The organism is Vicinamibacterales bacterium, from assembly GCA_036012125.1.
Lineage (GTDB): Bacteria > Acidobacteriota > Vicinamibacteria > Vicinamibacterales > UBA823 > UBA11600.
The window spans coordinates 57,672-115,342 of the sequence record DASCOS010000009.1; the positions used below are offsets into that span (position 1 = coordinate 57,672).

At 54.7% G+C, this 57,671-nt stretch carries 48 protein-coding genes and 1 pseudogene (2 of these 49 cut by a window edge); 21 read left to right on the forward strand and 28 right to left on the reverse strand.

The features are described from left to right. The 6 genes and pseudogenes from tig to rpmE form a co-directional block, all read left to right on the forward strand. A protein-coding gene (gene tig, locus QGH09_03140; protein HJO17181.1) for a trigger factor crosses the window boundary here: on the forward strand, positions 1 to 277 show its end. Its footprint begins 1,031 nt before the window's first position; only the last 277 of its 1,308 coding nucleotides appear in the window; the start codon falls outside the window, past its left edge; its stop codon occupies positions 275 to 277. Positions 278 to 421: 144 nt separating this feature from the next. Beyond that, a complete protein-coding gene (clpP, locus tag QGH09_03145) occupies positions 422 to 1,045 on the forward strand; it encodes an ATP-dependent Clp endopeptidase proteolytic subunit ClpP (GenBank protein ID HJO17182.1) in 624 nt (207 codons plus the stop codon). Between the two features lie 21 nt (positions 1,046 to 1,066). Further along, on the forward strand, positions 1,067 to 2,317 hold the full coding sequence (clpX, locus tag QGH09_03150) for an ATP-dependent Clp protease ATP-binding subunit ClpX (protein HJO17183.1): 1,251 nt from the start codon (positions 1,067 to 1,069) through the stop codon (positions 2,315 to 2,317). 51 nt (positions 2,318 to 2,368) lie between these two features. Continuing rightward, the gene (lon, locus tag QGH09_03155) at positions 2,369 to 4,753 is read left to right on the forward strand and encodes an endopeptidase La (protein HJO17184.1); all 2,385 of its coding nucleotides are present in this window, start codon (positions 2,369 to 2,371) and stop codon (positions 4,751 to 4,753) included. A 60-nt stretch (positions 4,754 to 4,813) separates the two neighbouring features. Continuing rightward, complete coding sequence (gene yihA, locus QGH09_03160; GenBank protein ID HJO17185.1) at positions 4,814 to 5,434, forward strand: ribosome biogenesis GTP-binding protein YihA/YsxC; 621 nt, start codon at positions 4,814 to 4,816, stop codon at positions 5,432 to 5,434. 90 nt (positions 5,435 to 5,524) lie between these two features. Then, a pseudogene (gene rpmE, locus QGH09_03165) lies at positions 5,525 to 5,722 on the forward strand (50S ribosomal protein L31). A gap of 267 nt (positions 5,723 to 5,989) precedes the next feature. Here the strand turns inward: rpmE and QGH09_03170 are convergent. Both QGH09_03170 and QGH09_03175 read right to left on the reverse strand, forming a co-directional pair. After that, complete coding sequence (locus tag QGH09_03170; GenBank protein ID HJO17186.1) at positions 5,990 to 6,769, reverse strand: SDR family oxidoreductase; 780 nt, start codon at positions 6,767 to 6,769, stop codon at positions 5,990 to 5,992. 115 nt (positions 6,770 to 6,884) lie between these two features. Continuing rightward, a complete protein-coding gene (locus QGH09_03175; protein HJO17187.1) occupies positions 6,885 to 9,677 on the reverse strand; it encodes a vitamin B12-dependent ribonucleotide reductase in 2,793 nt (930 codons plus the stop codon). Between the two features lie 510 nt (positions 9,678 to 10,187). Here QGH09_03175 and QGH09_03180 point away from each other — a divergent pair. Beyond that, entirely contained in the window at positions 10,188 to 10,814 is a 627-nt protein-coding gene (locus QGH09_03180; protein ID HJO17188.1) for a CPBP family intramembrane glutamic endopeptidase, read from the forward strand. 8 nt (positions 10,815 to 10,822) lie between these two features. Here the strand turns inward: QGH09_03180 and QGH09_03185 are convergent, their stop codons facing one another. The 14 genes from QGH09_03185 to QGH09_03250 form a co-directional block, all read right to left on the reverse strand. After that, the gene (locus QGH09_03185) at positions 10,823 to 11,473 is read right to left on the reverse strand and encodes a hypothetical protein (GenBank protein ID HJO17189.1); all 651 of its coding nucleotides are present in this window, start codon (positions 11,471 to 11,473) and stop codon (positions 10,823 to 10,825) included. A 2-nt stretch (positions 11,474 to 11,475) separates the two neighbouring features. Beyond that, a complete protein-coding gene (locus tag QGH09_03190) occupies positions 11,476 to 14,394 on the reverse strand; it encodes a BamA/TamA family outer membrane protein (protein HJO17190.1) in 2,919 nt (972 codons plus the stop codon). A gap of 54 nt (positions 14,395 to 14,448) precedes the next feature. Then, on the reverse strand, positions 14,449 to 18,549 hold the full coding sequence (locus QGH09_03195; protein HJO17191.1) for a translocation/assembly module TamB domain-containing protein: 4,101 nt from the start codon (positions 18,547 to 18,549) through the stop codon (positions 14,449 to 14,451). 23 nt (positions 18,550 to 18,572) lie between these two features. Further along, positions 18,573 to 19,091 carry a biotin/lipoyl-containing protein gene (locus tag QGH09_03200; protein ID HJO17192.1) on the reverse strand — a complete coding sequence of 173 codons (519 nt, stop codon included), beginning with the start codon at positions 19,089 to 19,091 and terminating at the stop codon, positions 18,573 to 18,575. Positions 19,092 to 19,103: 12 nt separating this feature from the next. Next, positions 19,104 to 20,618 (reverse strand): biotin carboxylase N-terminal domain-containing protein, encoded by a 1,515-nt coding sequence (locus QGH09_03205; GenBank protein HJO17193.1) that lies wholly within the window; start codon positions 20,616 to 20,618, stop codon positions 19,104 to 19,106. 103 nt (positions 20,619 to 20,721) lie between these two features. Beyond that, positions 20,722 to 22,266 carry an acyl-CoA carboxylase subunit beta gene (locus tag QGH09_03210; GenBank protein ID HJO17194.1) on the reverse strand — a complete coding sequence of 515 codons (1,545 nt, stop codon included), beginning with the start codon at positions 22,264 to 22,266 and terminating at the stop codon, positions 20,722 to 20,724. A gap of 21 nt (positions 22,267 to 22,287) precedes the next feature. After that, positions 22,288 to 22,941: a fructose-6-phosphate aldolase gene (fsa, locus tag QGH09_03215; protein HJO17195.1), complete on the reverse strand. Its 654-nt coding sequence runs from the start codon at positions 22,939 to 22,941 to the stop codon at positions 22,288 to 22,290. A 50-nt stretch (positions 22,942 to 22,991) separates the two neighbouring features. After that, entirely contained in the window at positions 22,992 to 24,266 is a 1,275-nt protein-coding gene (locus tag QGH09_03220) for a hypothetical protein (GenBank protein HJO17196.1), read from the reverse strand. A gap of 101 nt (positions 24,267 to 24,367) precedes the next feature. Continuing rightward, entirely contained in the window at positions 24,368 to 25,747 is a 1,380-nt protein-coding gene (gene hslU, locus QGH09_03225) for an ATP-dependent protease ATPase subunit HslU (GenBank protein ID HJO17197.1), read from the reverse strand. Between the two features lie 42 nt (positions 25,748 to 25,789). Next, positions 25,790 to 26,317 carry an ATP-dependent protease subunit HslV gene (gene hslV, locus QGH09_03230; GenBank protein HJO17198.1) on the reverse strand — a complete coding sequence of 176 codons (528 nt, stop codon included), beginning with the start codon at positions 26,315 to 26,317 and terminating at the stop codon, positions 25,790 to 25,792. 182 nt (positions 26,318 to 26,499) lie between these two features. Continuing rightward, positions 26,500 to 27,018 (reverse strand): hypothetical protein, encoded by a 519-nt coding sequence (locus QGH09_03235; GenBank protein HJO17199.1) that lies wholly within the window; start codon positions 27,016 to 27,018, stop codon positions 26,500 to 26,502. 12 nt (positions 27,019 to 27,030) lie between these two features. Continuing rightward, entirely contained in the window at positions 27,031 to 27,783 is a 753-nt protein-coding gene (locus tag QGH09_03240; GenBank protein ID HJO17200.1) for a hypothetical protein, read from the reverse strand. Positions 27,784 to 27,799: 16 nt separating this feature from the next. Further along, on the reverse strand, positions 27,800 to 28,567 hold the full coding sequence (locus QGH09_03245) for a zf-HC2 domain-containing protein (protein ID HJO17201.1): 768 nt from the start codon (positions 28,565 to 28,567) through the stop codon (positions 27,800 to 27,802). After that, entirely contained in the window at positions 28,564 to 29,259 is a 696-nt protein-coding gene (locus tag QGH09_03250; GenBank protein ID HJO17202.1) for a sigma-70 family RNA polymerase sigma factor, read from the reverse strand. The genes QGH09_03245 and QGH09_03250 overlap by 4 nt, the downstream gene beginning before the upstream one ends. Before the next feature lie 215 nt (positions 29,260 to 29,474). Between QGH09_03250 and QGH09_03255 the strand changes: the two genes are divergently transcribed. Next, positions 29,475 to 31,460 carry an ABC-F family ATP-binding cassette domain-containing protein gene (locus tag QGH09_03255; GenBank protein HJO17203.1) on the forward strand — a complete coding sequence of 662 codons (1,986 nt, stop codon included), beginning with the start codon at positions 29,475 to 29,477 and terminating at the stop codon, positions 31,458 to 31,460. 23 nt (positions 31,461 to 31,483) lie between these two features. Here QGH09_03255 and QGH09_03260 read toward each other — a convergent pair whose 3' ends face one another. From QGH09_03260 to topA, 3 genes are all read right to left on the reverse strand, one after another. Beyond that, positions 31,484 to 32,458, reverse strand: a complete 975-nt coding sequence (locus QGH09_03260) for a tyrosine recombinase XerC (GenBank protein HJO17204.1) — start codon at positions 32,456 to 32,458, stop codon at positions 31,484 to 31,486. Further along, a complete protein-coding gene (trmFO, locus tag QGH09_03265) occupies positions 32,430 to 33,821 on the reverse strand; it encodes a methylenetetrahydrofolate--tRNA-(uracil(54)-C(5))-methyltransferase (FADH(2)-oxidizing) TrmFO (GenBank protein HJO17205.1) in 1,392 nt (463 codons plus the stop codon). The genes QGH09_03260 and trmFO overlap by 29 nt, the downstream gene beginning before the upstream one ends. A gap of 126 nt (positions 33,822 to 33,947) precedes the next feature. Then, complete coding sequence (gene topA / locus QGH09_03270) at positions 33,948 to 36,578, reverse strand: type I DNA topoisomerase (GenBank protein ID HJO17206.1); 2,631 nt, start codon at positions 36,576 to 36,578, stop codon at positions 33,948 to 33,950. A gap of 337 nt (positions 36,579 to 36,915) precedes the next feature. Here topA and QGH09_03275 point away from each other — a divergent pair, with 337 nt between their 5' ends. From QGH09_03275 to rsfS, 7 genes are all read left to right on the forward strand, one after another. Then, the gene (locus QGH09_03275) at positions 36,916 to 37,254 is read left to right on the forward strand and encodes a tetratricopeptide repeat protein (GenBank protein ID HJO17207.1); all 339 of its coding nucleotides are present in this window, start codon (positions 36,916 to 36,918) and stop codon (positions 37,252 to 37,254) included. Further along, positions 37,235 to 38,002, forward strand: a complete 768-nt coding sequence (locus tag QGH09_03280) for a hypothetical protein (protein HJO17208.1) — start codon at positions 37,235 to 37,237, stop codon at positions 38,000 to 38,002. The genes QGH09_03275 and QGH09_03280 overlap by 20 nt, the downstream gene beginning before the upstream one ends. A gap of 184 nt (positions 38,003 to 38,186) precedes the next feature. Continuing rightward, positions 38,187 to 38,501 carry a 50S ribosomal protein L21 gene (gene rplU, locus QGH09_03285; protein HJO17209.1) on the forward strand — a complete coding sequence of 105 codons (315 nt, stop codon included), beginning with the start codon at positions 38,187 to 38,189 and terminating at the stop codon, positions 38,499 to 38,501. Positions 38,502 to 38,534: 33 nt separating this feature from the next. Continuing rightward, on the forward strand, positions 38,535 to 38,795 hold the full coding sequence (gene rpmA, locus QGH09_03290; GenBank protein HJO17210.1) for a 50S ribosomal protein L27: 261 nt from the start codon (positions 38,535 to 38,537) through the stop codon (positions 38,793 to 38,795). A 55-nt stretch (positions 38,796 to 38,850) separates the two neighbouring features. Continuing rightward, the gene (gene obgE / locus QGH09_03295; protein ID HJO17211.1) at positions 38,851 to 39,906 is read left to right on the forward strand and encodes a GTPase ObgE; all 1,056 of its coding nucleotides are present in this window, start codon (positions 38,851 to 38,853) and stop codon (positions 39,904 to 39,906) included. Between the two features lie 2 nt (positions 39,907 to 39,908). After that, positions 39,909 to 40,589, forward strand: coding sequence for a nicotinate-nucleotide adenylyltransferase (gene nadD, locus QGH09_03300; GenBank protein ID HJO17212.1), 681 nt, complete (start codon positions 39,909 to 39,911; stop codon positions 40,587 to 40,589). Then, on the forward strand, positions 40,586 to 40,978 hold the full coding sequence (gene rsfS, locus QGH09_03305; GenBank protein ID HJO17213.1) for a ribosome silencing factor: 393 nt from the start codon (positions 40,586 to 40,588) through the stop codon (positions 40,976 to 40,978). The genes nadD and rsfS overlap by 4 nt, the downstream gene beginning before the upstream one ends. Before the next feature lie 58 nt (positions 40,979 to 41,036). On the opposite strand, the gene tmk is transcribed toward rsfS, so the two are convergent. The 8 genes from tmk to QGH09_03345 form a co-directional block, all read right to left on the reverse strand. Continuing rightward, entirely contained in the window at positions 41,037 to 41,663 is a 627-nt protein-coding gene (gene tmk, locus QGH09_03310) for a dTMP kinase (GenBank protein HJO17214.1), read from the reverse strand. Further along, positions 41,663 to 42,910 (reverse strand): diaminopimelate decarboxylase, encoded by a 1,248-nt coding sequence (lysA, locus tag QGH09_03315; protein ID HJO17215.1) that lies wholly within the window; start codon positions 42,908 to 42,910, stop codon positions 41,663 to 41,665. Before lysA ends, tmk begins: the two co-directional genes overlap by 1 nt. Before the next feature lie 192 nt (positions 42,911 to 43,102). Continuing rightward, positions 43,103 to 44,005 carry a UDP-3-O-acyl-N-acetylglucosamine deacetylase gene (gene lpxC / locus QGH09_03320; protein ID HJO17216.1) on the reverse strand — a complete coding sequence of 301 codons (903 nt, stop codon included), beginning with the start codon at positions 44,003 to 44,005 and terminating at the stop codon, positions 43,103 to 43,105. Between the two features lie 93 nt (positions 44,006 to 44,098). Next, positions 44,099 to 46,951, reverse strand: a complete 2,853-nt coding sequence (uvrA, locus tag QGH09_03325) for an excinuclease ABC subunit UvrA (GenBank protein ID HJO17217.1) — start codon at positions 46,949 to 46,951, stop codon at positions 44,099 to 44,101. A 79-nt stretch (positions 46,952 to 47,030) separates the two neighbouring features. Continuing rightward, on the reverse strand, positions 47,031 to 48,002 hold the full coding sequence (locus QGH09_03330) for an IPT/TIG domain-containing protein (protein HJO17218.1): 972 nt from the start codon (positions 48,000 to 48,002) through the stop codon (positions 47,031 to 47,033). A gap of 89 nt (positions 48,003 to 48,091) precedes the next feature. Then, entirely contained in the window at positions 48,092 to 48,664 is a 573-nt protein-coding gene (locus tag QGH09_03335; GenBank protein ID HJO17219.1) for an HNH endonuclease, read from the reverse strand. A gap of 62 nt (positions 48,665 to 48,726) precedes the next feature. Next, the gene (locus tag QGH09_03340) at positions 48,727 to 49,629 is read right to left on the reverse strand and encodes a dihydrodipicolinate synthase family protein (protein HJO17220.1); all 903 of its coding nucleotides are present in this window, start codon (positions 49,627 to 49,629) and stop codon (positions 48,727 to 48,729) included. 140 nt (positions 49,630 to 49,769) lie between these two features. Further along, the gene (locus QGH09_03345; GenBank protein ID HJO17221.1) at positions 49,770 to 50,768 is read right to left on the reverse strand and encodes a hypothetical protein; all 999 of its coding nucleotides are present in this window, start codon (positions 50,766 to 50,768) and stop codon (positions 49,770 to 49,772) included. Positions 50,769 to 51,013: 245 nt separating this feature from the next. Between QGH09_03345 and QGH09_03350 the strand changes: the two genes are divergently transcribed. Beyond that, complete coding sequence (locus tag QGH09_03350) at positions 51,014 to 51,790, forward strand: hypothetical protein (GenBank protein ID HJO17222.1); 777 nt, start codon at positions 51,014 to 51,016, stop codon at positions 51,788 to 51,790. 10 nt (positions 51,791 to 51,800) lie between these two features. Next, positions 51,801 to 52,556 carry an NAD(+) synthase gene (nadE, locus tag QGH09_03355; protein HJO17223.1) on the forward strand — a complete coding sequence of 252 codons (756 nt, stop codon included), beginning with the start codon at positions 51,801 to 51,803 and terminating at the stop codon, positions 52,554 to 52,556. Positions 52,557 to 52,633: 77 nt separating this feature from the next. Here nadE and QGH09_03360 read toward each other — a convergent pair whose 3' ends face one another. After that, positions 52,634 to 54,529, reverse strand: a complete 1,896-nt coding sequence (locus tag QGH09_03360; GenBank protein ID HJO17224.1) for a transketolase — start codon at positions 54,527 to 54,529, stop codon at positions 52,634 to 52,636. A 55-nt stretch (positions 54,530 to 54,584) separates the two neighbouring features. On the opposite strand from QGH09_03360, the gene QGH09_03365 reads away from it, so the two are divergent. The 4 genes from QGH09_03365 to QGH09_03380 form a co-directional block, all read left to right on the forward strand. Then, positions 54,585 to 55,088: a DUF4149 domain-containing protein gene (locus tag QGH09_03365; GenBank protein HJO17225.1), complete on the forward strand. Its 504-nt coding sequence runs from the start codon at positions 54,585 to 54,587 to the stop codon at positions 55,086 to 55,088. A gap of 67 nt (positions 55,089 to 55,155) precedes the next feature. Further along, positions 55,156 to 56,283 (forward strand): 1-acyl-sn-glycerol-3-phosphate acyltransferase, encoded by a 1,128-nt coding sequence (locus tag QGH09_03370; protein HJO17226.1) that lies wholly within the window; start codon positions 55,156 to 55,158, stop codon positions 56,281 to 56,283. A 6-nt stretch (positions 56,284 to 56,289) separates the two neighbouring features. Beyond that, positions 56,290 to 57,060, forward strand: coding sequence for an SUMF1/EgtB/PvdO family nonheme iron enzyme (locus QGH09_03375; protein ID HJO17227.1), 771 nt, complete (start codon positions 56,290 to 56,292; stop codon positions 57,058 to 57,060). After that, on the forward strand, positions 57,057 to 57,671 hold the beginning of the coding sequence (locus QGH09_03380) for a hypothetical protein (protein HJO17228.1). It continues 765 nt past the right edge of the window; the window shows 615 of its 1,380 coding nt (coding positions 1–615); it begins with the start codon at positions 57,057 to 57,059; its stop codon lies off the right edge, out of view. The genes QGH09_03375 and QGH09_03380 overlap by 4 nt, the downstream gene beginning before the upstream one ends.

Genomic DNA, 57,671 nt, shown 5'->3' on the forward strand with positions numbered 1-57,671 from the left:
CTGGGAAGAATTTCGAGAACAGCAGCGTGAACCGGCACAGGAAGCGGTGTGTAGTGCCTTAGTCATCGACGAGATCGCACGCCGTGAGTCACTCAGTCCGTCCGAGGAAGACATTGAGAGTGAGGTAGCTCGCTACGCCGAACGGTCCGGCCGCCCAACCGCAACTGTTCGTGCAAAACTGGAACAAGAAGGTGGTATGGCACGAGTTGAGATCGGTCTCCGTCGAGAGAAAGCGATGAACCTGCTCTTGTCGCGTGCTAAGATCATTACTGTGTGAGCAGTTGCTTCACTGAGTGCGGAATCCCATCAAGTTGCCGATACCGTGGTAGTGGGTCGCTGGTGGAGCGTCTCAAGGCAACTGGAGACCGACGCTGTGAGCACATGGTCGCAGATATGTGCAGTAATGTGTTGAGAATTGAACATGACTGACGAGCGAGCACAATTAATTCCGATGGTCGTCGAACAATCGAACCGTGGGGAGCGTGCCTACGACATCTTCTCGCGATTGCTCAAAGATAGCATTATCTTCATAGGTTCTCCCATCGACGATGCGATCGCGAACCTAGTCATTGCTCAAATGCTTTTCTTAGAGGCCGAGGATCCCGATCGTGACATCTTGCTTTACATCAATAGTCCCGGTGGAGCGATCACAGCTGGGTTGGCCATCTACGACACGATGCAGTTCATCAAGCCAGACGTGCAAACCTATTGCATCGGCCAGGCTGCGTCCATGGGTGCAGTATTACTGGCATCCGGCACCAAGGGTAAGCGTTTTTCGTTACCAAATTCGAGGATCGTAATCCATCAACCGCTCATGTCTGGCTTGGGTGGCCAAGCAACCGACATCGATATCGCGGCTCGGGAGATTATTAGGATTCGCGAACGGCTGAACGAAATCCTCGTGAAACACACTGGTCAGACGGTTAAACGGATCCAGGAGGACACCGAGCGAGACTACATCATGTCAGCTGAGCAAGCCCAAAAATACGGTATCATTGACGATGTGATCCACCAGCGGGAACGAGAGCCCGGATCGCCCGAGTAAACTGATTAACGAGCATGAGGCATGGGCAAGAAACAGAGTGACTCGGAGATTCTCCGTTGCTCGTTCTGCAACAAAGACCAGAATGATGTGCGGAAGCTCATCGCTGGTCCAACCGTATTCATCTGTGATGAATGTGTCGAGGTGTGTAACGACATCATCGCCGACGATAGCCGTTTCGAGAGCCGGTCGAGTGTTCGACCGACTCTTCCGGTACCGCATGAAATTAAGGAGTTTCTTGACGAGTACGTCATTGGTCAAGAACAAACGAAAAAGAAGCTCGCTGTTGCTGTCTACAACCACTATAAGCGGATCGAAATTCAAAAACGGACCAAGAATCGTAACGACATCGAACTAACTAAATCGAACATCTTACTTGTCGGCCCAACGGGCACTGGCAAGACCTTACTCGCGCAGACCCTAGCAAAACTTCTGTCAGTACCGTTCACCATTGTCGATGCTACAACGCTTACCGAAGCTGGCTATGTCGGTGAGGATGTTGAAAATATCATCCTCAAGCTTCTGCAAGCGGCGGGCGGAGACATCGAGAAGTGTCAGCAGGGCATCATCTACGTCGATGAGGTTGATAAGATTTGCCGGAAAGACGAAAACCCCTCAATCACGCGTGACGTGTCTGGCGAAGGTGTGCAGCAGGCACTGTTGAAGATCCTTGAGGGCACTGTTGCCAACGTCCCACCTCAAGGGGGACGTAAGCATCCCCATCAAGAATTTTTTCAAGTAGACACGACTAACATTTTGTTCATTTGTGGTGGCGCGTTCGTCGGGCTAGACAAGAACATTAACCGACGTGTTGGTAAGAAAGGACTTGGTTTTCGGGCCGACGTTAAATCGATGCGAGATCGTGATATTGGGTCAACGCTCGAACTGGTGGAGCCCGGCGATCTTATTCAGTTCGGCTTGATCCCTGAGTTCGTAGGCCGGTTACCAGTCATAGGAACACTTCATGAACTCGATAAATCGGCCTTAATGCAAATATTGACGAAACCTCGGAACGCAATTACGCGTCAGTACCAAAAGCTTCTCGAGTACGAGAACGTAAAGTTGCATTTCACTGAAGACGCTCTCACGGCGATTGCCGAATTGACCCTTGAACGAAAGCTTGGTGCGCGTGGGCTCCGGATGATCATTGAGGAGCTAATGCTCGACATTATGTATAACTTGCCCGGCCAGAAGAAAATACGCGAGTGCATGATCACGCGTGATGTGGTCCTAGCTAAAGACAAGCCAACTACCTTGTTCGAGAAGGCCGGATAGCTGGAATTGAGCAGCCGTCGCGCAGATAAGTCTTACGGAGATAACGCCCTTATGGTGGATTCCTACGAAACTATACCAGTCGTCCCACTTCGCGATGTTGTGGTCTTTCCTCACATGATGATGCCGTTCGTCATTGGTCGACCATCATCGACCAGAGCGCTTGAACACGCTCTGCTGAAGGACAAGCGGATTTTCTTGGCAGCTCAACACGACGCTACAAACGATGACCCGGCACCAAATGATATCTACACCATGGGTTGTGTAGCTAACATCGTGCAAAGCCTGAAACTTCCGGACGGTAATGTGAAGGTCCTCGTTGAAGGAGTGGACCGAGCGCGTGCAATGGAGTGGAAGGAAGATAAGGGTTTCTATCGCGTCGTCATCAAGGTGATCGAAAAGCAGGGCGAGACTGAAGATGACATCGAGAGCACGATGAGCAAAGCAGTCTCTCTCTTCGAACATTACGTCAAACTTTCGAACACCTTACATTACGATGCAATGGTTGCCGCTGTGCGTGTGGACGACCCAAGTAAGCTAGCAGATACAATCGCCGCCCACCTCCTCGTCGGTGTTGACGAGAAGCAAAACCTGTTGGAAATCCTTTCGCCAACTGAGCGATTAAACCGGATTGCTGGCATCATCGAGGCTGAAGTCGACAAACTTCAGGTGGACCGCCGAATCCAATCCCGCGTCAAAAAGCAAATGGAGAAGGCACAGAAGGAGTACTACCTAAACGAGAAGATGCGAGCAATCCAGAAGGAATTGGGTCGCAAAGAGGACAAAGGAAACGAAATTGATGAGTTAAAGACAAAAATCGAAGAAGCGAAAATGCCTTCGGAAGTTGAAGAGAAGGCCGTCCAAGAACTCAAACGTCTTGAGTCGATGCCTCCGATGTCGGCTGAGGCGACAGTGTCACGGAACTATATTGAGTGGCTAATAGCGGTGCCCTGGCACAAGAAATCTCGTGAAAGTCGAGACCTTAACCGCTCTGAGCAGATTCTGAATGAAGATCATCACGGACTCGATAAGATTAAGGATCGAATCCTAGAATTTCTGGCTGTCAGAACACTTGTTAAGAAGCCAAAGGGAACCATTCTTACGCTGACCGGGCCTCCTGGCGTGGGCAAGACCTCACTCGCAAAATCAATCGCTAGAGCCACAAACCGAAAATTTGTGCGGCTGTCACTTGGTGGTGTGCGAGACGAAGCTGAAGTCCGCGGCCATCGGCGCACATACATTGGCGCATTCCCGGGCCAAATCATCCAAATGATGAAGAAAGCGACCACCCTGAATCCGGTCTTCTTGTTGGATGAAGTTGACAAGATGTCGATGGATTTCCGTGGTGACCCGTCAGCAGCTCTGCTAGAGGTCCTTGACCCTGAGCAAAACAACACCTTTCTCGACCATTATCTGGATGTCGAGTATGACCTATCGCATGTGATCTTTATATGTACCGCAAACGTTCTACACACGGTGCCGCAGGCGTTACGCGACCGAATGGAGGTCCTCCAACTGCCTGGCTATACCGAACTGGAAAAGATCGAAATCGCAAAGCAATTTCTCTCGCCGAAAGCTATTAAGGCCACCGGCCTTACCACCAAGCAACTGACCTTCACTGATGAGGCCTTCCAGACAATCATCCAACGCTACACCCGTGAGGCTGGTGTCCGAAGCCTTGAACGGGAGATTTCCTCTGTCTGTCGAAAGGTCGCACGCAAAGTGGTACTTGAAGGTAAGAAGTTCTCCGAAGAGTTCACATCAGAAAAGATTACTGAGTACCTGGGGGTACCCCGCTTCCGACCGTCGATGGCTGAAGAGCAAAACGAGGTCGGTGTGGCAACTGGTCTAGCCTGGACAGAGGCCGGAGGAGAACTGCTGGTAACTGAAGCAATGCTTATGCCTGGACGGGGGCGGCTAACGCTCACCGGCAAGCTGGGTGATGTTATGCAGGAATCTGCGCAGGCGGCAATGAGTTACGTTCGCGCAAAAGCGGATGAACTGGGGATTCCAAGTAACTTCCACAGGAAAACCGATGTTCACGTGCACGTACCTGAAGGAGCCATTCCAAAGGATGGCCCCTCAGCTGGTATTACGCTCGCGACTGCTCTCGTGTCGGCGCTTGCCAACGTAGAGACAAGGCGCGACGTCGCGATGACTGGTGAAATCACATTGCGCGGTAAAGTGCTGCCGATCGGCGGCGTTAAAGAAAAGGTGTTAGCTGCCCATCGAGCCGGACTAAAGGACATTATCCTGCCTAAAGACAACGAAAAGGATTTGGCGGACATCCCTAAAAATGTCACTGACGTGCTCAATATCTACATGGTCGAAACAATGAACGAGGTATTGAAAATCGCCATGAGTCGACCACTACAGGCAACTCTGCCAACCGCATCCGAGTCGGCTCCGGCTTCATCGGACGATACGATCACGCACTGAGCCGCGATCGGGTAGCAGAAAACTGGGATACGGCCAGTCCACTGCCCGGAATATTTAGCCGTGAAAATCCTGCAGGTCGATCTGATCTCAAGCACTCCCGGCGCTGCCAGCCTGAGATCTCCAGTCAGATCCCAGATTGTATTCGTCGGCCGATCCAACGTAGGAAAATCTAGCCTGATAAACGCTCTCATACGCCGCAAACTAGCACGCACAAGCCGTTCGCCTGGCAAGACTGATCTCGTCAATATCTACCGAGTACGGCTTGCCGTTACTGCAAATCAAGTTCAGACGATCGATTTTGTCGACCTACCAGGATATGGTTACGCGCGAGGAGGAACACGACGCGCCGAGTCATTCGCGAAGATTACCGAACATTATTTCAAAGCTGCCAGAGAACCATCAGTCGCTGACGGTTCCGCCATGTTGGCACTTCACCTAGTTGACTCTCGGCATTCCGATCTCAAATCCGACCGAGATGCTCACGCCTGGTTGGAGAGCCATGGCCTGACAACGATAACGGTGGGTACCAAAGCTGATACTGTGCCACGGGCGGAGCACAAACGTGTAGCACAAACGCTTGGTAGCCGTACCGGAGGACGAGTTTTATTATTGTCGGCCAAGAGTGGGGATGGACTTAAAGACCTCTGGAAAATGATCATTCAAGCTTCAGACCGCAGGTGATGAAGCACCGGACAAACTGTTGGCGCTAGATCGACACACACGAGTGCGTGATATACTTCTAGCTTCGCTTGTAGTTGGGGAGAACAGACAGTGAGGGAAGGCATTCATCCTGAGTATTTTGAGGTCGAAGCGCGGTGCGCTTGCGGTGCCGCCTGGAAAACTCGGTCGACCAAGAAGGAACTTCATCTTGAAATCTGTTCAAGTTGTCATCCATTCTTCACGGGAAAACAGAAACTGATCGACACTGAAGGACGCGTTGAGCGCTTCACCAAGAAGTTCGGTTCTCAGACCGTAGCCTCAGTGAAAGAACAGCTCGAGCGGAGGAAGGCCAAGAAGTCGGCAGAATCTTAGAACGTGTCGAGATAGCTTCCCACCATCCCCGGGAATCCACGCACTGCTAGAATCCCACCCGTTCACTTTCGTGACTACGAAATCCCTCGGCAGCGTAGCCTTTCTCACTCAGAGGACGGGCTAACGAAAAAGTAACGTTCTGGAGAGTATTCCAGTTTGGGAACATCCAGAAAGACGATTTTGGATGTGAAAATCGGAATGTTGCTAGATTAGAGAACGAGACTGGCAGCCATCAACCGGTATACAGGCCCCACTCACCCAACTGGCCCTAGACGAAGCTAAAAAAGCGACTACTTCACCGATCTCCTCAGGCCTGCCGAATCGACCAAACGGAAGCTCGTGTTCGATGAATTTTGCTATGCCTTCTGGATCTGCTTGCTGACGGGTGTGCCAAGAACCGCCAGGAAACAAAATGGAACCAGGAGCCAGGCTCAAAACACGAATCCCCTCGGGGGCCAACTGCTGCGCCATCGACTTACCCAAACTAATTTCGGCTGCCTTGACAGCATTGTAGGTCATTCTCCCGCCAGATTCGCGGCCCCAAATCGACGTGATCATGATAATGACACTACCCTTACGCTTGCGAAGATGCGGAACCGCAGCGCGTGACGCACGAATGGCCGGGTACAGAGTGACGTTGAATGCAGCCTGCCAGTCTTCGTCGGTCGCAGCGGTAATGTCGCCTCCACCAGCTTTCCCGACGTTATTGACAAGAATATCGAGTCCACCAAATGTTTCAACGGTCTGGTCGACAAGCTCCGAGATGCCGCTGGCCGTCGAGACGTCAACCTGCATAGCCAAAACGGAGTTAACTCGTCCTGAGACAGCCCTCAACTCATCTTCAGCCTCGGCTAACCGATCGGCATTACGAGCACAGATCGTAACTCGGCACCCTTCTTCGATGAGCGCCTTGGCACTCGCAAAACCAAGGCCCTTACTTGAACCAGTGACAATTGCGATCTTGTCGTTTAGTCCGAGATCCATCCCATTCCTATCTTGCCCAAGGCGAAAAACTCAGGGCGAAAAGCGCAGAGGGACGTACAAGCGAACGGGCCGTTGCCCACCAGCAACGACCCGTTCCAATTGGTGCTCCGCGAACCTATGCGCAGCCACTCGTCGTGCCGCAATTATTACATTTGTAGCAACTACCGCTGCGCATCATAATCTCACCGCACGTCGAACACGGCGGCGCATCTTCATGGTTTTGGATAGCAGCGAACGAGGCTGTGACTCGTTCAACCGAGCCGTTACCATTGCCCGCTGTCTGATCGAGCGGCAATTTGGGTTCCTCGACCGGCAACCCTTCTGGCGCAATCGGCTGGTTGACGCCAGCCTCAAACTGCGCCTCGCTCGAGAGAAACTTTGTCGCCATCCAACGAAAAATGTAATCGACGATCGACTTCGCGAACCGCACTTCCGCATTCTTCGTCATGCCCGACGGCTCAAACCGCACGTGTGTAAACTTGTCGACCAACACCTGCAATGGAACGCCGTATTGCAGTGCATAGGACACCGCCTGCGCGAACGCATCAGCGAACCCTGAGATCGTTGACCCTTCCTTTGCCATAACCAGAAATATTTCTCCCGGCGAACCATCTTCGAACAATCCAATCGTGATGTAGCCCTCGTGACCGGCAATTTCAAACTTATGGGTAATCGCTTGACGTTCATCGTGTAGTCGACGGCGGACCGGTTGGCCAACGAGGCCTTCTACTACTCCGATCATCCCGGTCTTAGCATCACGCGACGTGTTGAGAGGTTGAGTCCGTTTACTGCCATCACGGTAGATCGACACTGCCTTAGTACCTAGCCGCCACGAATCAACATAGGCCTTCTGAATCTCCTCAGCTGTCGCCTCCTTCGGCACGTTAACAGTTTTTGAGATAGCACCTGAAATAAATGGCTGAGTGGCACCGATCATCCTGACATGTCCCATATAGTGAATCGACCGTTCACCTTGTGCAGGTTTAAAAGCACAGTCAAAAACCGGAACATCCTTATCCTTCAGATGCGGGGCTCCCTCGATTGTCTCGTGCTCATCAATATGAGCAATGATCTCGTCAACTTCTGACGACGAATAGCCCAGACGGTCCAGCGCCATCGGTACCGTATGGTTGACAATCTTCATCATGCCACCACCAACAAGCTTCTTATACTTGACAAGCGCGATGTCGGGTTCAACACCAGTCGTATCGCAATCCATCATGAACCCGATCGTGCCAGTTGGAGCCAGCACGGTTGCCTGAGCGTTACGGTAGCCATATTCTTCACCCAAATCGACCGCGTCGTTCCACGACTGCTTGGCCGCAGCGTAAAGCTCACTCGGTACGTTTGTCCGGTCGATATCCTTCAGTGCCGTGCGATGCTTCCGCATGACTCGCAGGAACGGCTCCTCGTTCTTTTCGTAACCATCAAACGAACCGCCGTGGTCACGAGCAATCCGTGCCGACTGCGCGTAGGCTTCGCCGGTCATCAGCGCCGTAATCGCGGCTGAATAGTCTCGGCCTGCCTGGCTGTCATAAGGCAATCCTCTGGACATTAGGAGCGCGCCCAGGTTGGCATAACCCAATCCGAGGGGACGGTAGTCGCGACTGTTCCGCTCAATCGCCTTCGTTGGATAGCTTGCGCAGTCAACGATGATTTCCTGCGCCGTGAGCAGAGTACGCACCGCCGCCGTAAACGACGCGTGGTCAAAGTCACGCGCCTCATCAACAAAGGTCATTAGATTCAACGAGGCCAAATTACAAGCTGAATCGTCAAGGAACATATATTCCGAACACGGGTTGGAAGCATTGATTGGAGCAGTGTTCGGACACGTGTGCCAGTCATTAATTGTCGAGTCGAACTGCATTCCAGGATCACCGCATACATGAGTCGCTTCGGCAATCTGCTGCATCAAGTCTCGCGCCTCATAGGTGTCCATAACTCGACCATCACTCACAGCATGCGTCTGCCACGCACCGTCATCCAGCACCGCGCGCATAAATTCGTCGGTCACGCGAACACTGTTGTTTGAATTTTGAAAAAATACTGAAGCATAGGCCGGTCCGGTAAACGAGCCATCGTAGCCAGCGTCAATGAGCGCCCAAGCCTTGTGCTCTTCTTCAACTTTGCAGTTAATAAATGCTTCAATATCAGGATGCTCAGCATTTAAGACCACCATCTTCGCAGCCCGGCGGGTCTTACCACCTGACTTAATGACACCGGCAAATGCATCGTAGCCTTTCATAAACGAAACCGGTCCAGACGCCGTGCCGCCACCCGCCAACGCTTCTTGGGACGAGCGGATGGAAGAAAGATTTGAGCCCGTGCCAGAGCCAAACTTGAACAACATCCCCTCGGTCTTGGCCAAGGTCAAAATGGAGTCCATGGTGTCCTGCACAGAATTGATAAAGCAGGCTGAACATTGCGGTGCCTTTTCAAAGCCGCAGTTAAACCAAACGGGGCTGTTAAACGCTGCTCGTTGGTTCACGAGAAGATACTTTAGGTCGTCGCTGAAGGCTTGCAGGTCACCGGGACTTGCAAAATATTTTTTTTCACGCGCCCATTCAGTGATCGTTTCAACTACGCGGCCAATGAGCTGCTTGACGCTGCGCTCACGCCCGTCTGTTCCTAGTTGGCCACGAAAGTATTTTGAGACAACGATGTTTGTCGCCTGCTGTGACCAGTCCTTCGGAATCTCAACGTCATGCTGTTCAAAGACGTTCTCGCCTCGCTCATTACCGATTACGGCAGAGCGCGTTTCCCATTCGATTTCGTCGAACGGATCGACACCGTCCCGAGTGAAGAACCGCTGAAATTCCAGTCCGGACGCTGCCGACTTGGAGCGCCGCGTCGACTCCGGCAAGCCATCTTGAGTCGTTTGTGGTTGCTGCGCTGCGCCTCTGTCCATACTTACCTCTCAGAAAACAATCGAGCCCGAGACCTTACCCCAAGGTCCCGGGCCGTCGCAGGATGCTGAAAATAACTCCTTCTACGCCTCTCTGTTGAGCTGCGCCCTTCGCAGGGCCGAACCGAGAGGCTAGGAACCATCCTCAGCAGGCCTGTTAGATCCTACGGCGGTCAACTATGCGTCCTGCTTATCGGTTTGTCAAGCCTCAAACTACAAGATATGGGGTAAAGCTTTAGGTCAAACGCAAGATGTTGGTAAAACTGGCCTAATCCTGAATACTTGCAATTCAGATGTACAAGCTCTGTCACGGTTCTTCCCCGACCGGTCAAGGACTGGTACAGTCAGACCGTGTACTTAGATGAGATCGATTCATCCGTCGACCCACCATCCGCAGTTAACCCGGCTGTGCCCAACACACCTCAGTTGCTCAACCGACAACGCGAAGGTTTGAAAACACGCATCAGGGCTTTCGGTGAGGTAGTACTCTGTTCCGATTTCCCAACACAGCTGATGTTGATTCAACTGCTCGCATGGATCGGCCTACGCCCGTTACTAAGCGACGGACGACTGTCGTTACTCTACATCGCTACACTCTCGCTCGTGGACGCAGCAGTATTGATAACGTTGATTCTATGGTTTCTTCGTTGCCACAGTGAATCGGCACGTAGGATTTTTCTTGGGAGTCGGTCGATCGGACGCGAAGTCCGTCTCGGCGTACTACTCGTTCCTGGCGTGGTCTTGTTCGTACTCCTAACTCTGACTCTCATCCAAAACTTTGCACCGTGGCTCCATAACGTAGAAGAAAATCCGCTCGAGTCGCTCTTGCAAACACCTCGCGACGCCATTATCTTCGGGTTGGTGGCGATTGTCGCCGGAGGCGTACGCGAAGAACTTCAACGAGCCTTCATCCTTCACCGGTTCAAAGAACACCTAGGTGGAGCACCGGTCGGCCTCGTGGTCTTCAGTGTCATGTTCGGCTTAGGGCATCTAATACAGGGATGGGACGCAGCCCTTGTCACCACGATGCTCGGTGTGGTGTGGGGCGTCGTGTTTCTTTCAAGAAGAAGTGTTATCGCGCCGATAGTGAGTCATACTGGCTTCAACGTACTGGAGATCGTGCGACACTTATCGCAGTGAAGCAGTTCCTACCCTTCCTCGTCTAGACGGGTCACCTTTACACGGAGAGACAGCCTCGTGATCCAATCGGCAATGAGCGCTCCTTGGCGCTCCTCCTGTAAATCCCGCCGCACCTGATCGCGAATCCGATCGAAGGGCTGTCTCTCCCCGCCTACCGAATAATGGTTTATCTGCCTGCGATAATACTGTGCCAATTCAGCCTCTGTTGGTTGGACCATCGATCCGAATCGCTGTTCAAGATAGTTCTCGACCCGCCAACCCTTAAGCAGTACGCGCGCCAAGCCTGTCTCGGTCATACCAACCTCTGCAAGCGCGTGCAGAAACGCTTCGTGCGTTGGGAAGCTACTGCGCAAGTCGTCGAGCTTGGCCTTAATAACACCGACTCTTGGTTCGGGAACAATAAACCGGTTTACTTCTGCGAGGATTAAAGCTCGGTCGATCAACCGCGTGAGCACATCAGTTTCGTTGCGAGCATCTGGTATCAAACCAAACGTAGTGACAGCCCGCACATCGGATAGCATAATGACGTCACTGCCGACCACTGCAATCACCCGATCAATAATGTCGGTTCGCGCATGCAACATGATGGCGGAAGCGACCCATATGAACACAGCAAACCGACACACCGCCTGAAATCGTCGCAAGCCTTTGTATTTCATCTTTAGAACGCCTGTCCGATGCTCACATGAAGAGCTGTCAAACTCTCCAAGACTCCACTACCGAAATCGCGCTGGTCGAGTTTAAATCCAAGGTCAACCCGGATCGGCCCGATGGGTGACCGGTAACGCAAACCAAAACCGGCACCTCCACGAAGACCACCAAACGTCATTCGTTCGACTGTCTTAAACACATTACCTACGTCAAGGAACGCAACAGCTCCCAGACTCTCCCAAATCGGGAACCGGAGTTCATTATTGACGATGATCAGACTATTCCCACCTTGGGGAAACCCATCCTGGTCAATCGTTGAGTCATCGCCCAAACGGTCGAGGGCGAAGCCCCGCACCGTCGTTGAGCCGCCAGCGAAAAACCGCTCGCTCGCAGGGAGATCACGTATAACGGTTTCAACTGATTGACCGTCTGCTGCTAAAACTGGATTCCCATTATTATCGATGACCTTGACTGCCCTCGAAAAACCAGTGGCCAACCCAACCCGGAGCCCAGAGGCAAAGACCATCGATGATGTCCCGGGTAAACGCCGGTAAAAAAACCCCTGCATTAGCGTCTTCGCAAACCCAACCTCAGAGCCTATCGCCCGGCCAGCCAACCCTGTGTCAACGCTCAAGAGTTCGCCACGCGTTGGATCGAATGGGTCGTCACGGCTATCCCGAATGAACGCCCCTGAAAACGTCGATAGTGCAATCCCGGAAAACAACCTGTCGATGAGATGCTCTTCCTCCGTATTGAAGCGCTCGTCAAACAACTGGTCTCGGTTAAACGTATAGCCACCAGTGAAGATTGTGGTTGAGCCAAGAGGCCTTCGCCACTCAACGCGCACACCACGCTGTTTGAGATTGAAACTCGATCGAATCGATTGTTCAATGAAAGCCGAGAACAGTAGTTCCCCAGTCGAATTAAAAACGCGCGGTTCGCGAAATGTGGCCAGCATCCTATATTCGTTGAATCCAAAGTTGCTCGAATTATCATTAACGATCTGATCGTTATCTGGCCGGAGACTCACTCGCGTAAATAAGTTAACTGAGCGGTTCTTGCCCCACAGATTTCTTCGGCCGATCTCAATAAAGCCTCTCGGAGCAAACTCGACTTGCTCAACTGCAGCACCACTTTCTCCGCGCCCCCGACGTAGTCTAGTTCCAGCTTCGAACCCGCCACCGTAGCCGAGTGTTGTCGCTGGCACCTCCTCGACTGCTACCAGAACATCGCGTCTGGTATCACTGCTATGGCTAATTTCAGTAATCCTAATCCTGCGGAATAATCCAAGTGCTCCTAAGCGCCGCCGGCTTTCAGTAAGTCGGTCCTGGCTCAGCGGTTGACCAGGCACCAGTGTTATTTCTCGACGGATTGTTGCGGTGCTAACCTGGAACTGCCCGGTAATTAAGACGTGATCGACGAGAATTTGCGGTCCGGCTTCAACAACGTGAGTAAGGTGGGCTTGGCGGGTACCGGGGTCAAAAGAGGCGTCTACGCGAACGCTCGCAGTCTCATAGCCCAGACTAAGCAGCCGCTGTAGGATCGCGTCTCGGTCCGCCAAAGCAACGGCTCGCTCGTAGACTACACCGGGGCGCGCCGCTATTGCCGCCTGGAGATCTGGAACGACAGAATTTGGTGCGCCCTCGATTTCGATGGAACCGATGACCATGCGAAGCCCTTCGGCCACTGTGAGTCGAAGATGCACCATAGGACCCAAAGGACTGGATTCTTCTACAACCTCCGTTGTTATATTGGCGTTCGGATAGCCAGCTTCCCGATAAGCAGCAAGTATCGCGGTGACTCTCTCATCAAAAGTCGCCTCCACGAACGGATCACCAACGACGACCCCAAGCCTGTCCTGAAATACAGCACGCGGGAACAATTGATGGCCCTCGATCTCAATGCCGCCAACTCGTACAACTGGCCCGCGGTCGACGTGGTAAACAATCTTCAGTTCCTGTTCATCGCCGGTTCGAGTGTAGTCGGTTATTGCTCGTCGGAAGCCACGCTGCTGAAGATAGTCCAGGAGTCGACGATTGGAGTCCTCTAATAAATCCTCATCAACCGAGCTCTCACGGTCTATTGTTACAAGGGCATCCTGAATCTCAGCCGGTAGCGAGTCTCCCTTAAACTCGACCATTACACGGGGCCCCGCATCTACCGTCAAAGTAAGATCGAGTTGAAGTCCACCGGGCCTAGCCTCCACAGTGTGGTCAGCCACAGCTTCAAAGTACCCATCTTGTTTCAGATTATTAACGTAATCGATCAGATGCTGCTCCAGCGCTTCGCGATCGAGATGTTCGCCGATTCGAAGGTCGAGTCGTCGAAAAATATTCGCCTCTTCCTCGAGCACTTGGCCAACAAGGACAAGCGTCGCAAGACGAGCCTGCTCGCCGGCAGCAATTTCTATGGTCAGTGTCGTTAGACCACCACCTCGGTCGACCGGCGAGATTACGATACTTGTGTTTAAGTATCCCTGGTTGCGGTATAACTCACGCAGAAACCCTGCGATATCGTCTACCTGACCGAGTTGAGGCCGCTCGCCATAGCGTTCGTCAATCGCCTCACGGAGATCGCCGCGAGACAATCCTAAGTTTCCCCGGAATGCGAACCGATCGACGATCTTAATTGGAGTCAGTTTATAGAGCAGTACAACGCCCCCATCCCGTAGATTTGCATCCACGCGAATATCGCTGTAGTAGCCTAGGCTAAAGAGGTGCCAGATGCTCTCGCGAACGTCTGTCATCGATAACGGTGTCCCCACGCTTGTAACAATTAGCTCTTCACTCCCAGGAGTTGGCATTGCACCCCCGAAGTCGAGTTTCACATCAACAATTGGAAGTCCCAGGTAGGTATTGACATCCGCCACCGCACCTAAAGAGACACAAGTGAACCAACCTGCCAAAACCAAACTGGCTAAGTGACGCACCGCAAACCACAACTTCCGGCCCTCGGTGCACGACGAGTGGTTAAGTGGGATCATCTAGAAGGCGTGACGCACACGAAAGTCAATTGCGTAAGTACGGTCTTCATTTTGGGATAGCACCCAAGAAAGCCGGTCGCTCTGGTCATACTCTAGCAAAATAAGTAAATCGCGCTCTCCACCCGTCAGGGCACGCGACAAAGTTAGATATGCCCGGTCAGAAACGCGCTTGCCAATAGTTAGCCTCGCTGTTGGCCTTAACTCGGCCGTTTGTCTCGAAGTCGCATCGCTCAGCGACGACCCAATCTGGAAACTATCAACACCGAACGACTCCTCAACCACTTGACCAAAGCCTGACGAGATCGGATTCGTTAGTAGTTGTGCCGCCCGCGCCTGCAGTAACTGTCGATCGGCCTCGGTTCCAGTACGAATCGCCCTGAGCTCACCCTCGGCAGGATCGTGGACACTACCAAGCAACAAGGCAAGAATGTCAATCGCCGGTAGCGGTGGATCCGAAGTGAGGTCAGGAACAAATCGTTCAGCTGTACCAGCGGCGTGAAAAATCACACGATAAATCTGACCCGGCACTCTTACACTTGTTTCAGCCTCAACATCAAAGAAGGGATCAATTTTAGTGGGGTCACTGAAATCTACGCTCCCACTAGTTACAAAATACCGATTACCCTCAAAGAATACTTCGCCACGATCGACCTCTATATAACCGAGTAACTGCGGTTGCTGTGCCGTCCCCTGCATTCTGAGGTCAACGCTGGCGGTCACACGAGCATTCCTATCTTCAACACGAAGTGTTCCAGGTGCATTGATCTGAAGGTCGTAGCGTATTGGGAACGGAGACTCAATTTCGCTTTCGGGATCATAGGTTTCGTCTTGAGTCGAGAAATTCAAGAATTGGGTATCGACTTCAAACTGTCTGACCCAAGTCGCGTCAACCACCTCAAGAACACCGACAAGTATCGGATCCTCAAAGGACCCTTGTAATGAAAGATCAGCATCAATCACAGAACGGATCCCCTCTGGGTAGCGTAATTGCATCCCTTGGCCAGTCAGTGTCATGTCCAACTCACCAGGCAGATAGCCGTCAAGACCGACCCGTCCCCCAAACTGCACTAAGCCGCCACCGAGCGTGGCCGACAGATCATCCAAGTGAATACCTTCAGCATCAAAAACAGCTCGACCGTTGACCGCTTCCAGTGAGTGTGGCAGAGAGAAAAGTCGAAGTCGGCCGTCGGTTACCGCCGCGAACCCATCCAGAACCGGCACATCGATCGAACCGCGAATCTCAGCCACAAGTTCCGCGTTGCCTGAACTTCGAATATCGCCGATAAAACCTTGAAGAATTCCGAGGTTCGCATCACCCGTTGCCCGAATGGCAACCTCATCGGTTCGAAGGCGAACTTCGCCAGAAAGATTTAGGGCGGTGCCCTCCCCTCCTAGTTGCATCTGCTCAATCCGGACGACTTCCTGGTCTAAAGCAATGCGAACGTCACCGTCGTTGCGTAACTCGTAATCGAAGAGTCCTAATTGCAAGTGCTCAATAGTCGTATCTACCAGAAGGTGCTCAGGATTACTGAGCTCGCCCACAATTCGGGTTGATCCACTCGCAAGGACCGTGGTGTACGGCTGAAGTCGAGGTTCGAAAACCCTTATGTAGGGATCGAGCGCGGTATCGGTGAAACGGAATGCTAACTCAGCGTCACCCTCCGTCGTCAGAGCAACTCGGCCTAGCGCTGAAATCGCCAGCCTCGGTGAGGCCGCTTCAATTTCAATCTCCAACTCCTCGTTTCTCACACCGATGCGTCCGGTCACCTGCCCAATTTCCTCCTCACTCATGAAAAGGCTATCCACCCGACCACGAACATCGTAGTTGGGAGTCTCAAACACCCCGACACCTGAAGCGGTAAACTGGAGCGTCCCCGAAAGGGGTGCGTATGGGTTCTCGACCGTCGCCACCTCCGACATCGGAATTCCATAACCATCCGCATTGAATGTGTAGGTGCCTAGCCAATTGACGAATGCAGCACCGGTGACGACGCCGCCGCCCTTGACCATCTCCACACCATCGAGCCGAACACCTACACCTTCGAAACGGAGCCCCGCAACACCAGATTCAACTGGTTCACCGTATGCTGTACCGTCGCGCATCGACATCTGACCGAACCCAAACGGCGCCTCGTAATGTCCATAGAGATGTAATTCGCCAGACAGCAACCCTTCGACACGGTACCCTTCTTGCTCAAATGCTGTAAGAAAATCTGTAGCGCTCCGATCGGTGATTTTGAACGTGGCGTTCATTTCTTCATCACCATCGGTTCGCGGATAGCTAAAAGCGAATCGCCCATCGAATTCGATTTCCGAACCTCCGTCAGTCACATGTCCGTCCGTGATTTCGTAGTACCCGTCCTCGATGATCGCTTCACCCGACCACCGACCCCACATCACATCCCAAAGACGCATCCCTTTGGCAGCAAACACGCCCGAAACCCGTGGACTTGAAATCGTTCCCTGTATGACACCGTCAAACGTGCCCCGGCCAGAAATTTCGAACTCATTTGTCAGTTCGCCAAAAGCGGTCATGACACCCGCAAGAATTTGATCGGTCTCCTGCCAATCGGCGCTCGTCAGGTTAAATGGGATCTCGGAATCATCACCGTAGGCAGTCCGTCCTTCAAACACGATACGTGTCCGCGGCGTAGCAATCCAACTGCCAACCGCAAGGTCGATCCACTTAGGCCCCAACCGGTAGCTCGTCGACCCACCGATAGAAAAGCGCCGGAAGGGTTGCGATGATGCGGTCTCGGGGTTTAACACCGTCTGATCAACCAATGCAGCTTGGAGCTGAACGCCATCCGGTGGTAGCGCTTCAACATGCCCTTCACCTTCGTGTTCTTGGAAATGGCCGCGTGGCCACGACATGCGGTTCCACCCCGTCGATTGACCCTGCAAACGAACACCGGCAAGGGCTAGTTTGTCGGTAAGCAGCTGCAAGTCAATATTCCGATAGTTCAGGTCAAGACGACCAGTGTTACCGTCGGGAAGATCGGGTGACCTCAGTGCGTATTCGAACTGCAATGGACCATCGTGAAAAATAGAGGAAGTATCAAAAACGTCAAAATCATCGTTGCGCCAATGGAGTGAGCCGGAAAGCTCAAGGAACGGCTGCTCATTAATCGTTGCTAGATCACTCCGGAAATCTCCGCGGAGATCATAGCCATTCTCGTACTTATGATAAGTTCCACCAAAATGACCCATTCCGCCTACAGTGAACGGGTCATGAGCAAAAAAGATGTCCCGGAGAGCTCCTAAATCTCCTTCTGATTGCACCTCGTAGTGTTGCTCTGGCCAATTCGCTGTTTCTACTTTACCCACCAGATGGGAAATGGTGCCGCTCGTCTCCAAGTCAAGTCGATCGAACATGACATCACTACCCTCAATTATAAAATCCGCTTGTACCGATGCTGTAATTGGCTCGTACAATCCGATCTGCACAGTGCCATTGGAAAACGTGACTTGTCCTCGATAATCCTTAAGTTTGGTCACGGTAATATCGAAGTTGGGCGTCACGGCGCTCCAGTTCGATCCGTAATCATCAAAAATAACTGTCCCACGATGGGCACGGATGTAGCTGAGCGTGGTAATAAACAGATCTCCGTTGTCAGAACCGTTCGCGACTGCTGCACTCTCAATATCAGCCGGGTAACCGTCAAGATCGGGGAATGTGTGGCTACCGTCAGGAAAACTCTCGAGAACCATCTCCCAATCAGCTATCTCAATAGAATCGAAGAGGAGTTCACGACGGAACAATGATGACCAGGGCATCGACACAACGATGCGATCCGCTCGCAGGAAAGGACGATCGTCAGGCGTCGGACCCTCAATAACCAAATCCTCAGCCAGAAAACGACCGGGGAAGAGATAGACGGACAACTTTCCAACGTGCATCGGCCGGCCCACTTGCTGAGACCCTATCTGTTCAACTTGACCGCGGAGTGCAGGACCAACATCCACTGTTACGCTCGTCACTACAAGAGCCGCAACCAGCCCCACGCCCAAGACGAGAGGTAGCCGGGCAAACCTCCACCTACCACCTTTGACAGCAGGCATCGTCACATCAGCGTTCGAATCTGTTCTGGATTCCTTCACACGCAGCTCATCCAATCAGTTACTTACTCAAAAGAGACTAGCGTCTGTCCAACCTCAACAGTCATCCCTTCACGAACAGGCACCTCCCTTATGCGCCCTTCTTTCGGTGCCGTCAAAACGTTCTCCATTTTCATTGCCTCAACGACAACAAGAGCCTGTCGTTTCAAGACCTCGTCCCCAGCTGCAACCATCAGTCGCACGACCCGACCGGACATCGGAGCAACGACATCTCTTCTTCCGGAGACGTCCTCCTCCCTCACTTGACGCACTGCCCGTCGGCTATCGACGACAACCTGAAACACCCCCCCACGAAGTTGGACGTCAAATTGTGCACGGCGGCCGGTAGCCACCAGCGCCACCTCGTGACTCGTTGGCATCCCGTTTAGGCGAATTATCGATAGCCTGCCGGTGCCCAAGCGACGAACATCAACCTTGTGTTGCCGCCCGTCTACATCCACTAATAGGTGGTGCCCAATTGACGCCACTGGCCTTTTAACCATCACCGTTCGCACCCGACCGTTGACTTCAATGCCGAAACGCATACTTCCAGTAAATTAGGTGCGCAATGCGGCCGCCCGTGCCGCTCGACGCCATGGCGAGCTCGTTTCCAAGGGTTCTGTTGTTTCCCCTCCAACGGATTCCAGAAAAGCGTGCGCCGCCATACCAATCACGGCGACCTCCTCCGCTTCAGATGAGGGATCAGTGAAAGCTCGCCCATCTCGTTCGGCTAGGATAGCGTCGACAAACGTTGTATCTATGGCTCCTTCGGCGAACGCGCGGCTGCGAATTAGCCACTGAAAGAACGGGATCGTCGTCTTGATACCCTGCACCCTAAACTCGTCCATCGCCCGACGCATCCTAGCGATAGCGTGCGTTCGATCCGCGCCCCATGCAACAACCTTCGAAATCAATGGGTCATAAAAAACAGGCACCTCGCCACCCACAACAGCACAGCTGTCCTCGCGAATACCTGGTCCCGAAGGCGACTGCAGGCCACGGATACGTCCAGGAGATGGCAAGAATGACGCATCAGGGTCTTCAGCATAAACCCGGCATTCGATGGCGTGTCCAGTCGGTTTAAGCGCATGCTCTAGAGTAATATCGAGCCTTTCGCCTTGAGCGATACGAAGCTGCCACCGAACCAAGTCAACTCCCGTAATTGCTTCGGTTACCCCATGCTCGACCTGTAAACGTGTATTCATTTCAAGGAAATAGAAGTCGCCTGATTCATCGACCAGAAATTCAACAGTTCCAGCATTTGTGTAGTCGACCGCCTTGGCGATCGACACGGCTGCGTCGGCCATGGCCGTCCGACGTTGAAGTGACATTCCTGAGGCGGGTGACTCCTCGACCAACTTTTGATACCGGCGCTGGATTGAGCACTCGCGTTCGACAAACGGCACGACCGTACCGTACTCGTCGGCTAGGATTTGGATTTCGATATGTCGCGGGAATTGAAGCTGGCGCTCAAGATACACTGCATCGTCGCCAAACGCTGACCCAGCTTCAGAACGCGCCGTGGTGATCGCCGTAGTGATCACCGATGGCTCAGAAACCAGTCGCATCCCCTTCCCGCCTCCACCGGCCACTGCCTTGACCAGCAAGGGATAGCCGATGGTAGAGGCGAGAGCGATCATCTCATCGTGAGAAATAGCGGGGTCGACCGGCGCACCAGTACCGGGTACAACTGGAACGCCGGCAGCCACTGCTTTCTCGCGAGCCGCCACCTTTCCACCCATAAGCGCGATGGCATCTGCCGAAGGGCCAACGAACACCCGACCAGCTGCCCGAACGGAAGCCGCGAATTCTCCATTCTCAGACAAAAAACCGTATCCCGGGTGTACTGCCCATACATCAGCACTTTCGGCCACTTCTAGTATCTTGTCGACACTAAGGTAACTCTCCTTCGGTTCGCTTGCCCCAATCGCATACGCCTCGTCAGCATAGGTGACGTGTGGCGCACAGCGGTCACACTCGGAGTACACTGCGACGCTTTCAAGACCCATCTCACGACAGGCACGCATAATTCGGATGGCGATTTCGCCACGGTTCGCGACCAGGACCTTCATGTCTTATTCTTACGGTCTCGCAGCACAGGCACCATGACCAGGCAGACAAACGATATGCGCGATCTGCCTTTTATTCTAGCACTTAAGGGCTAGCTGCTTGCCCTTATAGCGGGATGTTGCCGTGCTTCTTCGGAGGGTTCTTGTCCCGTTTACTAGTCAGGCTTTCAAAAGCGGCAACCAGAATTTGACGAGTTCGTCGAGGTTGGATCACTGCATCGAGGTAGCCTCGAGCCGCCGCGGTGTAGGGATTAGCGAACTTTTCCCGGTATTCAGCAAACTTTTGAGCACGCAGAGTCTCAGGGTCCTTGGCTGCCTCAAGTTCTCGCTTGTACAACACGTTGACTGCGCCCTCTGGCCCCATGACAGCGATTTCGGCGGTCGGCCACGCATAGTTGAGATCGGTGCGGATGTGCTTGCTTGCCATCACACAGTAGGCCCCACCGTAAGCTTTACGGGTAATCACCGTTACCTTTGGCACAGTCGCTTCTGCGAATGCGAACAGTAACTTAGCACCGTGACGGATTATGCCGCCGTACTCCTGCTGCGTACCAGGCAAGAAACCAGGTACGTCCTCGAAGGTCAACAACGGAATGTTGAAGGCGTCGCAGAAACGCACAAACCGGGCTCCCTTGACTGAGGCGTCGATGTCGAGGGTGCCCGCCAGATGAGTCGGTTGGTTGGCTACAACTCCAACACTGTGCCCACCGAGACGCACGAAGCCAACGACAAGGTTCTTGGCAAACTGTTGATGCACCTCCAGAAAAATACCATCGTCAGCAACAGAATTGATGAGCTCAACAATATTGTACGGCTGGTTTGGCGCTTCGGGGACCAGGCGGTCGAGCGCTAGGTCCTCACGATCCGGAGGATCACTTGATTCTACGATTGGCGGATCATCAAGGTTGTTACTCGGCAGGAAACTGAGAAGGTCACGTAACAAGGACAAACATTCGTGATCGTCCGCTACCGCAAAGTGGGCGACTCCACTCCTAGCGTTATGTGTTGTCGCGCCTCCCAGCGATTCCTTCGTCACCGTCTCATGCGTGACCGTCTGGATAACGTCCGGACCGGTCACGAACATATAGCTTGTACCATCAACCATGACAGTGAAATCAGTGATGGCTGGCGAATAAACCGCTCCGCCGGCGCAGGGTCCCATGATGGCCGAGAGTTGGGGTACAACTCCGGACGCCAGTGTGTTCCGAAGAAAGATGTCGGCGTAACCACCAAGAGACAGCACACCCTCCTGAATTCTCGCGCCACCCGAGTCGTTTAGACCAACGATCGGCGACCCCATCTTGACCGCTTGATCCATCAGTTTGACGATCTTAGCGGCGTTCGTCTCTGACAACGACCCTCCGACAACCGTAAAGTCCTGTGCAAATGCGAAGACAAGACGGCCGCTCACACGGCCGAATCCAGCGACCACACCGTCACCTGGTACAACCTGGTCGGTCATACCGAAATCGCGGCAACGGTGCGTGACGTAACGATCGATCTCCTGAAACGTCTCTGGATCGAAAAATAGGTCGATCCTCTCGCGCGCCGTCAACTTCCCTGCCGCGTGTTGCTTCGCGCGGCGAGCCTCACCACCCGCCTCATCGGCCCGGCGTTCAATATCGGCGAGTTTCCTATTTCCCGTATCCATGATGCTAGTCGTTTTCTTTTTTCACCCTTTTGCGCCCTGTGCCTTTTCCCAATCAGCGAGGAACTTCGCAAGGCCGATGTCGGTCAGGGGATGCTTAAACAGTGCTTCAATCACGGCCGGCGGACAAGTGCACACGTCAGCACCAAGACGACCAGCTTCGACGATGTGGAGCGGCCCACGGATGCTCGCCACCAGCACCTCAGTACCAAACTCGTAGTTGTCGTAAATATCGACAATCTGGCTGATCAATTCCATGCCTGACGTCGCAACATCATCCAGTCGGCCGACGAACGGACTAACAAAAGTCGCTCCAACCTTGGCTGCAAGGAGCGCTTGGGTTGATGAAAAAACCAGCGTCACATTGACTCGAATGCCTTCATCCGCAAGCTTTCCACAAGCTTGCACGCCAGGCTTCCCAAACGGCACTTTTACAACAATGTGCTCATCGATTCCGGCCAACTCGCGGCCCTCTTGGATCATACCGTTGACATCTGTCGCTACAACCTCAGCGCTGACCGGCCCCTGAACCGTCTGACAAATTTCCTTAAGTATCGCTCGTGAATCACCGCCCGCCCTCGCTAGAAGTGATGGATTCGTGGTAGCACCATCAATGATTCCAAGCGGAACAAGACCGGCAATATCAGCAACGTTTCCCGAATCAACGAACAACTTCATTGGCGCACTCCTTCCTGATGCGGGCGCCACCCGCAAGACGGCGGACTTGGTTACTGAGGTGACTCGGTCACCTGGTTCGACAGCTCGCTAATATTAGACGGTGCTGCCCCGTCAGCCGCCACAACAGCGTAAACATAAGTGACACCCGTCGTGCCAGTGGTGTCTCGGTAATTCGTCTCCGTCAGCAGCACCGTCATTAGCGGCTCGAGTGTGCCATTAGGCGACTCGCCGCGCAAGACCAGATAGCCCGCAAGATCAGCTTCGGAATTTGGTTCCCAGATTAAGCTGACTGCACCGACGCTTCCAACCGCTGCGAGATTCCTCGGCGCAGCTGGTGAAAACGTGTCGCGGAATTCAGCGCAGGTTGGAGAAGACGCCTCGCTCTCGATCGGATCGCCATCAACTGTCGAAATTGCCGTTACGATGTAACACCTTTCTACGCCGAACTCCACGTTAACGTCGCTTAACTCAAACGTCTCGAGCGGCACCGCGTTAACCGGGACGGGCATTACCACATCCCCAGCGGCCGGCACCTCACCAGATGGGTTGTAGGTGTAGACGTTATAGGTCATGGGCTCAGCGGAGGCAATCGCGGGCGTTGACTCGAGTAGAACCAGGAGTTCCAGCGGCGCCATCGCTTCCAGTGCCGATAAGTCGAGGGTAGGTGCCTGCACAGCGCGCATTGCATTAGGCGCGGGTGACCAAGTAATCGTTGCAGCGTCCGCCGTATAGCTGACTTCAGGCGGTCCCGGAGTATTAGGAGCTGCATCCAACCGAACTCTAAGCTCGGTGGACATATTGCCATAATCACCATCGGCCGTCAGGCCAACCGCCACGTAGGTACGTCGTGGTCGCTCCAGAAGAAACGGGAAAGCTGCCGGTGTCTCAACCCAACGGAGTCCAGTCACCACTGGCACTTCAGCATCGTCTTCATTGTCTTCGTCGATATCGAAACGGCGGTCGACATCCGACAGGTCGGCCGAACTCAACATTTCCGTTGTCAACACCTCACGCACCACAACAGTTGCACCCTGCGCTGGAAGTTCAGGCAATGGACCGCCTACTGGTGGGGTTAGCTCGGCCAGCTCCAGATCTGCTGGCGGCCTAACTTTAATCGTCGCCACCAGAGTTGCCGCCTCAATGAACTCTTCATCAGTCAGCGGGCTGACCCCCGGCGGCAATGGACCAAGGGTGACTGAATAAACTTCTACGGTGTCCAGATCAGCCGGTGCGGTATCGTCAGTGTTAGTAGCCGGCACTTCAAACTGGAGGTACACCTCCGCACCAAGTCGACGAGCTTCGAACTCGGTGGGCTCAGTGGGCACGATCCTAATCGGAGCCCGTGGCGGCCCCTTCTTACCACAGCCCACTGCTGTGACTAGGACCAGAAGGAATATGACCACCGTGCGAGGGTACCGGATTTGACTCACAAGATGTATCGGGTGAGGTCTTCGTCCTTAACGATTTCCGCCAGCATCCGATCGACGTAGGCCGCGTCGATCGTAATCGATGTTTCAGCCATATCAGGTGCCTCAAACGAGATTTCATCGAGGAGCTTCTCCATCACCGTGTGTAACCGACGTGCCCCGATATTCTCTGCACGTTCGTTGACTAGGGTTGCCAATTCGGCCACGCGGTCCACTGCGTCGGGTTCAAAACTCAACTCGAGTCCCTCAGTTGCCAAAAGAGCCATGTACTGCTTGATCAGTGCTCCTCGCGGCTCAGTAAGGATTCGGACGAACTCCTCCGTACCGAGCGCCTGAAGCTCGACACGAATCGGAAACCGGCCTTGTAATTCTGGAATAAGGTCCGAGGGTTTCGCGACGTGAAACGCGCCGGCCGCTATAAACAAAATGTGGTCGGTTCGTACAATGCCGTGCTTTGTATTAACTGTCGTGCCTTCGACAATCGGCAAGACATCGCGTTGCACACCTTCCCGGCTCACATCAGGCCCATGCTTGCCCTCGTGCCCGGCAATCTTGTCGATCTCATCAATGAAAATGATGCCAGCCTGTTCAACCCGCTCAACGGCTGAACACCCGACCGATTCCATGTCGACGAGCTTCTGCTCTTCCTCCTGCACTAGATACTCCAGAGCTTCAGGCACAGGCATGCTTCGCTTACGGCTACGCCCTTGAAACAACCCTGGCAACATGTCTTTGACATTGATATCGATTTCTTCGACCGACGAGCCCGCTATTACTTCAAATGACGGAAACGACTTGTCACGGACATCAACCTCAAGACGTCGATTGTCAAGCTGGCCATCCCTGAGTTGCTCGCGAAATTTCTCACGTGTCCGGCGCACCTGTTCACGTGCCGCGTTCACTTCATCGCTATTACCCGTAGGTTCGATCGGTGGCAGCAGTAGATCGAGCACCCGTTCCTCAGCGTTTTGCTTGGCGCGCTCTCTAACCTCGACCAGCCGCTCGTCACGGACCATATCGACGGCAAGCTCAGTGAGATCACGCACCATGGACTCGACATCACGGCCCACGTAGCCGACCTCGGTAAACTTCGATGCTTCAACCTTTATGAACGGCGATTGTGCCAAACGGGCCAAACGTCTGGCAATTTCGGTCTTGCCAACACCCGTTGGACCAATCATAAGAATGTTCTTGGGTGCAACCTCCTCAGCCAGTTCTGGCGAGAGTTTCTGCCGTCGCATTCGGTTCCGAAGCGCGACCGCGACCGCGCGCTTAGCCTGGGCCTGCCCGACAACAAATTTGTCGAGTTCGGCAACGATCTGGCGCGGTGTTAGCGAATCAGCCGTAGAGACGGTAGTTTTGGGCAGATAGATTGGCATCAGTGGAATTCAACGACCACGAAACATCCCCATCAAGAACTATTACACTTCCTCAACTGAAATCGAGTCATTCGTGTACACACAGATTCCGGCGGCGATTCGCATTGCCGCTTCGGCGATCTGGCGTGCATCGAGGTTCGTGTGTCCAGCCAGTGCCTTGGCAGCCGCGAGCGCATAGGGCCCACCAGAACCGATAGCGACAATGCCATCATCCGGCTCTATCAGATCTCCGGTACCCGACAGCAGGAACGTCGAATCCTTGTCTGCAACAACTAACATCGCTTCCAGTCGGCGCAACACGCGATCCGTACGCCAGTCCTTGGCAAGTTCAACTGCTGACCGTTCAAGGTTGCCACGATATTGGTCGAGCTTGGTTTCGAACCTGGCAAACAGCGCGAATGAATCGGCAGCTGAACCGGCAAAGCCCGCAAGAACTCGGTCGTTGTAGAGACGGCGTATCTTCCTGGCACTTTGCTTAACAACTGTCTGGCCAAAAGTGACCTGGCCATCACCGGCCAAGACAGTTCGGCCTTCATGTCGTACCGCGAGAACTGTCGTGCTGTGATGCATCTTGAGCTTGGGAAACAGCCGTGTCCTAGAATCGGCGGTTGAGAAAGTACCGGGACACCAACGGCGCGAGTCTACCGAATGGAGGAAAAGAGTGTCAACGTTACAAGCCAGCCGCCAGCACGAGCCTCACGCACCTAGTGTACTTTACGGCAAATATGTCAGCATGCGTGACGGCGTGGACTTCAATCCGTCAACAGTTGTCTGTCGATGACATATTCCCCAATTTGGAGCCACTGAGAGCCGCGATGCTTGGCGAATAATTCGACTTTCGCGTCCACGAACAACCGGTGCTGCAGCATTTGGAGCCTGGGTTCAGTACTCGCGTAACCAAGCCGCGCACGCATCACAATCGGTTGGGTTGAATCACCGACCGGTAGTCCCTCAGAACTTATCGCCATCACCGTAGAGCTTCCCAACTCCTGCACGTCCTCCATGACCCGAAAGACCCCCATGACAGTCACAATTGAGATCCGGTTCTGTGCACCGTTCTTCAGTTGAAACGATACCTGCGGGACGAGTTTATTCCTTCCATCCGGTTGGATACCACTATCGAACCAACCTGTCGTTACGTCGGTGACGAGTAACTCGCTGGTAACATCGAGCGGCTCTCCTCCGCATCCGGAAAGAAAACCCACCACGGTGAGGACAAGGCTTAGCAGAGTCCCTTGCAAGACACGAGAGGTCCGATAAACGTATTGCATGAAACTTGTAGATCAGAATTCTGAGTACTCGATCCGGCTCAGCGCTTCGCTCCTAGCTATTTCCCCCTGCCTGAGAGCGATAAGAACATTCCCGCGCACCCGCAGCATCAGCCCAAGACCCCTTGGTAGGTCGGTCGGCGAGTCACCGCGGTTGCCACTGGACGTAGTGGCTACGGTCAGCCACTCGTTCGCCGCCAGCGGCAGTGAGTCAGTGTAGTCCAACATTGCATTAGCGAGCGCGTCCCGAATCTCCATCGCGTACACCTCGCTCGGGTCGACATCAGGTGGCGGTGGCGATGGCGGTGGCAGCGGGTGACCAACTAGCGACTCTAAACTCTGGAGAGCCTCCTCAAGCGAGTCCCGCACGTCCACGTTACCCAACGAACGCACATGTTCCCGCAACGATTGCAGCGTGGGTCCAAGCTCATCGCGTCGTCGATTCAAGTGGCGAAACACCCAAGAGAGACTACGTCGCAGCACCGGTATCTGCACGTCGAAGAATAGACCGTAGCCGTCTAATCTAAAACCATGAGCCCCTGTATTCCCCATAAATCGTGCGGCCCCGGGCGTCGATTCCTCCATCCTTGACGCGAAATTCCGTGCGCTATGCTCAACTGCCTCTTCAAACGCCCGCTCCACGACTCGCAACTGGTATCGCAACTGACTAGAGTCTGCCCTTCCAGCCGCAACCTCCGATGACGGCTGGGCCTGCGACGAAACACTGGTCGCAACTAAGATCAAGACAAGACAGATCATGGTTTTCAAGGTGCACCTCCCACAACTAGCGTCCGGACGACACCCGCACTAAATAATCCATGAGTTCGCCGTGTTGCACTACTTCAGCATCGAACAGGTGTTGATGTCGGTCCATTTGTTGATCGATACGGACCAGGTCGGCCTGCCGCTGCGCATCAGCCTCACGCAAAAGCACCGCAAAGCGCTGCGCTAATTCGCGCTGCTGTCGGCGTTCACTCTCCTCGATCAGCCGCTGAACACGAACAAGGACCGATTCCTCACTCACTTCAGAACCGATAGTCTCGCTCGTTTGGGGCAGCGCACCAGAACTGAACGTTTCAAAATCTCGCCGTAGCTCAGATTCAAGCGCGGCCAGTTCGGCGTGCCATATTGCTTCCGTACCACTCTGGGTTGGCTCAGATGAGAGAACGCCGTCAGACCACGCGGAACGCACGACTAGTCCGTCGTCTCCATATCGGATTTCGAGATTCGCGACCAAGGTGACAACCACCAAAACAAGGACAGCAGCCAACGACCAGACCGGCGCTGCCTGCCAGAGGGTCCACGGCCGGCTGCGCGGCACAGCCACCGCATCAGCCGGAACCACACGGAAGTCCGGCGCCGATTCAGGTGGTGTCCAGTCCACGAGGCGACCTCTTACACCCGTCAGCGTTTGGAGCTCGTCGCGGCATGGTGCACACACCGCGAGGTGAGCCTCAACACGTTCGCGTTCATCCAAACCACACTCGTCGTAGAGATAGCTCACCAGCAACGGCTTGTCGTTACAGATGTCGTCGTGCCGATTATCCATCATGTCACTCTCCTCATTCTCTGCCGCATCCCTGCGTCCGGGGCTCGTGACGGAAACGTCGCCACACGGTCAATCCCTCGGGACTCAAGCTCCTGTCGGAGGCGAGTGAGCCCCTGATACACCCTCGTCTTTACCGTGCTCACCGGACAACCCTGGAAATCAGCAATCTCCCGAAAGGTGAAACCCTGATATTCCTTCAAGACGATCGCTGTGCGCTGTTCATCCGGAATTGTCATCATTGCCCGGGAGATTTCACTACCCAACTCACTCCAGCCAACCTGGTCTTCAAGCGAACTACCAGCTACATCAGCCGGTGCCAGGTCAAGCACGTCGACGTCGTCCGACACCTTATTTAGCGGTGACCGTTGGGCACTACGATTCTTGTCGCGGCAAAGATTGAGCGCAATCCGGTACAGCCAAGATGAAAACTTCGCCTCTCCCTTAAAACCCTTAATACCGCGGAATGCCCGAAGAAAGGTCTCCTGGCATACATCCCGTGCGTCCTCTTCGTGTCCAATCACTCGGTAGGCCAAAGCGTAAATTGGTCTCTGCCAGCGGACCACGAGTTGGTTAAAACTATCGTGGTCACCACGAACCGAGCGGGACACCAATTCCTCGTCGGTCCAGGCCATTAGCGCACCAAACATCCTCGTAGACCCCACACTCCATTTACCGTCATAAACTGAACGGAACACATACGCGCACCCCTCCCACTCCATATATTAGACGCAAGATTGGTCTTAACGGTCGGTGATCGGACGCAAGCAGTCGACGACCAGCTCCTCAAATCGCAGCCTGGAGAATGTAAACCCATTTAAATCATAGGGTTATCTATTCTGGTAACATGATCTCCTGACCAACGAGGAGTCCCGTCAGCCCTGCGCGGTCGCACCACAGATAGCGACTAGTCATGATTCATCTTTCTGCCATCTCAAAAGGTTTCGGCGCCCGTACACTACTTCAGGAAGTCACTTGGCAATTAGGTCCTGGCGATCGGGTAGGCCTCTGCGGGCCGAACGGCGCTGGAAAGACCACTCTGCTGAAAATGATGGCTGGCTCCGAGGACCCTGACACGGGACGTGTCGTCAGGCCGAACGGGTTGACGGTCGGGTATCTTCCCCAAGATGGCCTTGTACACTCAGGCCGAACCGTTGTCGACGAAGTTAAGCGTGGTCAGCAGCAACTCCTTAACTTGAAGCGAGAAATGCGCGGCCTTGAGAACCAGCTAGGCGATGCGTCAGTACCAGCAGCTGAACACCCACGTTTACTGGAACGCTACAGTGAGGCACAGGAAGCCTTTGAGCGCCAGGATGGTTATGCACTTGATCAACGAGTTGAGACGATTCTTCGCGGATTAGGGTTCACGAAGGAAGATGGAAAACGTCAAAGCCACACGTTCTCTGGTGGGTGGCAGATGCGTATCGCCCTGGCCACCCTTCTGCTCGGACGCCCTAATTTACTTCTGCTCGATGAGCCGACGAATCATCTTGATTTGGAGGCACGCAACTGGCTCGAAACCTATCTGTCCGGGTATCCGCACGCCGTAATGCTCGTCTCACACGACCGCTTCTTTCTCGATGCTGTCGTTACCCGGATCACCGAGATTAGCCTGAAGACTCTCACTGACTATCCCGGTACTTACAGCACCTACATCGGTGAACGGGATGCTCGCCTCGCACGTCTCCGAGAAGCAAAGCGTCGACAGGAGGACGAGATCGCGCGAGTCCGCCAATTCGTGGACCGGTTTCGCTACCAAGCAACGAAGGCCGCGCAAGTACAGAGTCGTATAAAAATGCTTAGCAAAATCGTAACGATTGAAGTGCCACCCGAGCGAAAAGTCGTGCACTTTAAGTTTCCCAATTGCCGTAAGAGCGGCCGTAGCGTGATCACGTTGACGGGCGCGAGTAAGACCTATAGCAGCACTGAAGTCCTCCGTCCATTCGATTTGTTGATCGAGCGCGGTAGTCGAATCGCGCTCGTCGGGCCAAACGGGTCTGGTAAATCAACACTGATGCGGCTTCTAGCTGGGGTCGAGTCACCTGACACAGGTTCCCGAACCGAGGGCCACCAGCTCACCATGCAGTATTTTGCACAGGACGAAGCCAGCCAACTCAAGCCGACACTGACGGTTCATGACACGTTGGTCGCTGGAGCACCGCTTGACGCTGTGCCCGCGATTCGTAACATCCTCGGGGCATTTCTTTTCTCGGAGGACGACGTTTATAAGCGGGTCGGAGTTCTGTCTGGTGGCGAACGAACGCGGTTAGCGGTGGCGCGAATGCTATTGCACCCAGCTAATACATTACTCCTCGACGAACCGACGAACCATCTCGATATCGATTCCACGGATGTGCTTCTCGAAGCACTTATGGCTTTTGATGGCACCTTGATATTCGTGTCGCACGACCGCTACTTTGTGGATCGGCTAGCAACCCAGATTATCGAAGTCGGCCAGGGTGAGGCGTTAGTCTACCCAGGAACTTACGAGGAGTTTTGCTGGAATCGAACCCAACGGATCGCGATAAACAAAACGTCGACCACAAGGCCAATCAAACAATCCACACAGGAGGTCACCGGTAAGACCAAGGTTGCTGATCAGAAACGCGCACCAGCGGATGCTCGTAAACGCCGTCGGCTAGCAGCAGACGTTCGCAAACGGCAGCAGCGCGCTGTCGAAGCCCAGCACCGCCGCGTGACCGCGATTGAACAGGAAATCAATGACCGGGAAGCTGCTCTCAAGAAGCTTGAAGTAACAATGAGCCAGCCAGATTTCTACAAAGAACCAAAATCAGCGAACACCCTAGTCGCAGAACACCAAGCGCTCATGTGGGAGATCGGCGACCTCATGCATGAGTGGGAAACTCTGCAGAACACTTCGGAGAGTAAGCGCAAGTAACCTTCGACAAGCGAGACGGGTGGTTACGCCCTTGGGTGAGACTTCCTGTAGACCATCGTTCGGTGGTCGTCAGTGAGGTTCGTGTATATCTGCGTTGTGTCCAACTCCTCGTGCCCTAGCAACTCCTGAATGGCCCGCAGATTCATACCCCGCGCCAGCAAATGCGTGGCAAATGAATGGCGCAACGCATGCGGACTGATGTGCTTAAACTCTTTAGGGTCCTCACCCATCTTTACCGCCCAAGCTTTGACATAGCGACGCACGAGGCGGTCAACACTACGTGTCGATAGTCGATGGCCACGATAATTTATGAACAAAGGGTTCTCTCGAACACGCACGGGTCGCACCGCGCGACGCGATACCGGTAACAACTTCGCCTTCTTAATCACTTTTTTTCGTTCGGGATGGTCTAGGTAATCTTGAACGGCTTTCGCCGCAAATTGGTTGAACGGCACCTCTCGTTCCCGCCCGCCCTTACCTTTGACACGTACCAGGCGTTCGCTGAGGTCAAGGTGTTCAACGTCAAGCCCAACCAATTCACTCAATCGTAGACCCGACGCGTAAAACACTTCGAGGATCGCTTTGTCTCGACGATCACGCCACGACTTTGTATCAGGCATGCCCAAAAGTTGTGCCATCTCGTTCACCTCAAGATGGGCTGGAAGCTTTCTCACTAGCTTGGGACTAATGATGCTCTTGACCGGATCCTCGTCGATTTGCTCCTCTCGTTGAAGATACTGTCCAAACATCTTAATCGCGGAGAGCTTTCTGGCCTGAGATTTTCCCGATAGGCCTCGTTTATACAGTTCTGCCAAGAACTCCCGGACAGCATACCGGTCAAAGTCGCTGAGGGGTACTTGATCAGCAGACCGTCTGAGCACCTTCGCTCTAAAACAGATGAACTGATTCAGATCGCTCTCGTAAGCGCGGACGGTATGCACCGAAAGATTGCGATTCAACCGCAAATATTCAAGAAAAGCTTTGAGTTGACTGAGCATCGCATTCAAGTCCAACTTCAGACCGCCACACACCTAAATCCCGAAGTGCCCGCTCGGCGGTGGCTAGACGGCGTGCGGCCCTTCGCCGCGGCGCCTTAGCCAGTAGCGGCATGATACCGAAAGCAATATTGGTCGGCTGGTAGTCGCTAGGAACGGCGTGCGACACGTAGTATGCAAGTGCCCCCAGCGCCGTGGTCCGAGGGGCAACGAGTGGTTCCCGACGCTGCACGATAGCGGCGGCGTTTAATCCGGCCATTAGGCCAGATGCCGCACTCTCAACGTATCCCTCGACCCCTGACAACTGTCCGGCAAAGAAAAGGTCCTCACGTTGACGCGCTTGCCAAGTCTGCCGTAGAACCGTGGGCGCGTTGATATACGTATTGCGATGAATCATACCGAATCGCACGAATTCAGCCTGCTCTAGGCCGGGGATTAGACGAAGTACACGATCTTGTTCACCCCACTTCAGTTGGGTCTGAAAGCCGACGAGACTGAAGTGATCGCCAGCTAAGTTGTCCTGCCTGAGTTGCACAACAGCGTGGGGCGGAGGCCCGCCGCCGTGTGGATCGATAAGACCGACTGGCTTCATCGGCCCGAACCGCAGGGTATCACGACCGCGACTGGCTATTACCTCGATGGGAAGGCATCCCTCAAAAAATTTGGTGTGGTCAAAATCGTGAACCGTGGCTGACTCTGCGTTCGTTAAGGCCTCGAAGAAGCGGCCGTACTCGTCGGCCGTTAGTGGACAGTTCACATAATCACCGGATTGCTGATCAGAAGATGTGACGGATAAGGTTTCAACCGAGTCGCGTCCCCACCTCGATGCCCGAAATACACGCTTCCAATCAATTGTCTCGGCAAGCACAATTGGACTAATCGCATCGTAAAAGTACAGATGATCGGCACCAACGAACGCTGCGATATCGGCCGATAGGCGCTCAGACGTCAACGGACCGGTCGCGATGATTGACGGCTCCATCGGCGTAAGTCCCTTAGGAATCGCCTCAATCTCTGTCCTGTCTATTGTAATCAGCGGGTGCGCCTGCACCGCCGCAGTCACTTCATCAGCAAAGAGTTTACGGTCGACAGCTAGCGCCGTGCCTGCAGGTACCCGGGTCCGGTCCCCAGTCCGAATCACGAGGGAGCCCATCCGCCGCATTTCTTCCTTGAGAAGCCCGACAGCGTTTTCCAATTTATTACCACGGAAGGAATTACTGCACACGAGTTCAGCGAGGCGGTCGGTGGAATGAACAGCAGTTGAGCGAACCGGACGCATTTCATACAGTCTGACCTCAACACCCATTGAAGCCGCTTGCCAAGCCGCCTCGCTACCAGCCAAACCGCCGCCAATCACATGAATCATGAAACGATTTCGAATTGCAACCTATCTGCCAAATGTCTGATTCTTCTAATTGCGCGTGCAGAGTATCGGAACCTAGATCAAGCGGCGTGACCAGCCGACAGGCCAGGTCACGCCAGAGGTGTCACGCTACACAACCGCAAGTTCTTCAGACCGGATGTAGTCGCACTCATCCTTATGGCAGAGCAACTGGCGACCGTGCCGTTTAGTCACCTTCTCCGTCAGGAAGGGCGCTTGGCACTTCGGACAGGACTCCAATAGTGGTTTGTTCCAGAGTGTGAAATCACAGTCCGGGTAATTAGCACATCCGTAAAATGCCCTCCCTCGACGGGATTTTCGCTCAACGATGTCACCGCCGTCGTTCGGACACGTGACGCCGGTACTTTTCAGCTTAATGTAGCGGCACTCCGGATAGCTGGTGCATGCCGTGAATTCACCAAACCTTCCTTGCTTAATGATCAAATTTGAGTCACAGCGAGGGCATTTTTCATCAAGGATCTGGTCCGGCTTGGCTGCTGCCAAGCCTTGCTTCGTCGAAATGAGTTTTCGCGTCGTTTTGCAATCTGGATATCCAGAACAAGCCAGAAACTGGCCAAAGCGTCCCCTCTTGACGACCATATCCTTACCGCAGTTCTCACAGGTCTCATCCACTTCATCCTGCCCGGCATCGCCATTCTCGAGTTCACGGGTGTTCTGGCACTGACCTTCGACCTGCAGCAAGCCCCGAACAACCAAACGCTGCAACGTCGCCCCCGCTACGGCGTGTTTGAGAAGCACCGATTGGGCCAACCCCTTCTTGGCTTCGGCCAACGTTTCCAGTGCGAGCAACTGGCGTGGCCCAATACGGCCAAGTTTCATCGAAGAGCCGCTCCGGGCCCGTTCCGCCAAATACTTTCTCGCGACCGGCGTCAGTTGGAAATCTGGATAGCTACTGCACGCAAGGAAGAGACCAAAGCGACCGACCTTCTTAATCATCGGGGAATTGCACTTGTCACAGACCTCGTCACTTGGCAAGCCCTCGACCTTGATGTTTGGCATCGATTCGGCCGCCTGACTTAGGTCAGCACTAAATTTTCCATAGAAATTCTCGATGGTGCCGCGATAATCGGCCTTACCATCTTCAATCTTGTCCAGTGAATCTTCCAAGTCCTTCGTGTACTCGACGTCGAGGATGTCATCAAAACTCTTAGCAAGTAGTTCCGTCACTAGTTTGCCGAGACCAGTTGGCTTAAACCGCCCTTCAATTTTCGCGACGTATTCCCGCGTCTGTAACACCCCAATGATCGCCGCATACGTGCTAGGTCGACCGATGCCATTCTCTTCAAGTTCCTTCACGAGCGTTGCCTCACTGAACCGTGGCGGTGGTTGCGTAAATTTTTGCTCGGGACGGAGCTGTTTAAGTTCTAACTGTTCTCCTTGCTGCATCACCGGTAAGGCGCCAGACAGAATGTCGTCCCCAGGTTCGTTACTTTTCTGGCCATTCCCCTCAGTCGCGTTCTCCTCAGCGTTCAGATCGTGGGCGGCCATCCAGCCCTTAAATTTCAGCACTGATCCCTTTACCCGGAAGGTATAAAGACCGGCGCCGATATCAACAGTGGTGTCGTCGAATCGAGCAGGAGGCATCTGAGACGCGACAAATCGGTTCCAGATCATCCGGTATAGCGAGTACTGCTCACGTGTCAGATGCTCCTTAACCGTCTCGGGGTCATACCGCATTGAAGTTGGTCGTATCGCCTCATGAGCATCCTGAGCGCCGGTTTTCGCACGAAAGGTATTCGGTGTCTTCGGTAAGTAATCGTCACCGAATACCTGCGCGATATGGGTACGAACGTCCTCGATCGCCTGGGACGAGACACGAGTTGAATCAGTCCGCATGTAGGTAATGAGCCCGACGGACCCATCGTCAGGCAACTCGATACCTTCGTAGAGTTGCTGAGCAATCATCATCGTCCGCTTCACCGGCATTTTCGATGCCTGTTGGAGCTTGCTTGTTATGAACGGTGGGGCTGCGCTCTTCTTGCGCTCCTTTGTTGCGATCTTGTCAACGATAAATGGCTCGTTGGCAACAGCTTCGAGAACTACTTTCGATTCGCCTTCATTACCGACTTTGATCGTTTCGCCGTCCCGCTTTGTTAGTTTTGCCTCGAACTCGTGTGGCTGACCGGCTGCAAGCCTAGCGAAGATATGCCAGTATTCTTCAGGCTGGAATCGTTCGATCGCCTGCTCACGATCACAAATCAGTCGCAAAGCCACCGATTGCACCCGACCAGCGCTTAGTCCGCGGCGCACCTTGTCCCACAAGAGCGGGCTAAGCTTATAGCCAACAAGGCGGTCTAGGACACGACGGGCCTGCTGCGCATCGACCATTCTCTGATCAATGTCACCGGGGTGTTCGAGTGCTTCAAGAATTGCAGTCTTCGTAATCTCGTTGAAGGTAAGCCTGTGAATCTTACGCTTCTTCCCGGCAAGTTCACTGGCCAGGTGCCAACCGATCGCCTCGCCCTCACGATCCGGGTCTGTTGCTACATAAATATGGACAGCATTCTTAGCCGCCGCTCGTAATTCCTTGATAACCTTCTTTCGGCCAGGAATCGGTTCGTACGCCGGAATGAACCCCTCGTCAATATCTACACCCAATTTACTCTTCGGTAGATCACGAATGTGTCCCATTGAGGCGACGACCTTAAAGTCCTTGCCGAGGTACTTATTGATGGTCTTTGCTTTCGCGGGCGATTCAACCACCATTAGCGACTTAGGCATCGTTGCAACCCTCAACCTCTTCCGTCGGCCGACCACAGCGTGGTTAATGCCGAAAGACACCCCCTGAACTACGTTACCATTTTCCGTTTATACGGAAAAAACGCCCTATCTAAAGGCATTTAATGAGTGGCCTCCAGCTAGGAACGAGCACTCTCCCAAAAGGTATCGTCCAGTCACTCCAGAACCTTTGCTTAAACCGAAATAATGTCCTGAATTGGAAGGGGCTTTCCAGAACAGAATGCCAGCGGGACAGCTTCTATTACGGAACAAGTGAAACTACTTGCACCGCTTAAGTGTCCCTGACTATAGTTGAACCTTAGAGATTCTTGTGGTCGAAATGAATTTGCGTATCGCTCTCCTGTTGACCCTAGCTACCATGTCAACGGCCGTCTCAGCCGATGACCGCTCTGATGCGAAACGTCAGGTGGAGTTTGGCATCGAAGTCGCCGAACGCGGCTTGTGGCGTGAAGCTACATATCGGTGGAACCGAGCTGTGGAGATTGATCCCACCTATGCAGCCGCCTGGAACAACCTTGCCATCGCCTACGAACATGCGGGCAAATTCGATGATGCTCGTAAAGCATACGAGCAAGCTGGCAAACTCGACCCTGACAATCTGACCATACAGCAGAATTTTGACCTATTCAAAGAGCTCAATGAGCGTACGACTCGCTAGCAGCGCAGTGGCTCTCGCTTTACTAACGGCATGCAGTAGCGCAGGTTCGCTTCACGAAGTGGCGATCGAAACGCCTCTCCAACCAAAGCTCGACGTCTCGTCCTTCAGTCACATTCTCATCGCCGGATTTATTGTCGGCGGTAGTGACGAAGTCGATGCCAACCGTGAGACTGCGCGTCTGTTACGTAGTCAACTCAGAAATCGATCAGATCTTCGGGTGGTTGAGGCCGATGTACTGTCACTAACCGAAATGGCTCTCCGAAAAGAGGTCGGCGAGGGCTTTAATGATGCCGTTCCGCTCGCCGAACCAAATACGATCGCTGAGGAACAGGAGTTGGAGGAATACGAGCGGGTCTTTGCTGACCTCGGCTTCTGGCAAGAACTTGGTGCCAGTCACCAGCAACCGCTGATCGTGACAGGCACGGTGTTGTTCACACCACATGCGCGCGCCGGCTTTGTTACGCAGGAGCAGGAATCCTATGATTCGTTCGGGCGACGACGTGTCGTTCCAATTCGTGCCTACCGAGAGCGTACTGGCTACGTTCTTAGCCCGAAATTCGTCTTCATTGATGGACGGACAGGCGCCACTTTGTACACTGAGTCACACCGAGAAGAGATCCTGTACGAGGCCGAGCAGAACACACCGGCACTTTCCTCATATTTTGAGTTAATGGACCGACTACTCCCAACCTTCCTGAGCGCACTAAGTACGCAGACCATTCGCGGCACACGTATACTACTAAGGTAGCCTTGGCCTGATCTTGGCGTTTCCCTCACAAGCTCTTATTTTGCAGAGACATCTAACGGAGTGATACTCTAGGGTGCTGGCGGTGCCCATCCTAGCTTCCCAGTGGTAGCCCGTCGGTTCACACTTAGGCTATTTGGGGTCCTTGGATTGGCATGGCTCGAATATGAATTAAGGAGCGTTGGCGGTGTATGCAATCATTCAAAGCGGTGGGCGGCAGGTTCGGGTGAGCCCGGGCACGCTGGTCACGATCGACCGAGTCCCTAAGGCAGCTGGACAGGAAATCAGTTTCGACCGAGTACTGCTGATCGGCAAGGACGGCGGAGAGATTGTTACTGGTTCGCCTTATGTGACGGAGGCGTCAGTTGTGGGTGTTGTCGATGCTGTGGTCCGTGGACCGAAAATTAGAGTTTTTCAGAAGAAGCGTCGCAAGGGGATGCGACGGACTTTAGGGCACCGGAGTGTACTAACGCGTGTCCGGGTTAAAGACATTCGCGCATAGACATAAAGCCATATTTCCCCTAGGTACGAAGCGATGGCACATAAAAAGGGACAAGGCAGTTCAAGGAACGGACGAGACAGTAATGCCCAGCGGCTGGGTGTCAAGAAATACGACGGCAATCTAGTCCCTGGTGGAGCTATTCTAATCCGGCAACGCGGGCGACGTTTTCGACCAGGCCTCAACGTTGGATTGGGTAAAGACGATACGCTCTTTGCAAAGACTTCTGGCCGAGTGCGCTTTGAGGACCACGGAGCTCGTGGCCGAGTCATTAGCGTGCTTCCCCTCGAAACCTGAATCTCGAGTCATCTTACCGCGCTTCAATAATGTTTTGGGCGCTGCAACCGCTCCCATGTTCGTCGACGAAGTCGACATCCACGTCACCGCCGGCCACGGCGGTCGAGGCTGCCTGAGTTTTCGCCGAGAGAAGTTCGTCCCTCGAGGAGGTCCTGACGGCGGCGATGGTGGCTGTGGAGGCTCCATTCACATCATCGCCAGTCCCCATCACAACACACTGGTTCACTACCGATTTCATCCTGAGTTTCGTGCGCGGCGCGGCGCACATGGTGAGGGTGCGAATCGAAGTGGACGTAACGGCGGCGACCTCGAACTCGAAGTGCCAGTGGGCACCATCGTCTATGAAATGGCCGAAGATGGACCCATCGAATTGGCCGATCTGACCGATGTTGGTCAGCAGTTGCTCGCTGCTAAAGGTGGGTTGGGCGGCCGCGGCAACGCCAGATTTGCAACTTCGACCAACCAAGCGCCCCGTCATGCGGAACCTGGACTCGAAGGTGAAGACCGGCAACTACGGCTGAGGCTAAAGCTGCTAGCCGACGTAGGAATCGTCGGGTTCCCGAACGTGGGAAAATCGACTCTCATCGCACACATCTCAGCCGCACGACCAAAGATTGCAGACTATCCCTTCACCACACTGTCTCCTAATCTTGGTGTCGTGGGCCTGTCAGATAACCGCAGTTTTGTTGTCGCGGACATACCAGGTCTTATTGAAGGCGCCCACAGTGGCTATGGCCTAGGACATCGGTTTCTCAGTCATCTTGAGCGCACCAAGGTTCTGGTACACATCATCGACGTATCATCGGCGTCGGGTCGCGACCCGCTTAACGACTACGATGCGATCCGTCGTGAACTAGCCCTCTACTCCACCGATCCAAATGACGAAGTCAGGCCGCTTGACCAGCGACCTCAGGTAGTCGCCGCGAACAAGATTGATGCATTAGACGAACCGTCAAGGCTCGATCGTCTTAGTGCAGTGCTTCGCGAGCAGGAAGTGCCCGTTTATCCAATTTCCGCCGTCACCGGTGAGGGACTGCAACCGCTGCTTGAGGCCCTCTGGCAAACTGTGTCGGGAACCGCTCAATCGGTCCCGCCGGCAACACAAAAATGAATATGTTCGAGCGAACCGGCTTGCTCGGCGGAACATTCGACCCTGCACATAATGGACACGTCTCCATCGCTGAAACCGCTAAGCGGGTGTTCAAACTTGACCGTGTGCTCCTAATCCCGACCCGAGTACCGCCACATCGATTATCGGCACCAATGGCGTCGCCTTCGGACCGGTTAGCGATGGTGGAACTGGCAGTCCAGGGGCACCAAGGTTTGGCCGCTTCTGACCTAGAACTACAGGGTCCAGTGCCTACATACACCACAGAAACGCTACAGCGCTTGATTGATGGGGGCCAATCAAGATTGCGATTGTTCTTCATCACTGGCGCTGATGCTTTTGCAGACATCACCAACTGGCAGGGCTATCCAGAGTTACTCGATCAGTCGCACTTCGTCGTTCTATCACGACCTGGCCACGACTTGAGCACACTCCGGCACAGTCTTCCAGAAATAGCACACAGATTTCACGAGGTAAGCCTTGAGGACTTGGGCCCTTTCCCCGATAAGGGACGGACAGCGATTTTTTCGATTGAGGCCAACGCACCAGACATCGCATCCAGTCTGATCCGCCGCCGCTTGTCCGTCGGGGCATCAATAGATGACCTCGTACCGAGAGGCATCGCAGAGTATATCCACGCGCACCGCCTTTATGGACCGTCACCAAGCGGCAGGCACTTTCAATGAGTGATACACAAAGACAGGAGGGTGAGCTTCCTGGGTTACCCAAGGCTATTAGAGCGAGTGTCCTTGCGGCACAGAAAAAGAAAGCCTCTGACGTTGTCGTGTTGGATTTAAGAACTGCCTTTGCTTTTACCGATTTTTTCGTTATTTGCTCAGGCCTTCACCCCCGTCAAGTAAAAGCCATCGCCGAAGGCATCGAAGATCAACTCCGACAGAGCGGCTCAAAGCCTGCGGTCATTGAAGGAACTGAACATTCCGAATGGATATTGCTGGATTTCTTCGACTTCGTAGTCCACGTGTTCACTCCAGACGTTCGAAAATTTTACGGCCTAGAGCAACTCTGGGGTGATGCCGAACGACTTGAGGTGGACTATTCAGAAATGGCTGAATGATTGCCAGAGGTGTTGCGACAGCCGACCCAGACCGAAGATACGAAGCAGATGAAGGTGATTACGGCGGTGGAAATCGTGCAGTGGCGGCCACAATGACCGCCTCCGAAACCTCAGCCTTCGACCGCTCCCCGTCAATTGTGACCCAACATTCGTCACTCGCTAGCCTCAAGTAATTCTCTCGTACCCGCGTCAGCATCTCTAGATCTCGCTCGTAGTGATCGCGGTCTTGGACCTTCCGACGAGCTGCCGTGTCAGCTGAAATGTCAAGCAGAACTGTGAGGTCTGGCTTTGGCAGATGCCGCTGCATGTCCGTTAACCACACTGGGTCCAGGTGCTGCGCTTCACCATAGGCGATACTGGAAGCCAAATAGCGGTCGCAGATTACCATGAGGCCACCAGCCAACCAGCGATTTAGATCGGCGCGACGTTCAAATCGATTCGCAACATACAACAACTGCATCACTTCGGGCGCATATTCGCGCTCACCCTGCAATGCGCGTGCGATTTCTTCGCCGATTGTGGTGCCGTAATCTGGAAAGGATTCGACGCGAGCCTTATGACCCTGCTCCCTTAGGTGATCACGAAGGTGCTTGGCCTGGGTCTCTTTCCCGCTTTGATCTAGCCCCTCGAATGCAATAAGAAGTCCCGCCATCTGATCAATCGTGTCGGCCACTAAGAGAGGCACTACACCTCTTGAGCCAACATTGCCTCCACAGTTTGACGCCGTCGAATAAGGGTCCACGCCCCGTCCTCAACCAAGACCTCAGCCGGCATCGGACGACGATTATAATTCGAGGACATAGCAGCACAATAGGCTCCGGTGTCAAGAATTGCCACGAGATCATCAACCTGCATTGGTGGTAATTTGTAATCAGTACCAAACGAATCGCTACTCTCGCAGACAGGGCCGACAACATCAACAGCGTAATCCACTCCGACTCGAGACTTGACCGAAATTACGCGGTGGCGAGCACCATAGAGCGCGGGACGCAGACACTCGGTCATTCCCGCATCTAAAACAACAAAGGTCCTGCCATCAGGGTGTGACTTTACGTCAATGACGCGTGAGACGAGTGCTCCCGCTGGCCCAACGATGAACCTTCCTGGCTCAAGCACGAGCGTTAGTCCTGAACCGCTCACTTCCTTAAGTAAAGCTTCTGCATATTCGGTGAGGTCGAGACCAGGAGTGTCGTCGTAAGATATGCCAACCCCTCCTCCTACATCCACGTACTCAAGTGGCAGACCCTCAGCCATAAGGGATTGCGCTAGGTCAACAGCCGTGGCAGCCGCACAGCGGAGTGGTGCGACCTTAACGATTTGGGAACCAATATGTACATGGATACCTATGATCCTGAGCCCGGGCCGTGTCGCCATCTCACGGCAAATCGCTGGTGCTTCACTCAACGCAACACCGAACTTATCTCGACTGGCGCCAGTGGAAATGTGTGGGTGGCTCATCGATTCAATATCGGGGTTTACGCGTAGCGCCACGTTAGCCCTTTGGCCGTGTGCGGTAGCGATCGCATCAATCCGTTCCAACTCTCCTACCGACTCCGCATTAATTGCTTTGAGGTCCAGAGACACCGCTTTGGCTAGGTCGTCGGTCCGTTTTCCAACACCAGTAAAGACGATCTGATTCGGGGTGAAACCCGCGTGCAAGGCCACATCGATCTCGCCTGAAGAATTCGCATCTGCAGCGGAACCCAGAGAATGCAATAGACGCAGTATTCCCAGAGTTGAGTTCGCCTTTAGCGCATAGTGGACAGCGTGAGGATGTTTCTGAAATGCGGCATCGAACATCGAAAACTGACGGCAGATGACATGAGCCGCGTAGACGTAGACTGGCGTGCCTTCCATTTGAGCTATTCGCGCAAGTGGCACGGCCTGACACGCGAGCCCATCGGGTGAATTATCAAATGCTTCGTCAGACACGTTCTCTACACTAAGGGGATGGGCAATTGAGGTTTCATCGCGCGTGCCGAATAGCGTCAGGGCTCGCTAACATTGTAGATCGGGAGAAATTCTCCGCCAGTGATCGACCAATTCGGAGCGCACAGCCCAGTAGGCGGGAATTGAAGCCGCTTTTCGCTACTCGAACTAAACCACTGTGAAGAAAGTACTTGGTCAGGTCGTAGATTTGACGGGCACAAGAGCTGCGGCACCTGTTGCTGCATCGACCGTAGACTCTACTACCTCCCAAGCCTCATCATTCTCAAGGACCATTGATGCAAACGCGGTGTGCAGGGCATGACCGCCGCGGTTTACCACGAGGTGTCCAATCAGCGGGTACCCTATCAACGCAAGGTCCCCAATCGCATCAAGGATTTTATGACGTACAAACTCGTCTTCAAAACGTAGCGAACGATTCAACACACCAGACTCGCTGAGCACAATCGCGTTGTCGAGTGAACCTCCGAGCGCTAGTCCTTGCCGCCGCAGCCTTTCAACTTCCTTGAGAAAGCCGAACGTTCGCGCGGGCGCGATCTGGTCGACAAAACTCTCCTCATTCAACTGGATTTCCCGCGACTGGTGCTCGAGTAACGGATGGTCGAAGCTGATGCTATAGGTAATCTTAAAATGCTCTGACGGATACAGTGCAATTTGTTTATCGCCCATCGATAAAGAAATGGGGCGTGTGACTTTCAAAAAGCGCCGTGCCTTCGCCTGACGCCTAGTCCCAGCCTCCTGGATCAGATAGACAAACGGTGCCGCGCTCCCATCCATAATCGGCACTTCTCGCTGATTCAACTCGATAATAACGTTATCCACTCCCATGCTAATTAGTGCCGCAAGGAGGTGTTCGACCGTCTCTACCGACGCAGAATCCACTCCTAGACCTGTCGCATAGTGGATACCAGAAACATTTTCGACCATTGCAGGTATCTCATGGCCACCAAGGTCAGCGCGACGGAACCGAATACCCGAGTCAGGCGACCCAGCCTTCAGAGAAAGAGAAACCTTCTGGCCAGAGTGAAGCCCAATCCCAGCGCAAGTGACGGAGCGACGCAGAGTCTGCTGAAAGCGCATCTAAATCGTTTCCAAAGGAACAACCATGAGCGAAACAACAGCCTTACAGGACAACCCCACGCAAAGCTACCCAGACCGGGCACTTTATCACACTCATTCCATGCTGCGACCATTAATAAATCGTCTCAAATAACTAGCTGTAAAGGACTTCGCTTCAGCAGCAACGTCCTCTGGAGTGCCCTCTGCAACGATCTGTCCTCCAGCCTCTCCTCCTTCGGGCCCGAGATCAATGATGTGATCGGCAGACTTAATCACATCAAGGTTGTGCTCAATAACCACTACAGTGTTCCCCTGGTCAACGAGTTGGTTTAGCACGTCCAATAGCTTGCGTGTGTCCTCAAAATGAAGTCCAGTCGTCGGTTCGTCCAAAATGTATAGGGTGCGGCTGGTCCCGCGGCGCGAGAGTTCCTTAGCCAGCTTGACCCGCTGCGCTTCACCGCCGCTCAGCGTTGTCGCCGACTGACCGAGCTTGATGTAGCCAAGACCAACGGCGCGGAGGGTCTGCAGTTTGGTCGCAATAGGTGGAAAATTTTCGAGCAATGGCGTCGCTTGATCGACGGTCAGGTCTAAGATTTCGGCAATCGATTTCCCTCGATACCTAATTTCGAGCGTTTCGCGGTTGTATCGCCTTCCTTTGCATTGCTCACACGTCACGTACACATTCGGCAGAAAGTGCATTTCAATAGAAGTCACGCCATCCCCCTGGCACGCTTCGCACCGTCCACCTTTAACATTAAATGAGAAACGGCCAGGACGAAATCCACGTGCCCTGGCCTCGGGCAACATTGCAAACAGCTCTCTTATGAAGGTGAACAGGCCGGTATAAGTTGCCGGATTCGAACGTGGTGTACGGCCGATCGGTAGCTGATCTATTTGTATAACCTTATCCACTAGTTCGGCATTGTCGATGCCGTCGTGTGGACCAGGTTCGTCCGAGGCGCGATAGAGCACCTTGGCTAGTGCACGATAAAGAATGTCGTTGACCAGCGTCGATTTTCCAGAACCGCTTACGCCAGTGATCGCAGTGAACACACCTAGCGGAATGGTCACGTTGATCTTTCGCAAATTATTACAACGTGCCCCACGAATCTTGATCGTCCCACGTTGCCATGGTCGACGTGTGGGAGGCACTGGAATCGCGCGTTCCCCTCGCAAGTAACTGCCAGTAAGTGAACCGCTATCTCCACGGGTCAGCAATTCTGAGGCTGGACCTTGAAAGATAACCTGACCACCGTGCTCCCCCGCCCCTGGGCCCAGGTCGATCACATAGTCAGCTGCTCTGATAGTCTCTTCGTCATGCTCGACTACAACGACCGTGTTCCCTAAATCACGCAGACGCGCCAATGTAGTCAACAAACGTTGATTGTCACGCTGATGAAGACCAACTGACGGTTCATCGAGCACATAAAGTACCCCGGTGAGGTTTGCACCAATCTGCGTTGCTAACCGGATCCGTTGACCTTCCCCTCCTGACAGCGTCGCCGCGCTCCGCCCCAGAGTCAAATACCCAACCCCGACGTCATTCAAAAAGCGCAGGCGGTCACGGATCTCCCCTACAACGCGACCTGCAATTTGAACCTCCCGTTCAGTAAGCTCCATCGCCTCAAAACGTAGGAGCGCGTCACTAACTGGCTGTCGGACATACTCCGAAATCGTTGCGCCTTTAACAGTCACAGCGCAACTCTGCGGCCTCAAACGCTCTCCTGCGCACGAAGCGCACGGTCCGGAAGCGCGATATGGCTCCAAGATTTCCTTGTCGGCCCATCGACCCTCCAAGTAGCGCCGACGCATGTTCGGTACTACACCCTCGAAACCCGCCTTCGCTTGAGTCGTCCTACGGGACTTGGTCCGGCGCCCTGGGCTGCCGTTTTTAGGGCCCGAACTCTTTACCCCAAACAAAACGACCTGGCGCATCTTTCGCGACAGTTTACCGAACGGCACATCCAAAGGAATTTCATAACGACGATGTAGATCATTGAGAGCTGCTTTGACAGACTTCTCATCGCCGTGCGCCCATGGAGCAATCGCGCCGTCACTAAGCGTCTTCTCGGGATCGGGGATGATCCGAGACGGATCAAAGTCATGGACAAGACCGAGCCCTTGGCAATCGGGACAGGCTCCTTGCGGCGAGTTAAAGGAAAACGCACGCGGCGTCATCTCCGGCATGCTAATCCCACAGTGGGGACAAGCAAGCCGCCGTGAAAACAGCCGGTCGCCACCACTGTGAGTGTTGATGATAACGGTGTCGTCAGCAAGCTCAAGCGCGGTTTCAATCGATTGACCCAGCCGGCGTATCACGTCAGGGTCAGGATTGACGACCAGACGATCGACCACGACCTCGACCGTGTGATTCCGGTATCGGTCGATCTTGAACTGGTCTTCCAGAGCATACATTTCACCGTCAATACGGACCCGGGTGAAACCCTTCGCCGCCAAAGCGGCCAACTCTTTCTTGAACTCACCTTTCCTGCCACGAACGACCTGGGCGAGCACGTTCACCCGCTCACCAGATGGGTCGAGCATCACTAAGTCGATGATGCGCTCGACAGTCTGTGAGGTGATCTCCCGTCCGCACTCTGCACAATGGGGAACACCGATATTGGCGAAGAGCAATCTGAGGTAGTCGTAAATCTCTGTCACGGTGCCAACGGTAGAACGGGGATTTGCACCGGTTGTCTTTTGTTCAATAGAAATTGAGGGAGACAGGCCCTCAATCAAATCAACATCCGGCTTCTCCATCTGCTCCAAAAACTGGCGCGCATAAGCCGATAAGGACTCCACGTAACGGCGCTGGCCCTCCGCATACACGGTATCGAACGCGAGGGAGGATTTACCCGAACCGGACAAGCCGGTAATGACCACCAGTCGATTTCTCGGGATATCGACCTCGATGTTTCGGAGATTATGAACGCGCGCGCCGCGGACCTTGATGTGGCTGTGTGTCATGCCGTACAGCAGCGGGTTTTTGACGATCCTGAACCCGTCATGCTATCACGACCGTCATCAAAAAATCAGTGCTGGGCGGCTATCGACCTTCACCTGGCGAGAGGCGGTAGGCGGTATCGTTTGATGTCACGACAACCTCACCGGCGGCACCAAACGCAACACCGACGAGGGCTTCCGCGGCAAGAGTGAGCTGCATGGATCCCCGATCGGTAAGGGCGTAGAGGCCTGCGGCACCAGCCAAGGCTTCAACGACGTGAAGCTTACCGTCAGCGTCGAAGGCCAGGCCCTGTGGGCGACCAAAGCCCGCGTGTACTACGTCGACTTTACCGCTGGCATCGATGCGGTAAAGCGAATCTGATGTCGATAATGTTGGCGCAGTCACATACAACGTGCCGCCAGGCCCTACCGCTAGATGGAAAGCAGCGATACTTGATGGCAGTGATGCGAGGACGCTCGTCTGTCCCGAAGCCTCGACGCGAAAGATTTGACCAGATCGATCGCCAACAAAAAGTGTGCCTGCCTCATCAAATACGATCCCACTCGTAGACCCTAATTTGGAGACCACGACATCGACTTCCCCCTTCGGAGTGACCTTATAGACCTTACCTTCAAACCGACTACTGACATACAAATCTCCCGACGGTGCGAAAGCCATCGACGTCGGATTGGGCACCTTCGAGGCGAACGGTTCTCGGCTCCCGTCGGATTTGATCCGGAAAATACCAATCGGCGCCTGCTCTCCTCTGGTACCGCTATAGGTCACATAGAGGTTTCCAGCCAGGTCGAAGACGGGGCTGTCCACCTGGTGCAGTCCTTCGGCGATGGGTGCGCCCACCTCGACGAATACCGCACCTGGCTCCATCGTCCCAACCTGGACCGAAGCGGAACCCTCCTCAACACCGTCTGGGATAACCACATCTAGCGCTCGCGGCGATGCAAATACAACACGGCACGGTCGGCCACCGATCCGTACCTCGGGCAAAGGGTTGAGGTCGAACCCTTGGCCCTCGACGGTAATTCGGCCGCCGGCAACTGCCCAAGTCGGCCGCACGCCGGATACATGGTGGGAAGGCAAAGCGCAAGACATAGTGACGTCAGAGAGAAGCGCGTAAGTGGTAAACGAACGCGCTGTGTACCCCGTTACGATTCGTCGAGCTCGACATTCCAGTAGAGGTAATCCCGCCAACTATCTGGAGTCTCACGTAACCCAACCGTTACACGAACCACGGGGGCGCGTTTAGGCCGTCGCGGTCTGCGAATCAAGCGCATACGGGCCTCCGCCGGTGTGCGACCGCCTTTCTTACGATTGCACGTGATGCAGCACGTGACGATGTTTTCCCAATCCTTCCGGCCGCCCTGGGCGACCGGCACAACATGGTCGAAGGTCAAATCCGTCGTCGGCGAAGCATCCCCACAATACTGACAAGTGTGATTGTCACGCGCGTAAATGTTCGCCCGAGAGAACGGCACGGAATTGAACCGCTTCTTGATCCTGATATAGCTGAGTAACCGGATGACTGATGGCAGCTTAAAACTAATCGAGACCGACCGAATCTCCCGGTCGTACTCAGAAATGACCTCAACCTTACCCTGGCACAAAAGCGTGATCGCCTTCTGCCAGTGCACCACCTTGAGTGGCTCGTATGTAGCGTTCAAAAGGAGCGTCTGCTCCATAGCAATTTCATTCTGCCCTGTTGCATTGAACAGTGTCAAGGCGCCAATTCATCGTAAGACACTGTCAAACATACGCTTAACACGGTCCAGCGTATTGGTCATCACACCGACTGACTCACTCCTGAGGACGCTTCGAGCACTGTCAGCGCTGTCCGGATCTCCTGAACGATTTCATCCGTACACCGGCGCAACGGAAAGCGTGGGTCGCCCCCTCCCACACCAATCAGGTCCATAGCCGCCTTTAGTCCCGGAACACCGAATCGTGAGGTCACCATCTCGGCAAGCGGGATTAGTTGCTGTTGAAGCGTCAGGGCTTCATGAGAGTGATTCTCAAGGGTAAGCTGATGTAGTCGAGCACAGAGCGAAGGCTGCACACAGGCGAGAGCAAGTATTCCACCCACCGCACCAACGCTCAGACTCGCATAGTAGGTCTGGGCCGACCCTACGACGACTTGAAATTCGGGTCCCGTGGCACTCACAAGCTGACTCACCTGCAACACGTTGCCACTCGACTCCTTAATCCCCGGAATGTTTGGGTGTTCGGCCAGCCTCGCGACTGTCTCGGCCGCCAGACTCACCCCGGTCACCTGCGGAATGTTATAGAGGAGAACCGGCACAAGGGACGCATCGGCGACAGCCAAGAAATGGTCGACCAGCGTCTCGGGCGTCATTAGTGATTGAAAGAATGACGGGGTCCGAACGAGCACAGCGTCCACACCCAAGGCCCCAGCGCGCCGTGTCGCCGAGATTGTGGCTCGGGTAGATTCTCGTGCCGTGCCGACCACAAGCGTTCGGTCGGCTGGCACCACCTCGCGTGTTTTGGCGATAAGGAGGTCCGCTTCGTCGTCATCAACGTGTGCTGCTTCACCGTTAGTGCCGAGGACCACAATCCCACATAGCTCGGTGCCCAGCCAAAACCTCAGGTTACGCACCAGAACATCGAGGTCAATCGCCTCATCGCGAAACGGTGTCGGAATCGGTGCGAGCACGCCTCGAAGTTTCATAACACCCTCAACAAAATGAACCCTCGCCTAGGAGCCACGAGTCGAATGTAGAGACGGACACGGCCAGTGTCAACTGGAGACAAGAAATGCCATCGCCCGACATCCATATGTCGTTTAGCCGACGCAACCGGATTACCACCTCAACTCGATACATACGAAGGGATCGGCAGGTCCCGCATCGTCTGCAGCCCAGCCGGTGCGGCCAATACCTTCGGGATTGAGTTCACCACAATCGACGCGGTAGCAACATCGCCGTGCACGCCCCCTGCCAATTTCATCGCGAGGCGAGGGGACCCGGTGATGCGCACGGCATCATACGATTCTGGAGCCCCCAGATACGCCTCCATATGCAATTTAATGACCGCCTTACCAGCGCGATATCCGATACCGTCCTGCACAAGGCCGCACACCTCACCAGCCTTCACCGTAAGAAACCGACTCGCCACACGCTTAGTGGCAATCTTGGGCTTGATGCGATCAGCGATCCGGTCGAGCTTCCATCCCAGGGCATCAGCAATCATCGAAACGGATTCCGCCAGGCCCACGTGACGAACGGTACCCTCCTTCACCCTGTTCCGAAACTGCGTTCTCGTGAGTCCGGACCCGATCTTTTTCTGGAACGGTAGACGTCGCGTACTCGCGTTCTGGATTCGGTCTACTTCGACCCGGTCAACGCGCTCGCACACACCAGTCAGCGTGATCGGTAAGGCATCCATCGTGAAACCGGGATTCACGCCGGTCCCAAGCACGGCGGCCTTCGCCTGTTTGGCGAGACGGTCAATTTTCCGTGCCCACCGCGCATTCGATGACACTGGGTAAGACAATTCCTCGGTCGTCGAGACAATCGGCACCCGAGCCCGGAGAATCGTTTCGATTTGCGCGGTCACCACACGGAGCGAGGAACTCGTGCACAGCACAACCACATCCGGCTTGCTACGCCGCAGCGCGGTTAGCGCATCCGACGAGACCTTCGCACCGAGTCGACGCTTCAGCCCCGCAACGATACCGACGTCACGACCCACCTTCTCCGGGTCAATGTCAACCGCGCCCACCACCTTGAATCCTCGCCGCGTCGCCACCTGGCGTGCCACCGCAGCCCCGATCGGTCCAAGACCAAAATGCATTACCCGAATTGCCATGTCCTTGCCTCCGTCTCCGCGAGCGCTTGTTTCTCGTAACGCCGCCGCATAACCAATCCACGATTATACTCGGGTCGTTGGCAGGCACTCGCGGGAACACAGCACCCTGCTGAACGGTGATACGATTTGTCTCCTAACGCTGAAACTACATGGCTCAAGCCAACGTTGGTGTGCTTCACTGCGGCGGCATACACAGGCAACCTTGACCCACGTTCAGTGGAACGGACTTGACGTCTACTGATCAGATGAGCATTACACCCGCATTTCGTGATGGCCTCCGGCGCGTGTTGTCCTCTCCCGCGCTGATGGTTCTGCTCGCAATCCTCTTTCTCATGGTGGGTGTGACTGATCTTCTTACTCCCGGACTGGAAACTGTGAGTGAATACCCATTTGTATTCGAATTCTTGGTTGTCTACTCGATCATCCGGGCGTGGTGCACCGGTGGGGTTCTCCATCGATATGCTCAGAACCGTCCAATGCGGGCTGGCGCATTCCAAAGAGCCTGCGGCACGTTCTTTTTTCGACTTCTCCGCCTCCACTTGCTGTCCGCTCTTATCCTAGGTGGCAGCCTCTACGTATGGCTTTACTACCAATTCGGCTACTACCTGGTTCTCCTCGGTCTCGGTTACATCTTCTGCGACATCGTGCTCGACTACGCCAAGATTCGGACGGTGGTGGAAGACCGGCGCAGTATGGTCTTCGCCGTCGCCGCCGGCTTCCGGTTCGCCGTGCGGCGACCGGGCGCGGTCCTTAGACTCTATTTGCTCAATGCACAGATAGCCGCCATCGTGTTGGGAACTGGGGGGGTAGCAACTATTTATCTACATATAGAGTCTTTGCTGATGGTGTTCCCCCTGGGCATCGTTCTACTGGTCTGGGTCCCACTACTCTTCCTGTCCACGCAGACCACGTTTTTCCAAGACGAACTCGCGTATCCTGGCTACACAGCTGGTTCGGGTGTCAGCCCACCCGACTTACCTGTCACCGAAGTCGTTGCAGGGCCCCCGACCGGCGGCGTATAGTCAAAGGTTGATGACTTTGCTCAGTGAGCCTCTGACAAACTGGATCCGTCGGCATGTCGACGGAACGAGCGCAGATGGTCTGGTTGTGGGCCTGAGTGGCGGTATCGATTCGGCGACCGTGGCCCGTCTCTGCCAACTCGCCCTGCCCGACGCTGTCGTCGGCGTAGTCCTACCCTGCCATAGTGAACCGCAGGACGCCGCCGATGCGAGGCTCGTGGCGGACCACTTCGACCTGCCTACCATCACTATCAATCTCGATGCGGTGTATGACACGCTGACCAGTGAACTGCGCGCCTCACTGGGCAATCTGCCCCAAGCGCCAGACGACCTTGAATCGCGCCTCCCATTGGCCAACGTGAAACCTCGGCTCCGTATGACCTCACTCTACTTCGTGGCGAACGCGATGAACTATCTCGTGGCCGGCACCGGAAATCGGAGCGAGGTAACGATCGGCTACTACACAAAATACGGCGACGGGGGCGTCGACCTGCTGCCTATTGGGAACCTACTTAAAGATGAGGTGCGAGACCTAGCACGGGAGCTCGAGGTTCCCACGCCCATCATCGAGAAGCCACCGAGCGCTGGACTCTGGGCGGGACAGAAGGACGAAACTGAGATGGGGTTCTCTTACGCAGAACTCGCCGCATACCTTCAGGATGGACCAGAAGCCGTATCCCCCGAGTCGGCCAAGCGTATCGGGCAACTGACGGATGCGGGCGCACACAAGCGTACGCTTCCGCCCAGACCGCCGCTCACACCAGACTAACCGTTGTCCGACTGTCCGGTCCGCAAATGCAGTTTGGACTGCTCCTTTGCGCTTTGGTGACGGGTGAGAACGGGAGCTTAGGATGCGGTGACGACACGTCGCACGGCTGCAACAATCCGCGCGGCGGAAATCCCGTACTTCTCCAGTAATTCATCAGGCTTGCCGCTGCGTGGAATCTCGGACACCGCCAGGCGATGCACGTCGATGCCGTCGGTGCCGACGGCCGCACTCACGGCATCACCGAGTCCACCGCTCACATAATGGTCCTCAACAGTGATCAGGGCGTTGCCACAGCGCTTGCCAGCTCGAATCAAGGTCGCCGCATCGATGGGCGAAAGCGAATAGGCATCGATGACGCTAATCGCAACGTCGTCCTTGGCGAGCAAGTCAGCCGCTTCCAGGGCTTCAAACACCGTTACACCAACGGCGACAACAGTCGCAACGTCGTTCGGACTCTCCCGCAACGTCTTTGATCCCCCAATAACGAACTGCTCTGATGGCGGGTAAATAACTGGGGTCTTAGGGCGTGAGGTCCGCATGTAGACCATGCCCTGGTGTGCGGCAGCCGCAGCGACAAGACGCTCAGCACTGACGCCATCGCATGGATACAGTACGGCACAGTTGGGGACCGCCCGCATCATCGCAAGGTCTTCGAGTGCCATCTGGGATGGACCATCCTCACCGATCGACACACCAGCATGCGACCCAGCGAGCTTGAGATTTAGGTTACTGATACCCGCCATGCGGATGAAGTCGTAAGCACGAGACAGAAAACACGCGAACGTGGACGGAAACGGAATAGCGCCGCGGCTGGCCAGCCCCATAGCCGCGCCCACCATAACTTGCTCGGCGATGTAGGTCTGATAAAAGCGCGCACGGTGCGCCTTTTCAAACGTCTCACTGAACGTGGAATTCTTAACGTCCGCATCCAATGCCACCACGCGCTGGTCGACCGCCCCAAGAGCGGCCAGCGCGGTGCCGTAGGCAGTCCGGGTCGCCACCTGCGCTCCTAAGTCATAGGCAGGCGCGGGCATCCCACTCACATCCACCGGGCCCGTGGGTTCCACGGGAGCATCCACAGGTGCGGCTACGGGTGGACAACTAGCGCCGTCGACCATCTGCGTTTCGAGCTCCGCAATCGCCGCGTTCATGTCATCGCCAAGCTTGAGAGCCTTGCCGTGCCACCCATCCAGTCCTTCGAACAGCGATACGCCCTTCCCCTTGAGGGTCCGAGCCAAGATCATTGTCGGGCGGCCCTGCGTATTACGCGCCTCATCGAATGCAGTCAAAATCGCGTCCAAATCGTGCCCGTCCACCAATATCGCCCGCCACCCAAACGCTTCCCATCGTTGTGCGAACTGTTCAAGCGAATGGCCCCACTGAGTCGCCCGGCTCTGACCGAGGGCGTTGACGTCAGTGATGCCACAGAGATTGTCCAGTTTGTGTTGCTCGGCGACCTGCGCAGCTTCCCACACCGACCCCTCCGCAGACTCGCCATCACCGAGGAGGACGTAAGTGCGATATGGCGATTGCAGCCGGCGAGCGTTGAGGGCAATACCAACAGCTGCACAGACACCCTGCCCCAAGGAGCCGGTTGCGACATCCACAAATGGAAGACGCGGGGTCGGATGTCCTTCCAGATCAGAGTCGACCCGGCGTAGGGCAGTGACATCTCCGACGAAACCCACCTGCGCCCATGCCGCGTAGAGCAATGGCGCGGCATGCCCTTTTGACAACACAAATCGATCACTGTGGGGATACTGTGGATTCTCGGGGTCGAACCGCATCTCCGAGAAGAATAAGGCCGCAACAACGTCAGCGGCCGAGCAACAACTGGTGGGATGTCCGCTTCCAGCGGTAGATGTCGCCCGGATCGAATCAATACGAAGGCGCGCAGCGACGTTACGCAACGCGGGCACGAGGGATGATCTATCGACCGCCAACACTCGACTCCGAAGCCAAGAGTCTACCATAGCGTCGTCCGGCAGCTAGTGCCTCGGTACAGACGCCTCCCAACAGTCCGCTATAATGCCAGCGATGATTGCGTTCAGGTATGCGTATGTGTTGCTGCTCGCACTTTGGCTTGGCGGGATGGTCGCACTGGGGGGAATTACCGCACCAGCGACCTTCGCAGTGTTGCAGCAAGATAATCCCGACACCGGACGCACGTTGGCTGGTCGGGTCTTTGGAGAGACCCTGAAGCGGTTTCACATTGCCTCCTATGCCATCGCCGGACTCCTGTTGGCTTGCTTAATCGGCATGGCGGCTCTCGGTTCGAAGCCCGTCGGTTTCGAAATCCGCTTCGTCATCATCGTGGCGATGTTACTTATCAGCCTCTATTCAGGCCGTGGGGTCTCCCCGACAATTGAACGGATGCAGCAGAAAATTGGTGGGCCAGTCGCCTCCCTGGAATCCGACGACCCACGCCGTGCCCGATTCGGACGCCTCCACGCACTATCAACAGCGTTGATGCTCGCCAACATCACGGGCGCCCTGGTCTTGCTCTACTGGGAAGCCCGACGCGGGGGCTAACCAATCCCAACTCAGTCACCTTCACTCACGGCATCTGCTTGAAAACACATGATATAGTGCCAGTGGGATGCTGGATGACATCACTCAAGCGGTGCTTGCGCATGACGAGGTTGCCCGATACCTTCGCGGTGGTCCTGGCGAAAGCGATCTTGAAGCTCGCGAACGGGTACAGGCTTATATAGAGGAACTTCGTACGACGCAGCGCTATCCATTCTACAGAGCGCTGAAGCATCCGCTGTATCCGATCCTTAGAAAAATTACGAGAGTGCCCGAGGCCGTTGAAATAGCCGAGGCCGCAACCGGCCGGGGGCGCGTGATCTATGCGTCAAATCATAAGAGCCATCTTGATTACCTTGTTGAACCACTCATTCTTGACGACCACGGAATCCGACCACCGCTAATCGCTGCCGGCATCAACCTGTTCGGCGGTGCACTGGGCCTCCTGCATCGACATGTGACTGGTGCGATCCCAATCCGACGCAACACAAAGGACCCGGCGTATCTGGTAACGCTGAAGGCCTATGTCGCAGAGCTGTTAAAGCGCCATGACTTTTTGGTCTATCTCGAAGGCGGCCGTTCATACAACGGCGCCATGAAAACACCGAAAACGGGACTGCTACATGCAGCGCTCCAAGCCGGTCGAGACGACCTAAAGATCGTCCCGATGGCCGTAGCCTACGACTTCGTACTTGAAGATCAGGTGCTAGCGCATCAGGGCGTCAAACGGCAACAGCGGCCATTTGCGCGGGAGCTCGCCGAGATGGTGCGCTACGGGGTAGGGTATCAATCTCGAGCCTTTGTTACGTTCGGTGCACCGCTTCCGTTAGGCGGTTACGATCCTGGTTCCCGTCGCGAGGTGATGGGTCTAGCCAGTCGGATCGGTGACTTGATCGGAAAGTTGCACAAGGTGCTGCCGACCGCCCTAGTCTCGGCAGCCATGCGTCCCTCCATCGAGCTTGCGGAACTGACTGACCGAATCGACGGGCTCATCGAAGTGCTGCGAAGCAATAACGCAAATCTGGCTGTCTCAACCGGTCAACAAGCCCTTGACGAGGCGATCGAACCGATGATCGAGCGAGGCATCGTGATTCTCGACGGCACAAGGTGTCGGGTACGCGAGCGGATTGTTTTGCGTTACTACGCCCGCTCAATTCAGCATCTACTCTCCCCAAGTTCCGACCAAGCGACGCACTGACTTTCCATGGTCGTGAAAGCTTTTCAACATCACTCATTGGGCCGTGGTGCGTCCGACCCGGTCACGACAGATCGTGTGCCGACACTAGGTGGATTTGTATCGATACCGGCTGGTTGGATTGTGATGGGCAGTACAGCCGGTCAGGCCGACGAGCAGCCTCTACACCGGGTGTGGGTCGATGCTTTCGAAATCGCAACCTGTGCAGTAACTCGAGAGGCATACAACGTGTTCCTGACATCCACCGGCCATCCGCATCCGCGTGATTGGGGAACACCTGCACTGTCTCGTCCAGGTCAGCCTGCGGTCGGTGTGAGTTGGAACGATGCTGTGGCATATTGCCACTGGCTATCGACCAAAGGGCAACTGGCGTGCCTACCAACGGAAGCGCAATGGGAACGCGCCGCGCGAGGACAACGACAGGGATGTCACTACCCGTGGGGCGACACGATTCCCGAGTGGGTACCCAACGGTGGTCGTGGCCCACTCGACGGCCCGTGGCCCGTGATGCTCGGAGAGCCCAACGACTTCGGGCTCTTTGGCATCGCTGCAAACATCCACGAGTGGTGTGCGGACTGGCATGCCGCAGACTTTTACAAGCGGTCCCCCGCATTGAACCCAACCGGCCCAGTCTCTGGCGTTCGCCGGGCGTCCCGAGGAGGAGCGTGGCGACACGCCACGACCGTAAGCCGTGTAGCCGCGCGGAGCAAGCTGGACCCGACCTATCGTTACACTGATTACGGCTTTCGTCTGGCGCGGCCTATGCTCCATGCACTATGAGTACCGAGGTTGAGTTCGCCATCAAGATCGCCCAAGCAGTTCGAGAGGCCGGTGGGCGCGCCTTGTTCATTGGCGGTTGGGTACGTGATCAGCTGCGCGGTCACCCCTCCCAGGATATCGACCTCGAAGTTTACGGCTTGTCCGCCGAACAACTCCGTCGCTTGCTAGCAACTTTCGGTTCGGTCAACGCCGTCGGGGAGAGCTTCACCGTCTACAAAGTGGGCTTCATCGACGTCGCACTTCCGCGCCGAGAATCGAAGAGTGGTCGCGGCCACCGTGGTTTCACGGTCACCGGCGACCCCAATCTTTCCCACAATGAAGCCTTCCGGCGTCGGGACTTCACCATTAACGCGATCGGCTGGGATCCGCTGCTTGAAGAATATATCGACCCCTACGCTGGACGCGCTGATCTCAAGGATGGTCTGCTTAGAGCCGTCGACCCGAACACGTTCAGCGACGATAGCCTACGCGCGTTGCGGGCGGTGCAGTTTGCTGCACGTTTCGAATTCAGCCTTGAGGTGGAGACGGCAAGTCTTTGCGCAAGGCTTCCCCTCGACGACCTTCCGGCCGAACGTGTATGGGGAGAATTCGACAAACTGCTTCTACTCGCA

Excerpts from the sequence above, each read along its gene's own strand:
- nadE (HJO17223.1), top strand. The coding sequence starts at position 51,801 with ATGACTTTGCTCAGTGAGCCTCTGACAAACTGGATCCGTCGGCATGTC.
- lon (HJO17184.1), top strand. The coding sequence starts at position 2,369 with ATGGTGGATTCCTACGAAACTATACCAGTCGTCCCACTTCGCGATGTT.
- rsfS (HJO17213.1), top strand. The coding sequence starts at position 40,586 with ATGAGTGATACACAAAGACAGGAGGGTGAGCTTCCTGGGTTACCCAAG.
- nadD (HJO17212.1), top strand. The coding sequence starts at position 39,909 with ATGTTCGAGCGAACCGGCTTGCTCGGCGGAACATTCGACCCTGCACAT.
- QGH09_03175 (HJO17187.1), bottom strand. The coding sequence starts at position 9,677 with ATGGACAGAGGCGCAGCGCAGCAACCACAAACGACTCAAGATGGCTTG.
- hslV (HJO17198.1), bottom strand. The coding sequence starts at position 26,317 with ATGCATCACAGCACGACAGTTCTCGCGGTACGACATGAAGGCCGAACT.
- QGH09_03360 (HJO17224.1), bottom strand. The coding sequence starts at position 54,529 with ATGGTAGACTCTTGGCTTCGGAGTCGAGTGTTGGCGGTCGATAGATCA.
- clpP (HJO17182.1), top strand. The coding sequence starts at position 422 with ATGACTGACGAGCGAGCACAATTAATTCCGATGGTCGTCGAACAATCG.
- QGH09_03170 (HJO17186.1), bottom strand. The coding sequence starts at position 6,769 with ATGGATCTCGGACTAAACGACAAGATCGCAATTGTCACTGGTTCAAGT.
- clpX (HJO17183.1), top strand. The coding sequence starts at position 1,067 with ATGGGCAAGAAACAGAGTGACTCGGAGATTCTCCGTTGCTCGTTCTGC.
- obgE (HJO17211.1), top strand. The coding sequence starts at position 38,851 with ATGTTCGTCGACGAAGTCGACATCCACGTCACCGCCGGCCACGGCGGT.
- QGH09_03275 (HJO17207.1), top strand. The coding sequence starts at position 36,916 with ATGAATTTGCGTATCGCTCTCCTGTTGACCCTAGCTACCATGTCAACG.
- trmFO (HJO17205.1), bottom strand. The coding sequence starts at position 33,821 with ATGATTCATGTGATTGGCGGCGGTTTGGCTGGTAGCGAGGCGGCTTGG.
- QGH09_03210 (HJO17194.1), bottom strand. The coding sequence starts at position 22,266 with ATGGATACGGGAAATAGGAAACTCGCCGATATTGAACGCCGGGCCGAT.
- QGH09_03345 (HJO17221.1), bottom strand. The coding sequence starts at position 50,768 with ATGGCAATTCGGGTAATGCATTTTGGTCTTGGACCGATCGGGGCTGCG.
- QGH09_03185 (HJO17189.1), bottom strand. The coding sequence starts at position 11,473 with ATGAAATACAAAGGCTTGCGACGATTTCAGGCGGTGTGTCGGTTTGCT.
- lpxC (HJO17216.1), bottom strand. The coding sequence starts at position 44,005 with ATGCGCTTTCAGCAGACTCTGCGTCGCTCCGTCACTTGCGCTGGGATT.
- fsa (HJO17195.1), bottom strand. The coding sequence starts at position 22,941 with ATGAAGTTGTTCGTTGATTCGGGAAACGTTGCTGATATTGCCGGTCTT.
- topA (HJO17206.1), bottom strand. The coding sequence starts at position 36,578 with ATGCCTAAGTCGCTAATGGTGGTTGAATCGCCCGCGAAAGCAAAGACC.
- QGH09_03200 (HJO17192.1), bottom strand. The coding sequence starts at position 19,091 with ATGCGTTTCGGCATTGAAGTCAACGGTCGGGTGCGAACGGTGATGGTT.
- QGH09_03245 (HJO17201.1), bottom strand. The coding sequence starts at position 28,567 with ATGATGGATAATCGGCACGACGACATCTGTAACGACAAGCCGTTGCTG.
- QGH09_03280 (HJO17208.1), top strand. The coding sequence starts at position 37,235 with ATGAGCGTACGACTCGCTAGCAGCGCAGTGGCTCTCGCTTTACTAACG.
- QGH09_03180 (HJO17188.1), top strand. The coding sequence starts at position 10,188 with ATGTTGATTCAACTGCTCGCATGGATCGGCCTACGCCCGTTACTAAGC.
- rpmA (HJO17210.1), top strand. The coding sequence starts at position 38,535 with ATGGCACATAAAAAGGGACAAGGCAGTTCAAGGAACGGACGAGACAGT.
- hslU (HJO17197.1), bottom strand. The coding sequence starts at position 25,747 with ATGCCAATCTATCTGCCCAAAACTACCGTCTCTACGGCTGATTCGCTA.
- QGH09_03255 (HJO17203.1), top strand. The coding sequence starts at position 29,475 with ATGATTCATCTTTCTGCCATCTCAAAAGGTTTCGGCGCCCGTACACTA.
- uvrA (HJO17217.1), bottom strand. The coding sequence starts at position 46,951 with ATGACACACAGCCACATCAAGGTCCGCGGCGCGCGCGTTCATAATCTC.
- QGH09_03235 (HJO17199.1), bottom strand. The coding sequence starts at position 27,018 with ATGCAATACGTTTATCGGACCTCTCGTGTCTTGCAAGGGACTCTGCTA.
- QGH09_03340 (HJO17220.1), bottom strand. The coding sequence starts at position 49,629 with ATGAAACTTCGAGGCGTGCTCGCACCGATTCCGACACCGTTTCGCGAT.
- QGH09_03365 (HJO17225.1), top strand. The coding sequence starts at position 54,585 with ATGCCAGCGATGATTGCGTTCAGGTATGCGTATGTGTTGCTGCTCGCA.
- QGH09_03370 (HJO17226.1), top strand. The coding sequence starts at position 55,156 with ATGCTGGATGACATCACTCAAGCGGTGCTTGCGCATGACGAGGTTGCC.
- QGH09_03375 (HJO17227.1), top strand. The coding sequence starts at position 56,290 with ATGGTCGTGAAAGCTTTTCAACATCACTCATTGGGCCGTGGTGCGTCC.
- QGH09_03260 (HJO17204.1), bottom strand. The coding sequence starts at position 32,458 with ATGCTCAGTCAACTCAAAGCTTTTCTTGAATATTTGCGGTTGAATCGC.
- QGH09_03205 (HJO17193.1), bottom strand. The coding sequence starts at position 20,618 with ATGAAGGTCCTGGTCGCGAACCGTGGCGAAATCGCCATCCGAATTATG.
- QGH09_03350 (HJO17222.1), top strand. The coding sequence starts at position 51,014 with ATGAGCATTACACCCGCATTTCGTGATGGCCTCCGGCGCGTGTTGTCC.